Raw genomic sequence first — 56561 nt, forward strand, 5'->3', positions numbered from 1 at the left:
ACCCACAGGGTTGGCAAGCACTTTCTGAAAATATCTAAAAAGGCCCTTTCAAGGCCTGATTGGCCATCGCCATAATCGTCGGCCCAACGGTGAATGCATCATATATATAGAGGCATGTGACACCATGGGTTCAGGCGCCAGACTCCCCGGTAGGGGATTCCGGCGAAAGTGGAGACAACTAGATGAGCATTCGTATCGTCAGGCTTGGCACACCCCGCGCAGCGGATGAAGGCCTGCGCATCGGTACCGTGAGGCGGCCACCACGAGGTGTCCCCAAGGCGGAGTTCGCCAGCAGGGACTATTACGATGTGTGGTACCCGGTACTTTCACCCTCCGCCGATCTGGTCGCGGAAGCGCAAGCAGCGGCAGACGACAAGGCCTGGCGCGCATTCGACAGGCATTTCCGGTCGCAGATGGCCGAACCGGACGCGAGTCGCACCTTGGATCTGCTGGCGGCGCTATCCCATCAGACCAATTTCTCACTCGGCTGCTATTGCGAGAACGAAGCCCATTGCCACAGGTCGATCCTTCGAGACCTGCTGGCTAAGCGTGGCGCCGATATCGCCTAAGTCTGATCGGCGTCGGGCTATGATGCGAAGCTTCGCCGGTGGAACGGCGAAGCCTTCTTACTGCCACTTTTCTCGCCGATGGCACTGAACCTCGTCTGGCTCGGATTCTTTCTCGTTTCTTTCGTTGCCGCATGTGTGCGGTTGATTGGCGGCGACACCGCGGTGTTTCCCGCCATGCTGGCTAGCCTGTTCGACAGCGCGCGCACTGCCTTCGAGATTTCGCTTGGGTTGGCCGGAGTGATGAGCCTGTGGATTGGCATCATGCGCGTCGGCGAGCGCGCCGGCGCCGTGGATATGTTCGCCCGACTGGTGAATCCACTATTGCGCCACTTCTTCCCCGGCGTGCCGCAGGGCCATCCGGCGCAAGGCGCGATGATGATGAATATCTCCGCCAATATGCTGGGGCTCGATAACGCCGCCACTCCACTTGGGCTCAATGCGATGCGCGAGCTCCAATCGCTAAATCGCCAGCCTGGCACCGCCACCAATGCCCAGATCATGTTCATTGTGCTGAACACGGCGGGGCTGACGCTGATTCCGACGTCGGTGATCGCCATCCGGCAGGCCATGGCTGTGAAGCAGGGATTGGTTGGCTTCAATGCCGCGGATATTTTTCTGCCGACGCTGCTTGCCACGGCGGTGTCTTGCCTGGCCGGTTTGCTGGCAGTGGCTTGGGTTCAACGGCTCAACCTGCTCAAACCCGCCGTACTGGTCACGTTTGGCCTCATCGGCGGCCTGCTTGGCGCCCTGTTCTTCTGGCTGCGACATGCTCCACCAGATCAAGTCAGCAAGCTCACCGCCCTGGCCGGCAGTGGATTTATCCTTTCACTGATCACCCTCTTCCTGGTCGCTGGAGCACTGCGCCGCATCAATGTCTACGATGCGTTTATCGATGGCGCCAAGGAAGGGTTCGGCGTGGCGGTGCAGATCATTCCCTACCTGGTAGCCATCCTCGTGGCCATCGGACTGTTTCGTGTCACAGGCTGCATGGATGTGGTGATGCAGGCGCTTACGAGCGTATTTCAGTGGCTCGGCATGAATACCGATTTCGTGCCCGCCCTGCCCGTTGGTCTCATGAAGATCCTCTCCGGGGCTGGTGCCAGGGGGCTAATGGTCGACGTGATGACAACCTATGGCGTCGACTCCTTCCAGGCACGGCTCGCAGCCATTATCCAGGGATCGACGGAAACCACCTTCTATGTGCTTGCGGTGTACTTCGGTAGCGTCAATGTGCGCAATACAAGGCACGCACTAGCCTGCGCACTGTTTGCAGATGGTGTTGGACTCGTTGCGGCTGTCTGGATTGCCTATCTTTTCTGCTAGTCGTTGTACGACCACAACGAGCTTGTGCGGTCATCGAACATCTCGCAAAAGGACGCTTGGTGCGACGCAACAAGTCGTGTATAGTGAAGTCTGTCTCCTCCACCACCTCGGTGGATTCCAACCCGCGCATCATCTGCGCGGGTTTTTTTTGCCCAAAATTTGGGGAATCGTGGATCAGTTGGACTGTTTCCTTCTGTCCATATGAGGAATATGGAGCACGCACCGTCATGCACCGCGCATCCCACTTGTGGTGCAACAATGCACGATTTGCGCACCAACCCCTGATTCAAATCAGATTTGTTGCGATGCAGCAAGCGGGCAAGTACAGTGGTATCGGTACTGACCCTGATACCACTCAGCCGCCCCCGCCTGCTCGATGCGCCCCGCCTTGCACTACCTCCGCTACTGGCCTGACGCCGCCTTTCTACGGCGCGGTGCGATCTACGCCTTGTCATTTCTCACGCTCGCCGGTACGGCCTGGCTGACTGGGGACAGTGGCTACATCTGGTCGGCCACGGCATCCATCTGGACTTGCCTTGCCGATCGCCCCGGCACCGCCGCCGCCCGTATTCGTGGACTGGCAACTGTAGGGATTGGTGGCGCAGCCGTCAGTGTGATCGGCGCGAGCCTCCATGCCTCGCCGCTAGCAGCGCTGGCGTTCGTGCTGGCCGCGGGTCTTGTGGCCGGCTTGTCGGAGGTTCGCGGTCCCGCCACCGCGCTGTGGTTCAAGCTCCTCTACGTAGTCTTGATCGCCGCGTGCCTGCAGCCAGCGTCAGGGCCATCCGCCTCCATTCATGCCTGGATGGCCGGCTTGGATTTTCTTCGCGGCGGCCTGTTCGCCTGCGCGGTCAGTCTTGTGTTGATCCCCTCGGATCGCGAGACACGCCCACGGACTGAGATCATTGCTATCTACGACGCACTGCGCGGATTCGCGGTGGCGCTCGCAGGAGCGCGCTCGCTGGATATGACACCGCACAAGCAGGAGATTCGCCTTTGCATCGAAACGGCGCGCAAGGCGCTAGTCAGCCGGCGTGGCCTGGCCGATCCCGTTGCGCTCCTGCACTACGCCTACGCCATCGCGGTCGGCGATGCGATATTCGCGCTGTTGATTGTTGCCGGCGAATTGCGCGAAAGGCTGGGCGTCGGCCATGCGTTGCCACTGGCCTGCGCGGCTAGCCGGCTGACCGACATGCACGCTCAGGTTCTGCAAGCCCTGTCCTGCCACGGCCCGGACCTTCCCGCTCTGACGGCCATGCTCTTCCGGGACCTGCGTGAACTGGCTGCCCGGCGTACCCATGCCAGCACGCCTCCGGCATATCAATCGGCCCTGGCTGCGCTTGCGCAGTTTCCTGCGTTCGATCGCTGGCGCGAAGGCTTCTCCTGGCCAAACAGCGGATTCGCCAGCCTGATCGATCGTCTCGGTCTCATGCTGGCGGATCTGGCCGCGCGCGACACTCGCGTCACCCGGCACGCGGTGCGCCTTGCGCTCGCCGGCGGCCTGAGTCTTCTACCCGCGCAGATCTGGCATGTCGATCACGGCTACTGGGTGGCCGTCACCGTGATCATGGTGTTGAGTCCGCGGCTGCAGACGACTCGCCAGATCTCGTTCTTGCGATTTGCCGGATCTCTGGCCGGTGCCCTGCTCGCCTGCGCGATCAGCCTGTTGCACCCAACACCCGCGCCGGTGCTGGGACTAAGCGCCCTCTTCCTGGCGGGTGCCTATGCTGCGCGGCTGGCGGGCAACCCCGGGGGCTTTGCCTTCTGTCTCACACCAGCGGTCATTCTCTTCTCCTGGCTCGGTGAACCCACATCGAGCAGCAGCCAGGTCGCAGCGATGCGAGGGCTCGATACCGCGATCGGGTGTCTGATCGCACTGGCTAGCTACTACATACTGGCACCGCGTGCCGAGCTATCGCGGGTCTTCCGCCACAGCATTGACGCGCTGGCGGTCAACGCCGTCTACCTGCGCGCGGCGAGCCGCGCCTCGCGCACACTCACGCCGTCCCATTTGCGGCTCGAGGCCCTGCGCGTGGCGGCGGGCCGTGCATCATCTCGCGCCGAAGCCACGCTGTCCCAGTCCGCCGGTGATCTCGCCTCCGATCTGACGGCGGCCCACACGTCGCTGCATGACACGGCGCGGCGCATGGCTTCTCTGGCCGGGCTGATTCGGGCCAGCGCGGAATCGGGAAGTGTCGACCAACCCCCGGGTCCCGGGGTTCAGGCCCTGCTATCGGCACTTGAGGTACGACTGGCGGAGGTTGCGGCACGACCAGGGCGGATTGATGCGATAGCCCCCTCCGCGCCTGACTGGATCGGACCGTCTCCACTCGCCACCACGGCATTCGAGCAGTTCCTGGTCGAACAAGCGGCGTACGCCAATGCCTATGTCGACAGCGCGCATCAAGCCGTTGCCCAGATGAGCGCACTGGCCGCAGCGCACGAGCACGGCAGCCGCTCCCGGCGGAGCAGCTTGCGCGCCAGTTGATGCGATCGACCAAAAGGAGAAATTCGGGCTCGCTCAGGGTTGCCGGACGGCTGCAGTTACCTATATTAAAAGGATATTCGCCGTTTCCCCGTTCCCGGCAAGACGAGGTGCGCCATGGTCGATATCACGTTCCCGAACAGCAACCCGACGTACTGTGGCGCCAGTCTGACGCTCTCCTGCCCGGCCACCGTCAACGGCAATCGTTCGCAGTATTCGGTCACGGCCGAGGCGCTTGAGGCCTACTGCGGCGCGCGCTCCCCGCGCGAAGAGGATCTGGTGCGCGCCTTCACAAACAACCGCGCGCGCATCGAGCAACTGGCGCACAGCATGTTTGAGCTGACCGAAGCGCGCGAAATCATGCTGCGTGGCGGACACTTCCGCTTCGCCGGCTGAACGTTCGCGCGCCTGGCTTGTTACTGCTCTGACGACGTCCCGCGCACCAGCAAGACCGGCATGGTCGACTGACGAATCACGGCTTCGGCAACGCTGCCGAGCACGAGCCTGCGCACGCCGCGTCGGCCGTGTGTACCGATGACGAGCAAATCGCCGCCCCACTCACTGGCCGCAGCGTTGATCGACCCAGCTATGTCGCCGGCCACGGCAGGTTCCGTGACGAGTTTCGTCTCGAACTTCACCCCGGCATCGCCAAGCAACTTGCTGGCGGCCTCGAGGGCTCGGGTGCCGCTTTCCACGAAAGCGCGTTCGATCTGCGACGGATCGTAGTACCCGGCGTCGAACAGCACCATGGCATTGTCGACGACATAGAGCGCGAGAATCGTCGCCCCGCTGCCCCCCGCCACACGAATCGCCTCCTGCAATGCCAGATCCGAGGTGCTGCTTCCATCTACCGCCACCACGATCTTGCTGTAAGCCTTGCTCGCCATTGCATTGCCCTCCAGTAAAGAGATGAATTTTCATACTACACGTGGCGCGTGCCTCACGTGACGGCGTGATTCTGAAATCGTTCGCCAATCGGATAGTCTTTTAAATTGACCGACCGGTCGGTTTATATATATAGTGAGCAAGCCCGACCGACCCAAGCACCCAGATCACAAATCACGAGTCGGCCCGTCGCAGCAGACGCCCCGTCAAGGAGACGTGATGTACACACAGAGCCTCGACCTGCCCGGCCAGGCACCGCAAGTGGCGCCCATCGCCCCGGAATTCGCCGATCAACAGGCCGCGTTCGATGCCCGCATTGCCGAGGACGGCAAGATCGAGCCGATGGACTGGATGCCGGACGCCTACCGCAAGACCCTTGTCCGCCAGATCTCGCAGCATGCGCATTCCGAAATCGTCGGCATGTTGCCCGAAGGCAACTGGATCAGCCGCGCGCCGTCGCTGAAGCGCAAAGCCATCCTGCTGGCCAAGGTCCAGGACGAAGGCGGCCACGGACTCTATCTATATAGTGCGGCCGAAACCCTCAATGCCTCGCGCGACGACCTCGTCGATGCGCTGCACGCGGGCCGCGCCAAGTATTCGTCGATCTTCAACTACCCGACGCTGACTTGGGCGGATGTCGGCGTCATCGGTTGGCTGGTCGACGGCGCCGCGATCATGAATCAGATCCCGCTGTGCCGCTGCTCATACGGGCCGTATGCGCGGGCCATGATCCGCATCTGCAAGGAAGAATCGTTCCACCAGCGCCAGGGCTACGACGCGTTGCTGGCGATGATGCGTGGCACCGAAGCGCAGCGCGATCTGGTGCAGGACGCCGTCAATCGCTGGTGGTTCCCGGTGCTGATGATGTTCGGCCCGCCCGACTCCGCATCCACCAACAGCGCCCAGACCATGGCCTGGGGCATCAAGCGCATTTCCAACGATGACCTGCGGCAGAAGTTCGTCGACGCCACCGTCGAGCAGGCCAAAGTGCTCGGCGTGACGTTGCCCGATCCCGGCCTGGTATGGAATGCCGAGCGCGGCCACTACGACTACAGCCCGCTCGACTGGGAAGAGTTCTGGCGCGTGATCAACGGCGACGGCCCGTGCAACCGGGAGCGCCTGGCCACACGCGTCAAGGCACATGACGACGGCGCCTGGGTACGGGAAGCCGCACTGGCCCACGCCGAAAAACAGGCACATCGCAAAGCCGGCGCCAAAGCAGCCTGAACGCCAAGAGGAGACAGACATGACGCAAAAGGAATGGCCACTGTGGGAAGTCTTCGTCCGCAGCAAACAGGGCCTGGAACACAAGCACTGCGGCAGCCTGCACGCCGCGGATGCGCAACAGGCGCTGCTCATGGCACGCGACGTCTACACGCGCCGGCAGGAAGGCGTGTCGATCTGGGTGGTGCCATCGTCGGCGATTACGGCCAGCGCGCCTGCCGAGAAGGGCGAGTTGTTCGACCCGGCGGCCGACAAGATCTACCGCCACCCGACGTTCTATCAGTTGCCCGAAGAAGTGAACCACATGTAAGGCCGGCGACATGAATTCATCCATCACTGCCGCCGCCAACGGCGACGCCGCATTGGACGGCCTTCCTCTCGCACGCACCGCGCCGCTGCAGTATGTGCTCCGCCTGGCCGACAATGCGCTGATCCTGGGACAGCGCAATGCCGAATGGTGTGGCCACGGCCCGGCGCTAGAGGAAGACATCGCGCTGACCAACATCAGTCTCGACCTGATCGGGCAGGCCCGGCTGCTCTACAGCCACGCCGGCGTGCTCGAAGGCCAGTTGACCGGCCGCACCCGGCATGAAGACGACTACGCCTACTGGCGTGCCGAGCGCGAGTTTCACAACTGGACGCTGCTGGAACTGCCGCACCACGGACCGCTGGCCGGCACTGCACGCGCGGATCGTGACTACGCCATCACCATCATGCGCAACTTCCTGTTCGGCGCGTTGATGGTGGAGTTGTGGCCCGCGCTGGAGCGCAGCCGCGACACCGAGCTCGCCGCCATCGCCGCCAAGTCGGTAAAAGAAGCGCGCTACCACCTGCACCATGCCGCCGGCTGGGTCGTGCGGCTTGGCGATGGCACCGAAACGTCTCACCTCCGGATGCAACGCGCGCTCGAACATCTGATGCCGTACATGAACGAGTGCTTCGCCGCCGATCCGATCGAGCGGGAAGCCGCAGAGCAAGGCATCGGCGTGCTGACCGCCGACTTGCGCGATGCATGGGACGCCACGGTACGCGCCACACTCGAAGAGGCGACGTTGCGCCTGCCGGCCGAGTCCGCGTTCCTCTCGACAGGCAAGCAGGGCGTGCACTCGGAACACATGGGCTATCTGCTGGCCGAGATGCAGGGCCTCGCGCGCGCCCATCCCGGCGCGCAGTGGTAAGCCAGGGATCGAAGCCATGCGCGACACCCCCGCCCGTGATGCCACCACATCCCCGTTCGCGCCGACATTTTCGACGCCTTCGGGGAAAAGGGCCGATACACCCGACGATCGGCTCGCCTGCGCGCGCGCGGCACTGGAGGCCGTGCCAGACCCCGAAATCCCGGTCGTTTCTATCCGCGACCTCGGCATTCTGCGAGACGTACGGCTGGGCGACGATGGACTGACGCTGGAAGCTGTGATCACGCCGACGTACTCGGGCTGCCCGGCGATGTCGCAGATCGAAGAAGACGCGGGCCGCGCGCTCGAGGCCGCCGGGGTCGCCCCCTGGCGCGTGCTCACAGTATTGGCGCCCGCCTGGAGCACCGACTGGATCACCGAATCCGGCCGCGCCAGCCTGCGCGCCTTTGGCATCGCCCCGCCCGGGCACTGCGTCACGGATGCCCCACCGGATAACGCCAAACCGCTGCGCTTCGTGCCACGGGCCCAGTCCGAAGACGCCGTGACATGCCCGCGCTGCGGCAGCCCCCATACGCAGGAGCTGTCGCGCTTTGCGTCCACTGCGTGCAAGGCGCTCTACCGCTGCCTGGACTGCCGTGAGCCGTTCGACTATTTCAAACCTTACTGACCCCCACCGGCCATGACCCCACAGTTCCATCCGCTGCGCGTGGCGCAGGTTCGTCCCGAGACGTCCGATACGGTGTCGATCGCATTCGATGTGCCTGACGCCCTGCGGGATGCCTACCGGTTCACCCAAGGCCAGTTCCTCACGTTGAAGGCGCCGGTAGGCGGCAACGACGTGCGCCGTTCGTACTCGATCTGCAGTGGCGTGCAGGACTACGCTGAAAGCGGCGAACTGCGCGTGGCGGTCAAGCTCGTCGACGATGGTGTGTTTTCGACCTGGGTCCACGACAACGTCGAAGCCGGACAGACGCTAGACGTCATGACACCTGATGGACGCTTCCATGTACCGCTGGACCCGGCCACGTCGCGTCATTACGTGGCCTTCGCCGCCGGCAGCGGCATCACGCCGGTGCTATCGCTGATCCGCACCACGCTTGCCATGGAACCGAACAGCCGCTTCACGCTGGTCTACGGCAATCGCAGCGTCGACACGATCATCTTCTCCGAAGCGCTCGAGGACCTGAAGAATCAGTATTTGTCGCGCTTCACGCTCTATCACGTGCTGTCGCGGCAGCCGCAGGAGGTCGATCTGCTGCATGGCCGCCTGGATCGCGAGCGCGTGGGCCGGTTCCTTGGCTCACTGATTCCGATCGACGACATCGACGCCGCGTTCGTGTGTGGTCCCGCGTCGATGATCGACGAGGTGGAGGAGGCGCTCAAGGCAGCTGGCCTCGACCCGCACCGCATCCATGCCGAGCGCTTCGGCGTGCCACTCGGCCCACGGCGCGAGACACCCGTTTCGCTCGAAGGACAGACCGGCACGGCCGAACTGGTGGTGGTGCTGGACGGCAAGCAGCACAAGATGCGCCTGCCGCTTGGCAATGCCAAAGTGCTCGACACCGCGCTGGCGGCCGGCCTCGACCTGCCCTACGCCTGCAAGGGCGGGGTCTGCTGCACCTGCCGGGCAAAAGTGCTCGAGGGCGAGGTTGAAATGGAGAAGAACTACACGCTCGAGCCGTGGGAGATGGAAAAGGGCTTTGTCCTGACCTGTCAGGCCCGGGCGGTGACGCCGCGCGTGGTGGTCAGCTACGACGAGCGCTAGGCGTCGCGCATATGGTGGAAATCCCACACGCCGGGGTGCCGCCAATGCGCGACTGACCACATGCCGTGATTACAATGGCGGGGACAGGCTTGATCCGTCGCACCCTATACAATCACGGTCATGCAATATATCCATGTCGTCAACGGCGATGTCGCGGGCACCACGCTGCGCCAGGCTCTGGCCCAGGCGGCCCGTCCCGATCCGGTTGTCGTCCTCCGTGACGACCTCGCCGTCGGCCCCATTGCCGATATCGACAGTACCGGCCTGATCCGCTCCGGCTTTTGGCAGCGGGTGGCGCCCCATTCCGATATCGACTTCGCCGCCGAGATGCGCCAGGCGCTGGATCAGTTCCAGGCCCTGCGCCGCGACGACATGGAGGTGGCGATCTGGCACGGTCAGAGCGCGTCAGACCAGTTGATGTTGCGCCGCGTGGTCTTTCATCTCTATCAGACGCCGCAGCGGATCAACGAGGTGGCGATGGACCTGCGCGAGCTGGAAACGCCCACGCATGGCAGCCTGACCGCCATCGGCATGTATTCGGCCGCAAGGCTGGCGCGCCGGTTCTCGACCATCGCGCCGGTCTCGGTGCTGCGCCTGGGCCGGCTGGGCTACGAGTGGCAGCAGAACGTCAAGGAGAATGCCGACGTGCGGCTGTGGAAAGGCAACACGCTGGTGCCAGCGGCCTACCACACCGTCGACGACGTGATCCTGGAGCGCGCCCCCGCCGAGTGGACACCGGCCGCCCAAGTGGTGGGCAGCGTGATGGGGGCCATCGAAGGGCTGCTGGCCAGCGACTGGTTCGTGTTCTGGCGCTGCCGTGAGCTGGTCAGCACCGGCCAGCTCGTGCTGCGCGGTAACCCTGAGGCACTCGACACCTGCGAGCTCCGTCGCAACAGCCTCGCCGACGACGACGCGTGAACCCGGTCTCTTAATCGACCCAGCAAACCCCAGCGACCCCCGATCGCCCTCCCGGCGAACATTTCGGAGCCATATGGCCAGAACCAAAGCGCCCGATTTCGAGGCGCAACGAGAACAAATCCTTGACCTGGCAGCGGCTGCCTTCGCGGCCACCAGCTACCCGAGCACGTCGATGGCCGATCTGGCCGCCGCGTGCGGCACGTCGAAAGCCCGGCTGTACCACTACTACGAGAGCAAGGAGGCGATCCTGTTCGACCTGCTGGACCGCTACACGTGTCAGCTCATGCAGATCGTCAGCGAGGTGGAAGCGGATAGCGCTCGGCGCGGGCTGAACAGCCGGGAGACGTTCGGGCACTTGCTGCGCGCCTTCCTGGCCGAATACGAAACGTCGCAGACACGCCATATCGCGCTGATCAACGACGTGAAGTTCCTGGCTGAAGAACAGCGCGATCAGATCCTCAAGCGCGAGCGCGACGTGGTGGCCGCTTTCACTCGCCTGCTGCGCCTTGCCTATCCGGACCGAGTCACGGCTGAGAACCAGACCGCGCTGACCATGACGGTGTTCGGCATGATCAACTGGACGTTCACGTGGCTCAAGCCCGGCGGCAAGCTGTCATACGCCCAGTTCGCGGAGATGGTGGTCGACCTCCTCGAAGGCGGCCTGACCCCGCGCGGGACCGGCATCACCGGATAACGCGCCCCAGCGACAGCGCCCGCCATCAGGACCACTCGGCCTCCTCGCGCTTGCGCCGCTGCTCGCGATCCTGCCGGAACATTTCCTCGAGCTCGTCTCGCGCCTGCTTGGTCAGGGACGTCAGCTTCTTCTGGTCTGTGTAGTACGGATAGAACCGGTCGATCCCCTGGATGTTGTGACGGCGGAACCGAAGCGCCACGTTGCGTGCCTCCGCGGGGTCGAAGCCGAGGCCTTCCAGCACGCGGCGCCCCATCATCAGCGACCCCTCGAACATCTCACGCTCGTAGATGCCAACACCCCGGTCCTTGAGCTGGTAGACGTGCGACACATGGCGTGCCCGGGCACAGATCGTCAACTCCGGCCAGCGCTCACGCACGCGGTCGATCAAGGCGAGGCTGTCTTCCATGCCATCGATCGCCACGACCAGAATCTTCGCCTCCGCCACGCCGGCTGCCTCGAGCAGGTCCACTCGCGTGGCATCGCCGTAGAAAATCTTGAAGCCGTACTGGCGCAGGAACTCGATCTGGTCCGGATCATGGTCGAGCACGGTCACCCCGATGCCCTGCGCATAGAGCAAGCGACCAATGATCTGACCATACCGCCCGAAACCCGCGATGATTACCGGGTTGTGCTGCGGCGGGATCACATCGTCGGGCTTCCGCATCAGGATGTGCAGGCGCGGCGCGATCAGCTGATCGAAGACAAGCAGCAAGAGCGGCGTGGCCACCATCGACAGCGCCACGATCAGGACCAGCAGCGCGTGCATATGCTCGGTCAGCAGGCCGACATTGTCGGCCACCGAAAACACCACGAACGCGAACTCGCCGCCTTGCGAGATCAAGAGCCCGAACAGCAACCACTGGCCTCGCGCAATCCCGAACCGGGGCGCGAGCACCGCCAGCACCAGTGTCTTGACCAGTACGAATCCAGCAACCAGCCCCAGTACCTTCCACGGCGCCTGGGCGAGCACGCCGAAGTCGATCGACATGCCGACGGCCATGAAGAACAGGCCGAGCAGCAACCCCTTGAATGGCTCAATGTCGGCTTCCAGCGCGTGTTTGTACTCGGAATCCGCCAGCAGCACGCCGGCGACGAATGTGCCAAGCGCCATCGACACGCCCACCGCTTCCATCATCAGCGCGATGCCAACCACCAGCAGCAGCGCAAAGGCGGTGAACATCTCGCGCATGTCCGTGCGCGCGATGAACCGCAATGCGGGCCGCACGAGGTACCGGCCACCGACCACCACGATGCCGAGCACCGCCACCGCCCTGGCCACCGTTTGCCAGTGCGGCGGGCCATGGGGCGCAATCTCGGCGGCGTCGATCGCCAGCAAGGGCAGCAGCGCGATCATCGGGATCGCAGCGATATCCTGGAACAGCAGAATGCCGAAGCTGGCCGCACCAGCGGGCGTGCCCATCAGATTCCGCTCGGCCAGGGTAGCAAAGGCAATGGCGGTAGACGACAGCGCGAGCCCCAGACCGGCGACGATCGCGACCTGCCACGACGCGCCCAGCAATGCGGCCGCTCCCCCGACTACCAGCGCACACGCTGCCATCTGAGCCGTGCCATAGCCAAAGATCGTCTTGCGCAGGTTCTTCAGCTTGCGTGGCTCGAGTTCGAGGCCGATCACGAACATCATCAGGACAACGCCGAACTCCGAGAAATGGAGAATCGACTCGACGTTGGTCACCAGCCTCAACGCGTAGGGCCCGATTGCCGCACCCGCCAGCAGATATCCGAGCACGGCGCCAAGCCCGAATCGCCGCGCCAGCGGCACGGCCACCACTGCCGCCACCAGGAAGACAACCAGCGCAATCATGAAATCGTGCTGGTTCATGGCGCGTCCTCCCCGCCCAGCTCCGCATCGGTCCACTGTTGCGTTTCAGGGGGTAGTGGTAGCGCCGGCAGATGACGCGCCACATGCTCGATATGGAGCGCCACGGCATCGCTATCGGCGTTGTCGGCGTCATGCAGCACCACCGGCGGCAGCCAGGTCATGCCGCACAACAGCGCGGTCTGTTCGAGCGGCAGCAGGAAATCGGCGATTGGATGGCCATGGGTGCCCTCCGGGCCATAGGCATCGGCATGACCACCGGTGCTGACCACAGCCAGCATCGACTTGCCACGCAGCGCCGTGCCGCCGGGGCCAAAGGCCCAGCCGCTTTCGAGCACATCATCCAGCCACAGCTTGAGAAGCGCGGGCACGCTGTACCAGCGCACGGGAAACTGCAGGACCAGGGTCTCGGCGGTGGACAGCAAGCGTTGCTCGGCAACGACATCGATGTCGTAGTCGACGTAGAGCCGGTACAACTCGCGCACTTCCACATGGGGCAACGCCGCCAGCGCTTCAGCAAGGGGACGGTTGACGCGTGAACGCCGGGGCGAAGGATGCGCGAAGATCACAACTACGGGGGGCTCGGTCATGGTGTCTGGGTACGAACGGGTCCAGCGAGTGGCCGGCAGCAGGAGAATGCGGCGTTGCAGCAAATCCACAACACGCCCCCTGGTGACGCCAGGATCGCGCAGCCAAACCGTTGATTTGGCTCAATTTTTCGAAATATCACACTTTTCTGGGTGTGTTGCGGCGCAGGATAGCTTACGCGAGACTGACAATTCCACTACAATAGTTTTCGCGTCGCAGCAACCTAGTGTTTGCCCGGATCCGGTGCATCGTGACACGAAAGTGCACAGGCATCCACCGCGACGGTGTTATTTTTATACCGATCACTGAAGAAGGAAACAAAAGTGAACCCGCTCGAACTGAGCAAGGCCGTCGGAGCCGTAACCGACGAAGATCTCCGCCGTGCAGCCGCAGCAAGCCAGGCAGCCCAACGTCACACCGTTCTGGTTCGTGAACTGGCCGCCCATCACCGCTCGCGCCTGCTCAAGCATTTCCTCGCCCTGGGTGAGGAGGATCGCCTGCTCCGTTTTGGCCAGTCGGTGGGTGATCACGTGGTCGAGGCATACGTCGACAGCATCGACTTCGACCACGACAGCGTGTTCGGCGTCTACGACGAGAACCTGGAACTGATCGGCGTGGGCCACTTCGCCAACCTGCGCGACAACGCGCAGGGCCGCGTCGCCGAATTTGGCGTGTCGGTCTCCAAGAGCGCGCGTGGCCGCGGTATCGGTAGCGCGCTGTTCGAGCGGGCCGCGATCCACGGGCGCAATACCAGCGTGCGTACCCTTTACATGCACTGCCTGTCGCGCAACGCGGCGATGATGCACATCGCCAAGAAGGCCGGCATGAAGGTGCAGTATGCGTACGGTGAAGCCGATGCGTACCTGGAACTGACACCGGCCGACACCGTGAGTCGTCTGACTGAAGCGCTTGATGAGCAGGTTGCCGACCTCGACTACATGATGCGTCGCAATCTGCGCGATGCCCGCCGCTTCGGCCTGCGCTTCTGGCGTTCGCTAGTGCCGCAGAAACACACGGTCTGACACACTCTGCGCTAGCACGCCCAACACGCTAGCCCGGAAATGCAAACGGCGCACCCTGGCGGTGCGCCGTTTGCATTGGCATGGCGTTCAGCCAGCCGATCAGGCGTTGCCAGCCACTGGCAGCGCCGTGGTGTCCTTGATCGATTCGAGCGCGAAGCTCGAACGCACGTCGATCACGGAAGGATGCGCAAGCAGTTGCTCCTGCATGAAGCGGGCAAAGTGTTCCATGTCCTCGACATATACCTTGAGCAGCAGGTCCATCTCGCCGGTCATGGCATGGCAGGCCGCGACTTCGGGCCACGTCTGGATGGCCGCCCGGAAGAGGTCTAGCGGCGCCTTGCCTTTCGGGGTGCCCCCCTGCTTTTCCAGCCTGACGTTGATATAGGCGAGCAGGCCCAGCCCGATCTTGTTGGGCTCCAGCAGCGCTGCATACTGGCGAATGACGCCAATCTCCTCCAGACGACGGATGCGACGCAGACAAGGGCTTGGCGACAGATTCACGCGCTCCGCCACTTCCAGGTTCGTCAGCCTTCCATTGGTCTGCAGGACTTCCAGGATCTTTCGGTCGATCTTGTCCAGCTCCACCTTGCTCACGTTTTGTTGCTCCGCAATATGTTTGTCGGCAATTTTTTTGCGCAAATTTAACAAGTCGTGCACAAATGCGCAATTTTTTTGATGCGATACCCGCTATCACGGGCCAAATACGCCGATGAAATGCACTAGATTGCACAGGCAAGGATGGTGCCATGATCTTTCATGAGGCTCGACCACGAAAAAAAAAGCGCGACCCGAAGGTCGCGCTCGTCTGCCGGTGAAAGTTGGCTTAGTTGCCGCCGCTCGAAGGCATTGCAGGCGCCGGCGCGGCACCCGGACCGCCAGGGCCGCGGCGCTCCATCCGGTCCATACGTTCCTTGTGCATCTTCTGCATGCTGGCTTCCATCTCAGCCATCGTCACCTTGCCATCGTGATTGGCATCAATCCGATCGAAACGGTTTGCCATGCGCGGGAAGGCCGCCTTGAACTCGTCGCGGGTCAGCGCACCGTCGTTGTTCTTGTCAGCGGCCTTGAACTTGGCCTCGAAATCAGCCTTCATCTCGGCGCGACGCTGCTCCCACATTGCCTTGTGAAAGGCCGCCAGCTCGGACTTGTCGAGCTTGCCGTCGTGGTTCGTATCGATCTTGTTGAACAGCGCATCGAACTCGGCCTTCGAGATCGTGCCGTCCTTGTCCGTATCGGCCAGCTTCATCAGCCAGTCTCCGCCGCGATGCTCGCCCGGGCCACCCATGCGGTGCATGGGCATGCCTTGCGGGCCGTCGGACGGCGCAGGCGCTGCGGTCTGGGCAAAGGCGCCACCGGCGACCAGGAATACGGCCGAAGCCGCGATGAACTGCTTGAGTGCGTGCGTCTTGTGATTGCGTTGCATGTCTGTGCTCCTTTTCATCACGTTGGGCATGTACGGATTAGAACCCAGACAACCACGCAAGTTTGGCGCTTTTAATACGATGTTACGGGGCTCACAGAACGGACGAGTGCCGTAAACAGACGCAAGATACTCAAACAGTACGCAATACTCTGAAACGTATTGGCATCCAACAAGCTTAGTCCTTCGCGCCCAGGCTCTCGCCAACCGGGCCTTGCGCAGGCGCGTGTTGAGGCGGCGGTGGCACCGGCTGTGCCGGGGATGCGGTGAACTCCTGTGGCTGGGCCGGCGCGCTGACCACGGGCGGCGGGGCGACCGGGGCCGGCATCGGTGTCGATAGCGGTGCACCGGCACCCGCGGGCGGCGCTGCGCCGAGGTTGGCCGGCCGACCCGCTGTCGGTGTGTTCTGCACCGGCAATGCAATCTCCTGCCGCACGCCGTTGCGTTCGATCACGATGTTGCGGCTGTGGATTTCCGTCAAACGAATCTGCGCAGACAGCGATGCGCCGACGCGCACAGCCTTGGGCGGCCCGCCATCGAGCGACAGAATTGCCGCCGCAGGGCCTACGCCGTCCAGATCCGCCACGACGCCGATCAGTTGCACATCGCGAACGCCTGACTGGGCGCTGCCGCCGAATAGCGTCGCCACCGCTCCGGTCTCGACTGGCTCGGTCTGGGCGATACGCGCGGATGTTGGTACGGGGATCGTCCGCATTGCGCTGAATACCAGGACCCAATGGGTCACCAGCGCGCACAGCGCGACAAACAGCGCCAGGCCGGCCAGGCGGGGCATCCAGGCGGCGGACGGGTCGAAACGGAGGGCAGGCCGAAGCAGGGTTGACACAGATCGATACGCCGGGCGGCTCGAATAGGGAGACCGCCTAGCGTACCAGACCCACATGTCACCTGTCGTCTGCCAACTGACGCAATATCAGCAGGCAGATTCGAAGAATGCGACGGCGATCAAAGGATATCGTCGAGCAGGTCGGGCCCGAACACTTCGCGATGAATGTGTCCGACTGGAATGCCCGAGGCAATCAGCGCGCGACGCTGCTCCTGCATGAAGCCAAGCGGGCCACACAGGTAGAAACGGGCGTCATTGAACGCGGCGTTGTCACCGGACTTCAGCAGCGCCTCGACCGGCATCATGCCGGCGTGGTCGTAGTCGCGCCCCGAGGCATCCACCGACTGCGGCGTTTCATAGCTGACATGAGTACGCAGATTGGGCATACGCTCGCGCGCCCATGCCACGTCCCGACGATGCGCGTGCTGACGGCCATGACGGGTGGCATGGGCAAACAGCACCTGGCGATGCGGATTTTCGTGTGCGAGCGTGCGCAGCACCGAGACCATCGGCGTCACGCCGATGCCTGCTGACATCAGCACGATCGGCTGTCGGCTGTCGAGTTCTGGCGCGAAATCGCCCCAAGGGGTGCTCACATGCAGCGTCGTGCCGACCTGGGCGTTCTCATGCAGCCAGTTCGATACCGTCCCCGCCGGCGCGTCGCTGGAGCCATCTTCGCGCTTCACCGAGATACGCCACGTCGGGAGGCCGCGCTCGCCCGAAAGCGAGTACTGGCGCAGTTGACGGCGTCCATCGGCAAACGATGCCTCGACGCTGATGTACTGACCCGGCGCGAAGTCACGCAGCGGCGAGCCGTCTTCGGCGGCCAGTGTCAACGCCACCACCTGATCCCCCTCCAGCTCGCGGTTCACCACGCGCACGCGCAGAAGTTCACCTGCCGCCACGCCATGGCGTTCATAGAGTCGGGCCTCGGCGGCAATCAGTTCGCCGGCCAGCAGCCAGTAGGCTTCGTCCCAGGCGGCCAGCAGCGGCGGCGTGGCGGCGTCGCCCAGCACGGTGGCAATGGCTTCCAGCAGATACTTGCCGACAATCGGATAGTGGGCCGGCGTCAGACCGACCGCCACATGCTTGTGGACGATACGTTCTACCACTGGCGCAAGCACGTCGGCACGATCGATGTTGGCCGCATAGGCGAACACTGCCGAGGCCAGCGATTGCTGCTGCGAGCCATTGGCCTGATTGCCCATGTTGAAAATGCGCTTCAGTTCGGGGCGCGCCGCGAACATCTCTCGGTAGAAATGTGTCGTGATCGCAAGACCGTGCTCACGCAGCACGGGGACGCTGGCATCGATATAGGGGCGGGAAGCAGCGGACAACATCAGCAAAACTCCTTGAATCATGCATATAAAATGCATGTTTTTGCGCACAATAAAGCCGGCAGACGACATGGGTCGGGGTGGCCCCCCGAATCCTTATGCCACGTGCCGGCTCAGGAAATCTCGATGCAGGCTGATGATCGATTCGGCCGTGCGGCTACCTGACACGTCGGCCAGGGTCACGCCATCCAGCGCACGATAGAACGCCTCTTCGGCGTCATCAAGTGCCCGTTTCAAACGGCAGTTGCCATTCAAGGCACATGGCGGATCGGCGCAGTCGATGATGGCCTTGCGGCCTTCGAGTTCGCGCAGGATCGCGCCGACGGACAATTTCTCCGCTCCGGGGCCGAGTTGCAGACCACCGTGGCGCCCGCGCGTTGCCGAAATCCAGCCGAGCTTCGACAACCGCGCAGCCACCTTCACAAGGTGGTTATGCGAGATATCGAATTGCTGGCCAACCTCGGCAATCGTGATTGGCCGGCTGCCGTCGCCGCGTGATACATACATCAGCAGGCGCAGCGCGTAGTCGGAGAATCGGGTCAGTTGCATCGTGACTGGAATCATAGATAACGTGCATCGCCAATGCAAGATTTTTGATGCAATGCAGCATTAGGCACAGCCGGATATGCCTCGGCACATTAAACAGTCATGCGGCGGCGGTTATACTTTCCGATCATATCCGCCGCGCTGCTTGCCTCGGCGCGGCTCTCTCCCGACATACAAGTCCAAGGCACTACACACGATGCGCAGATTCGCCACCCAGCCCGATATCCGACTCCCCAGCCAACGCCGTCGCGCGCGCGGCTTCACCCTGATCGAAATCATGGTGGTGATCGTGATCCTGGGGGTGCTCGCGGCCCTGGTGGTGCCGAAAATCATGAGCCGCCCCGATGAGGCACGCATCGTCGCGGCGCGTCAGGACATCTCGTCGGTCATGCAGGCGCTGAAGCTTTACCGCCTCGACAACGGCCGCTACCCGACCACCGAACAGGGTCTGGCGGCACTGGTGGCCAAGCCGACCATCGAGCCCGTTCCCAACAACTGGAAGGGCGGTGGTTACCTGGAAAAGCTGCCGAAGGACCCGTGGGGTCATCCGTACCAGTATCTGAACCCCGGCGTACGCGGTGAGATCGACGTGTTCAGCTTCGGTGCCGATGGCCAGCCCGGCGGCACCGGCAACGACGCCGACATCGGCAACTGGGAATAAGCGCCCTCTCTGATCCATGCACCCGGCGACACCACGCGGCCTGACCGCATTCGCTCCTTGTCGCCGGACGTGTCGCCGGGTTCCCGGCTTCACGCTGCTCGAACTGCTGGTGGTCATGGTGATCGCCGGCATCGTTATCTCGCTGGTGGCCGTCAATGCATCGCCCAACGAACGCGGGCGCGTGCTCGACGACGGCCAGCGCATCGCCCGCCTCTTCGAACTCGCCCAGGAAGACGCCCAGCTTGGCGCCCGCCCGATCGCCTGGGAGGGTGATGCCGGGGGTTGGCGCTTTCTCGAATCCACGCCGCAGGGCTGGGTGCCGATGCGGACCGATGTCTTCGCGCCTGGTCAATGGCGAGTACGCCTGGATGGCGCCGTCATCGCCGAAGGCGGGCGCCGCCTGGGTACCGGCCCGGTCCGACTGGTCTTTGGTCGCGAACTGATCGACGAACCGCAGCGCCTGATCCTCACGAGCGGCGCCATCCGCGTCGACGTGACCGGCGATGGCAGCGGCCGCTACGTGGCCACGGTCCTGCAATGAGCGCGCGTCGCATTCGTCAGCATCGCCGCGAAGGCTTCACGCTGATCGAGGTACTGGTCGCGCTGACGATCCTCGCGGTGGCCCTGACCGCCGCCATGCGTGCGATGGGTTCGATGACCGAGTCGAGCATCTCGCTCCAGCAGCGCATGCTGGCCGAGTTCAGTGCCGAGAACCACCTCGCCACATTGCGACTTTCGAAGACCTGGCCCGAGCCCGGCACGCGCGGCTACGACTGCCCTCAGGGCGGCGCCGCGCTCTGGTGCGAGGAATCCGTCACGAGCACGCCGAATCCCTCCTTCCGGCGCGTCGAGATCTCCGTTTTCCCTTCGGCCACCAACAAGTCCGTGCGGCTGGCCTGGCTCGTCACGCTGGTTCCGAATGAAACGCGCAATGTCCTCTGACCGCGGCCGCGGCTTCACGCTGCTCGAGATGCTGGTGGCGATCACGCTGCTGGCCGTGATGGCCGTGATCGGGTGGCGCGCGCTCGATTCGATGACGCGCTCCCGTGAACGCCTGGTCGATCACGACAAGCGGCTCGATACGCTCAAGGTGCTCTATGGCCAGTTCCAGTCCGACTGCGAGCACCTGACCCTGCCTGCGCTACTGCAGGCCAGCCCGGTGGAACTCGCCCAGAATCAGATACTGATGGTGCGCGATCGACGCGATGCCGGCTCGCCGCCGGCCTGGCAGGTCGTGTCCTATCGCCTGGACGGCAACACGATCGTCCGCGCGGCCAGCCGTCCGGCGATATCGCGCAACGAGGTACAGAACGCCATCCAGTCGATGCGTCAGGCGGCCGCCACGACAGGTGTCCAGTTGCGTCCGCTGCTGCCCGACGCCCAGCAGCTTTCAGCACGGGTCTGGGTGGAGCCGTCCGGTTGGCTAACGGACACCGGGCGCATACGGGCCGCGCTGCAGCAAGGCAGCGCTGCGGCGGCAGTCGGCGCCAGCGATGCGCAGGCCGGCCTCGACCTCGTGGCGAAGACCGTGGCGATCCGTGCGGTCGAACTGACGGTCCTGGCCCGCATGGGCGACGGCGACGTACCCCGCCAGTTCCAGAAGATCTGCACGACGGGCCTATGACCGCGCGCCATCACACCCCCTCCTCCTTCATGCGATCCCGCCAGCGTGGCGCCGCTGTCGTCACAGCGCTGCTGATCGTGACGCTGGCCGTGGTGGTGGTCTCCGGCATGCTCTGGCGCCAGCAGGTGCAGATCCGCTCGATCGAGAATCAGCGGCTGATGGCGCAGGCTCAGTGGATCGAACGCGCCGCGGTGGACTGGGCACGCCTGATCCTGCGCGACGACCAGCGCCGCTCAAACGTCGACTACCTCGGCGAGCCGTGGTCGGTCCCAGTGGCCGAAACACGCCTGTCCGATTTTCTCGGTGCCGGGCTTCGCACCGATCAGGCCGGAGAAACGTCGTTCCTCTCGGGCCGCATCCTGGACGCCCAGGCACGTTTCAATCTGACCAACCTCTATCAGTCGACGTCCGGCGAATCCGGTCTCACGATCTCCATCGACCCTGCATCGATGCAGGCATTCGGACGCCTGCTTCAAACGCTCGGCATGAACGCTGCGCTGGCGGAGACCACCGCGCAATATGTCCTACGCGCGGCCAAGGGTGGATCGGGCGACGGGCAACCCGTGCCGAGGCCGCCAGACAGCGTGCAAAGCCTGCTGGCGATTCCGGGCTTCACCCCGGAGATGATCGACACGCTCGAGCCGTTCGTGACGGTGCTGCCCGAACGCACCACGGTCAACGCCAATACCGCGGACGCGGAGGTGCTGGCCGCCGTGATCGACAAGCTGCCGCTGGACCGCGCGCGCGAGCTTGTCCGCCAGCGCGATCGCGCCTATTTCAACAACACTGGCGACATCACGACACAGTTGCAGACGATTGCACCAAAGGCGGTAATCACCGCCAACACGCTCGACGTGAGCTCGCGCTACTTCCTGATCTACGGTCTGGTGCGGCACGATCGGGCGCGCCGCCTCAAGGTATCGCTGGTCGAGCGCCAGAACGTGCAGGGCAGCGGCAATACGACCCGCGTCGTCTGGTCGCGTGATGCCGATGCCATGCCCCCGTCGAACTAACTGGCCGACGCGCATCCGGTCTTGTCCTGCGACAGAGTTAGATTCTGCCGCCTGCAAATTGGGATGGGACGCTATTGACGCGAGTTAGTCACACAGGCAAGGTATGCTGCTGCGCCGAACCTGGGCGGCTGTCTGCCGCTACTCCAGGCTATCCCCCGCAACGATTTGCGTCGCCCGGACGCCCCTGTCGGGCGACTTCCGCGCGACTTTTCCACTGATTACAGGGAAATTTTGAGTACCACCCTCTACGTCCGCCTGCCGCATCGGCCGCACGATCAGCCGCAACCGTGGCAGTTCGGCGCCATGCCATTTGCGCTGGTACGCACGCCCGTAGGGGACAAGCATCGCCGTCAGGCGGCCGAACAGGCACCCGAGCTGTTGCGCGAAGGCCACGCCGTGCCGTCAGAGATGCCGCCGGCAGACCGCCTGGTGCTGATCGTGGCCGCCAGCGATGTCCTGCTGACGGCGGCAATGGTCCCGCCTCTGCCGCCAGTACGGATGCGCCTCGCGCTCCCGAACCTCGTCGAGGACGTGCTGGCCACCGACGCCGCGCCGTGCCACATCGCCCTGGGGCCGGCCTTCGATGGCGCCGGTTCAGCGCGTGGCCCACGCCGCCGCCTGCTGATGGTGACTGACCGTGCCTGGATGCGCGCCGCGCTCGACCAGTTCGCAGAACACAAGCATCGCCGCCGCCATGTGGTGGCCGCCCAGCTTTGCCTGCCGCTCGCTGCCCCGGTCACGGCCCCCGAACCCGCGCCAGAGCCGGAACCGGCGTTGGCCACCGCGGATGGTCCCGCATCTCCGGCCCGTGCTGCTGGGCAGTCGGCGCCAACAGAAGCGGGCACAGCCGGTACCAGTCTCGAACAACCCGCCACGCTGGTCGTGGAAGGCGCCACCTCGACGCTCGCGCAATCGGCGCTGTTGCTCGACACCGCGGCACCCGCGCCGGGCGAACTGTCGCGACTGTGGCAATTGACCGTGCGTACCGGCCCGTACGAGGGCTACGGTCTGCTGCTCGATGATCGGGCGCTGTCGACATGGCAGCTCCTGGCGCCGGCCGGCCAATGGCATGGCGACAGCGCTGCCCTGGCAAACGCGCCAGTACCGGCGCTACAAGGCAAGCGTCCGCCGATGCACGCATCGCGTGCCTCCGAGACTTGGCGCATCTGGCTGGCTGGCGTCGAGGAATGCCTGCAGCAGCCTCAGCTCGATCTGGCGCAGTTCGAGTTCGCCCAGGGACGCATGGACCGCTGGAACGTGCGCGCATGGCGCTGGCCGGCCCTGCTGGTCGTCGCGCTCCTGCTCGTGCAGATCGTCGGCATGAACGCGCAATGGCTGGCGCTTCGCAAGGAAGCCAAGCGTCTGGAGGCGGCTCAGGTCGATCTGCTGCACACAGCATTCCCGAACGTGCCGCCAGTAGCCGAGCCCATACTGCTGATGCGCCGCCAGGTGGAGCAATTGCGCACGGCCAGCGGTCGCAGCACACCCAACGATTTCCTGCCGCTCGCCGACGGCTTTGCGCGCGCCGCGCGCGATCTGCCGCCCGATGCGCTGCTCCAGCTCGAATACCGCGCCGCAACGCTCTACGTGACGCTCAAGCCCCGCACCAACACCTCCGCACTGCAGAACGCCGTGCGTCAGGTCGGTCTGCAGATGGATGAAGACAGAAGCCCGCCCGATGCGGCGAGCCGCAGCGGGGGCGCCCCGACGCCGACCGGTTCGCACTGGACCGTGAAGGCGGAAGGCGGGACGGCATCATGAGATCAGGCATGTCAACCAGCATGGCCACGCGCCTCGCCCGCTTCAAACCGCGCGTCCCCGATCGGTGGCGCGAGCAGTTCGACGTATTCTGGACCGCACGCAATCCGCGCGAGCAGGCCATCCTCGGCGGTGGCGCGGTGGTGCTCGTGCTGGTCTTCGGCTACCTGCTGCTGTGGGAGCCGGCCGCGGTCGAGGGAGCGCGGCTGACGCGAAACCTGCCGGTGCTGCGTGCGGATCTGGCCGAGATGGAAACGTTGGCGCAGGAAGCACGCGGCCTGTCCGCGAATCGTGCCCCGTCACTGCGTGGCGACGCACTGACCCAGGCGCTGCAGGACAGCCTGGTGCAGCACGGGCTGAAGGCCACGCGCCTGATGACAACCGGCGACAACGCCGTCCAGATACAGTTGGACAAGGTTCCGTTCGGGTCCGTGGCCGGTTGGCTGCAGGACGTACGGCTACAACAACGGCTGAAGGTCACCGATACACGTATCAGCTATGTGGGCGCCACGGCGTTGGTCAACATGACCGCGACGCTGCAGGGCCCTGGCACCGGCGGCCGGTGATGGCGCGGCTCGAAGCCCTGCGTCTGCCGCGACGGCGCATCCGCGCGTCACGTGGCTGGAGGCGCGTGCGCTGGACGTTGCTCTGCGTCGCCACTGTCGGCGTCACCGTACTGGTGTCGATGCCGGCCACGTGGCTGGCCGAACGCATCGCCGGCGAGACGCAACGCCGGGTGCTGCTGGCCGACGCGGCGGGCACGATCTGGCACGGCAGCGCCACGCTGGCGCTGTCAGCGGGCACGGGTAGCCAGACCGCCACGGTACTGCCGGGGCGCCTGAACTGGGACGTGGCATTCTGGCCATTGCTCACGGGCACGGCCCGCGTGACCGTCTCGCACAGCGAGGCGATGGGCGCGCCGACGACGGTAGCCGTCACGCCGTCGGGCTGGACCGTGACGCCGGGCAGCATCCGCCTGCCGGCGTCACTGCTCGAGGGCATCGGCGCGCCTTTCAATACGCTGCGTCCCGACGGCATGATGCGTATCGACTGGTCGGCGCTGCAAGGCAAGTTCGCCGGCAACCAGAAGTACGGGCACCTGACGATGCAACTCGAGCAGATGTCCGCCGCAGTAAGCCGGTTGCGCCCGTTGGGCAGCTACCGCGCGGAGGTCGAGCTGGCCGGCGCGGACGGCACGCTGCAACTGAAAACCACGGCCGGGCCGCTGTACCTGGAGGGCAGCGGCACGATCGGCCGGCAGGCACGCTTCGATGGCACGGCACATACCGACCCCGAAGCGGCCACCCAGCTGGCAGGCCTGATGAGCCTGCTGGGACGACATGAGAACAATGTGACCAGGCTGCGCTACTGAGGCCCCGTCCTCGGCAGCGCGCCTTGAATCGATGATGAAAACCCGAGCCAACCAACCCGTCTTTCGTACCGCCTGCGCCCGCGCCGTCGTCCTGCTGTGTGGCCTGTCGCTGCTGGCACCCGCCCCGCTCTGGGCCCAGCCATCCCAGCAGCCACCGCAACCGAACGACATCGGCTCGCGCAGCAATCGTGACCAGGTGGTGCTGAACTTCGTCAACGCCGATCTGGAATCAGTGGTGAAGGCGGTCGGTCAGGCCACCGGCAAGAACTTCGTGATCGATCCGCGCGTGAAGGGCACCGTGAATCTGGTCACGGAGCAGCCGGTCTCGCGCGCGCAAGCGCTGGAAACGCTCGGTTCCGTACTGCGGATGCAGGGTTACGCGATGGTCGAGTCCAACGGCTTTACCAAGGTCGTGCCCGAAGCCGATGCCAAACTGCAGGGCTCGCCCACGGTGGTCGGTCCCAGCAGCAACCGTGGCGATCAGGTCGTGACGCAGGTCTTCCGCCTGAACTACGAATCGGCCAACAACCTGGTGCCGGTGCTGCGGCCGATGATCGCGCCGAACAACACGATCACCGCTTACCCGGCCAACAACACGCTGGTCATCACCGATTACGCGGACAATCTGCGCCGTCTGGCACGGATCATCGCCGCGGTGGATGCACCCGCCTCCGGCGAAGTGGAACTGATTCCGCTCAAAAACGCGATCGCCAGCGATGCGGCAGTGGTCCTTCAGAAACTGCTCGACCCGACCGCCGCCGCAGGTGGCGCCGGCGCGGGCGACGCGAGCCTGCGCACGACCGTCGTGGCGGAGCCGCGCAGCAACTCGCTGATGATCCGCGCTTCCAGCCGCGCGCGCGTGCAGCAGGCACGCCAGCTCATCGAGAAGATCGACCAGCCGTTCGCGCGCCCGGGCAACATCTGGGTGGTGCCGCTCAGGAATGCCGACGCCGTGAAGCTTGCGGCCACGCTGCGGGCCATCGTCGCGGCGGACAGCAGCTTCTCCAGCTCGACGCAACCCGGTGGCGGTGCGACGGGCGGCGCCGCAATGCAATCCACCTCATTGCCGCAAAGCGGCCAGTACACCGGTGGCAATACCGGCAACTACAACCGCAGTGGTTCCGGCAGCAGCTTCGGCAGCGGCGGCAGCAATGCGTTTTCCGCATCGTTCGCGGTCAACCAGCAGCCGACCACGGGCGGCATCGTCCAGGCCGACCCGTCGACAAACTCGCTGATCATTACCGCCAGCGAGCCGGTGTACCGCAATCTGCGCGGCGTGATCGACGACCTCGACGCACGGCGCGCGCAGGTCTACATCGAATCGATGATCGTGGAAGTCAGCGGCACGCTGGACAGCCAGCTTGGCATCCAGTGGCAGGGGCTGATCAATTCGGGCGGCAGCACCGTCGGCTTCGCTGGGACCAACTTCGGTGCTGGCGGCCAGAACATCATCAACCTGACTGCGGCTGCGGCGCTCTACAACCAGAACAAGACCGCCGGCCTCGCGGCCATCAGTGGTCTCGTGCCCGATGTGGGCGGCCTGAATCTTGGGGTGATCAACAAGGCCATTGGCCTGGGCGCGCTGCTCCACGCACTGGGACAGAACACAAGCGTGAACCTGCTGTCCACGCCGAACCTGATCACGCTCGAGAACGAGGAAGCGAAGATCCTCATCGGCCAGAACATTCCGATCACCACCGGATCGTACGCGCAGACTGGCAGTTCGGCCTCGGTGACGCCGTTCCAGACGTACGACCGCAAGGATGTCGGCATCACACTGCGCGTGCGCCCACAGATTTCCGAAGGCGGCCTGGTCAAGATGCAGATCTACCAGGAGTCTTCGCAAGTGGCGCCCGGTACGCTCACCAACCCGCAGGGCCCCACCACGAACGTGCGATCGATCGAAACCAATGTGCTGGTGGACGATGGCCAGATCATCGTGCTGGGCGGCCTGATCGAGGACAACTACGGCGACAACGTTCAGAAGGTGCCGCTGCTCGGTGACATCCCCTACCTCGGCTCGTTGTTCCGCTACGAGAACAAGACCCGTTCGAAGACCAATCTGCTGGTGTTCCTGCGCCCCTACGTGATGCGCACCACCACCGCCACGGATCGCCTGACACAGGATCGCTACGACTTCATCCGCGGCCAGCAGCAGAACTTCGTCTCGCCGAACATGGTGGTCCGCGAGCTGAACACACCGGTGCTGCCGCCGGCCGATGCGCCGACCGCGCCGTTCGTCGACCCGCGCTACAACGGTCCGGTGCCCGGCCCGGTGCCCCTTGCGCCGGGACAACCGTCGACGTCCGCACCCGCGCCGCAGACCGTGCCGCAGCCGGTGCAGCGGCCGCTCTCGCAGACCACTTCCGGCCAGGGCGCGTAAGGTTGAACATCATGGCAACCGATACGCCAGTGACGGCACCCGCCGCGACAGAAACGCCACTCGAAGCCCCGTCGCCGATGGCGGCGCGGCTGGTCTCGTACACGTTCTCGCGCGAAGCGCCGCTGCTGATCGCGCACCAGCGCCCCGACGGACTCGAAGTCTGGGTCAGCCGCAAGACCTCTCCGGCCGCGCTGGCCGAGGTGACGCGCGTGCACGGCGCGTTGCATCTGCGCGTGCTGGAACAGGCCGAACTCGAGGCTGCGATGTCCGATGCCTATAACCGCCAGGACGGCACCGCCGCGCAGGTGGTGGGCGAGGTGGAAGGCGAAGTCGATCTGTCGCGCCTGATGCAGGACATCCCGGCCGTGGAAGACCTGCTCGAGTCCGAGGACGATGCGCCAATCATCCGCATGATCAATGCGCTGCTGACGCAGGCCGCGCGCGAGCAGGCCTCCGATATCCACATCGAGCCGTTCGAGTCGTCGTCGGTCGTGCGTTTCCGCGTGGATGGCACGCTGCGCGACGTGGTGCGTCCGAAGAAGGCGCTGCATGGCGCCCTGATCTCGCGGATCAAGATCATGGCGCAGCTCGACATCGCCGAGAAACGGTTGCCGCAGGATGGCCGCATCACGCTGCGCGTGGGCGGACGACCGGTGGACGTGCGCGTATCCACGCTGCCGACCGGACACGGCGAGCGCGCGGTGCTGCGTCTGCTCGACAAGGAAGCGGGCCGCCTCGATCTGGCCAAGCTCGGTATGGCTCGCTCGACGCTGGCCAGCTTCGATGACCTGATTCGCCAGCCGCACGGCATTGTGCTGGTGACCGGACCCACGGGTTCGGGCAAGACCACGACGCTGTACGCGGCGCTATCGCGGCTGGACTCCCATACGACCAACATCATGACCGTCGAGGATCCGATCGAATACGATCTCGACGGCATCGGCCAGACGCAGGTCAACGCGCGCATCGACATGACCTTTGCGAAGGCCCTGCGCGCGATTCTGCGTCAGGACCCGGACGTGGTCATGATCGGTGAAATCCGCGACCTCGAAACCGCACAGATCGCGGTGCAGGCATCGCTGACCGGCCACCTCGTGCTGGCCACGCTGCACACCAACGATTCGGCCTCGGCCGTGACCCGTCTGGTCGACATGGGCATCGAGCCGTTCCTGCTTTCGTCGTCGCTGATCGGCGTACTGGCGCAGCGACTGGTGCGCCGTCTCTGCCCGCACTGCAAGCGCGAGGAAGTCATCGAAGTCACACCGGGCGAATCCGAGACGCTTCATGCCGACGGCAAGCCACTGCAGCGCGTATGGCACCCGGTTGGTTGCGACAAGTGCGGAAATTCCGGCTATCAGGGCCGTATGGGTGTGTATGAACTGCTGACTGTCGATGCCGAAATCCAGACGATGATCCACCGCCAGCAGGCCGAGTCCGAGATCAAGCAGCGGGCGCTGGCCAAGGGCATGCACACGATGCGCGGTGATGCGCAGCGCTGGATCGACAGCGGCGCCACTTCGCTTGAAGAAGTGCTGCGCGTGTCGCGCGACTAGAGCGAAGGAGCCCGCGCAGCATGCCCGCCTATCGCTATGAAGCCGCCGACGCCGCCGGCCGTGCAGATCGCGGCGTCATCGAGGCCGACAGTCCAAAGCAGGCGCGCGCGCAGCTTCGCGCTCGCGGGCTGACGCCGATCATCGTTGACCCGCTGGCCGGCGCGGGGCTGGCCAAGCGCAGCGGCAGCAGCGCGTTCGTGCGCCGGCTGTCGACGCAGGAGCAGGCGCTGTTCACGCGCCAGCTCGCCAGCCTGATCGTGTCGGGCCTGCCGCTCGACGAAGCCCTGGGCGCACTTGCGGACCAGGCCGAGCGCCAGTACGTGCATGAGCTCCTTGCGGGCATCCGCGCCGAAGTCATGGGCGGCAGCTCGCTCTCCGTGGCGCTGGCCCAGCATCCCAAGGACTTTCCGGACATCTACCGCGCGCTGGTTTCAGCCGGTGAACATTCTGGCCACCTCGGCATGGTGCTCGAACGGCTGGCCACCTACATCGAGACGCGCAACACGCTGACTTCGAAAATCCGGCTCGCATTCACGTACCCGGCCATCGTCACGGTGGTGGCGTTCGCGATCGTGATCTTCCTGCTGTCGTATGTGGTGCCGCAGGTGGTCAGCGTGTTTGCCAATACCAAGCAGAAGCTGCCCACGCTGACAGTGATCATGCTGGCGCTGTCGGATTTCGTGCGTAACTGGTGGTGGGCCGCGCTGGGTGTCATCGCCGCGGTCGCTGCAATCATTCGCAGCCTGCTGAAGCAGCCAGACGTTCGTCTGGCATGGCACCGCTGGCTACTGACCGCGCCGCTGGTCGGCAAGCTGATTCGCGGGTACAACACGGCGCGCTTCGCCAGCACGCTGTCGATTCTCGTATCGGCCGGCGTGCCGATCCTGCGCAGCCTGCAGGCCGCCGGAGAAACACTGACCAATCAGGCGCTCAAGGCCAACGTCGAGGACGCCACCACGCGTGTGCGCGAAGGCGCATCGCTGGCGCGCGCGCTGGCTGCGCAGAACCAGTTTCCCCCGGTGCTGGTGCACCTGATCCGGTCCGGCGAGGCCACCGGCAACCTGCCGACGATGCTCGACCGCGCAGCCACCGGCGAGGGCCAGGAACTGGAGCGCCGCACGCTGTTCCTGACCAGTCTGCTTGAGCCGCTGCTGATTCTGACGATGGGTGTGGTGGTGCTGATGATCGTGCTGGCCGTGCTGATGCCGATCATCGAGATCAATCAGCTGGTCAGATAGCGCGTCAGTTATTGACGCGCTGACGCTCTCCCGCACAAGGGAGAGAGGAACAAACAGATTGCGTTGAATCTGCACGCGGTTCTCGTCCTCTCCTGCGTGCGGGAGAGGACAGAGACCTCAGACCACGACGACGCTTACTCCGCCGCAGCCGCCTTCTTCGCCGGCGCCCGCTTGCGCGGTGCGGCCTTCTTTGCCGCAGGCTTCTTCTTCGCCGGTTTCTTGGCTTCCTCCGCAGGCGCTTCCGCCTTCGTCTCCTCGGGCACGTCTACCTGTGCCGACAGCACAGTCGCGCCGGGTGCCGAGAACACCGACTGGTCGATCGGCCACGGGGTATCGCTCAGCGTGACATCGGGACGCTTGCCGCGCTTGCCGCCCGCCTTCGGCCTCTCGGTGGAGACCTCCACGGCCTCCTGAATCAGCGTCGAGGCGGAACCGGCTGCGTCGTCGTCATCTTCCTCTTCCGTCACTCGAGCGGGCTCGATTGCCGGTACGACGACTGCCACGGGTTCGGGCGCTGGCGGCACGTGTCGTGCGGGTGCCGGGGCCGGACGCTGCTGCTGTGGCTGGGCTTGCTGCGATGGCTGCTGCGACTGGGACGGCTGGGACGACTGCGCCTGCTGCTGCGGTTGCGCCGGCTGCGGCTGCCCACCACCCTCACCCTTGTTGCGCTTCTTCAGCCGCACCCAGAGGGTCTTGTTATTGCCGCCGTTGCGCGTTTCCACCTCGAACAGGTTCGTCGCTGTCACCAGCTCCGAAAGCTTGCCGTAGCCATAGTTACGCGAATCGAATTCCGGGGCCTGCTTGGCGATGTAGTTGCCGATGCCACCGAGCGTGGACCAGCCATCCTCGTCGGACACGGCCTGCGACGCGCTCTGCAGCAGCCGCACCAGGCGCGAATCCTGACGCAGTTCCTGGGTCGTGCGCTTGCGTGCCGGCGCGCTCCCGGTCTCGGAGTCGGAATCCGAATCGGCTTCCGCACGCAGCACATCGGAGTAGATGAACTTGTCGCACGCCGTCACGAACGGTTTCGGCGTCTTGCGCTCGCCAAAACCGTAGACGGTCAGGCCCTGTTCGCGGATGCGCGATGCCAGACGCGTGAAATCGCTATCGCTGGAGACGATGCAGAACCCGTCGAAGCGGCCCGTGTAGAGCAGGTCCATCGCGTCGATGATCATCGCGCTGTCGGTGGCGTTCTTGCCCACGGTGTAGCGGAACTGCTGGATCGGCTGGATCGAGTGCGCCAGCAGGCGGTCCTTCCAGCCCGAGAGGTTAGGACGCGTCCAGTCGCCGTAGATACGCTTGACGGCGGCAACGCCGTACTTGGCCACTTCGGCCAGCAGGCCTTCGACGATGGCGGGCGCCGCGTTGTCGGCATCGATCAGCACGGCCAGGGTCGCGCCCTGGCGAGGAGTATTGGTCATGGTCGGAGTTGGATGGGGCGGGTTGCACCACGACAGGATACGCCGTGGTGGCGCGCGGTCTACATCGTGGCTCGCGCGTGCGCCGTTTGGATGCACCGCAGTGTACACGTGTGGCGTATGCGTATACGGGAAATCACGGGGGTCCCGGGCGCGATTTATGCTGCATCGCACGGTACCGCGGCCTGCACGCCGGTGCTACCATGCCGCGCAGAGACACGGTCGTCCAATGGCTCCAAAAGAGACTGCGAACGGCTGCCCACAACTAATGTGTCGGTGATCCCGACAGGATGCCCCTAGAGGAGCACAAATGAATGCCCCACTGACCCCTCCGGTCAGCGACGCCATCCGTCGCGCGCTCGAAAACGTTTCCCTCGAAGACAAGTACACGCTGGAACGCGGCCGCATCTACATCAGCGGCACGCAGGCACTGGTACGTCTTCCGATGCTGCAGCAGGAACGCGACCGCGCCTCCGGCCTGAATACCGCAGGCTTCATCTCCGGCTACCGCGGCTCCCCGCTCGGCGCGCTCGACCAGTCGCTCTGGAAAGCCAAGAAGCACCTTGCGGCGCACAACGTCGTGTTCCAGGCCGGCCTGAACGAAGACCTTGCCGCCACCTCCGTCTGGGGATCGCAGCAGGTCAACATGTATCCGGATGCCAAGTTCGATGGCGTGTTCGGCATGTGGTACGGCAAGGGTCCGGGTGTCGACCGCACCGGCGACGTCTTCAAGCACGCCAATTCGGCCGGCTCCAGCCGGCACGGCGGCGTGCTGGTGCTGGCCGGTGACGATCACTCGGCCAAGTCCTCCACGCTTGCGCACCAGTCCGAGCATATCTTCAAGGCCTGCGGCCTGCCCGTGCTCTACCCGTCGAACGTGCAGGAGTACCTGGACTACGGCCTGCATGGCTGGGCGATGAGCCGCTACTCGGGTCTATGGGTGGCCATGAAGTGCGTGACCGATGTGGTGGAATCTTCGGCATCGGTCGAACTCGACCCGCACCGCGTGCAGATCGTTCTGCCCGATGACTTCGCGCTGCCCCAGGGCGGCCTGAATATCCGCTGGCCGGACCCGCCGCTGGAACAGGAAGCCCGCCTGCTCGACTACAAGTGGTATGCGGGGCTGGCCTATGTGCGCGCCAACAAGATCGATCGCATCGAGATCGATTCACCGCACGCTCGCTTCGGCATCATGACCGCTGGCAAGGCCTATCTCGACACGCGCCAGGCACTGTCCGACCTGGGGCTGGACGACGAGACCTGCGCCCGCATCGGCATCCGGCTCTACAAGGTGGGCTGCGTGTGGCCGCTCGAAGCGCATGGCGCGCGTGCGTTCGCCGAGGGCCTGCATGAAATTCTGGTCGTCGAAGAAAAGCGCCAGATCATGGAGTACGCGCTCAAGGAAGAGCTGTACAACTGGCGCGACGACGTGCGTCCCAAGGTCTACGGCAAATTCGACGAGAAGGACAACGCGGGCGGCGAATGGTCGATCCCGCAGAACAACTGGCTGCTGCCGGCGCACTACGAGCTGTCCCCGGCGATCATCGCCAAGGCCATCGCCACGCGGCTTGAGAAGTTCGACCTGCCCAGCGACATCCGCGCGCGCATCGAGGCGCGGCTGGCCCTGATCCAGGCGAAGGAAAAAGCGCTGGCCACGCCGCGCGTGACCGCCGAGCGCAAACCGTGGTTCTGCTCGGGCTGTCCGCACAACACGTCGACCAACGTGCCCGAGGGTTCGCGCGCGCTGGCCGGCATCGGCTGCCACTACATGACGGTCTGGATGGACCGCAACACCAGCACGTTCAGCCAGATGGGCGGCGAAGGCGTGGCGTGGATCGGCCAGGCGCCGTTTGCCGGCGACAACCACGTGTTCGCCAACCTGGGCGACGGCACGTACTTCCACTCCGGCCTGCTGGCGATCCGCGCGTCGATCTCGGCCGGTGTGAACATCACCTACAAGATCCTCTACAACGACGCGGTGGCGATGACCGGCGGCCAACCCGTCGACGGTCAGCTTTCGGTGCAGGACATCGCTTTCCAGGTGGCCGCCGAGGGCGCGAAGAAAATCGTCATCGTCACGGACCAGCCCGAGAAGTACAACAGCGCGATCAAGCTGCCCGAGGGTCTGACCGTGCATCCACGCGAGGAACTCGACAACATCCAGCGCGAGCTGCGCGAGGTGCCTGGCTGCACGATCCTGATCTACGACCAGACCTGCGCCACGGAGAAGCGTCGCCGCCGCAAGCGCGGCACGTTCCCCGATCCGGCACGCCGCGCGTTCATCAACGACGCCGTGTGCGAAGGCTGCGGCGACTGCTCGGTCAAGTCGAACTGCCTCTCGGTGGAACCGCTGGAGACCGAACTCGGCACCAAGCGCCAGATCAACCAGTCGTCGTGCAACAAGGACTTCTCGTGCGTGAACGGCTTCTGCCCGAGCTTCGTCACGGCCGAAGGCGCGCAGGTGCGCAAGCCTCAGGCCACCGGCATGTCGATGGGCGGACTGCCCGCGCTGCCCGAACCCGTGCTGCCGACGATGCGCCGTTCGTACGGCATCCTCGTGACCGGCGTGGGCGGTACCGGCGTGGTGACGATCGGCGGCCTGCTCGGCATGGCGGCGCACCTGGAGAACAAGGGGGTGACGGTGCTCGACATGGCCGGCCTGGCGCAGAAAGGTGGCGCCGTGCTGTCGCATGTGCAGATCGCGGCCAAGCCGGATGACCTGCACGCCACGCGCATCGCGATGGGCGAGGCCGACCTCGTGATCGGTTGCGACGCCATCGTGTCGGCCACCGACGAGGTCATCTCGAAGACGCAGACGGGCCGCACGCGTGCCGTGGTCAACACGGCGCAAACCCCGACCGCCGCGTTCATCAAGGACCCGAAGTGGCAGTTCCCGGGCCTGTCCGCCGAGCAGGACATCCGCAATGCGGTCGGCGAAGCCTGCGACTTCATCAACGCCAGCGCGCTGGCCGTGGCGCTGCTTGGTGACGCGATCTACACGAACCCGCTGGTGCTGGGCTACGCGTGGCAGAAGGGCTGGATTCCGCTATCGCTCGAAGCGCTGGTGCGTGCGATCGAACTGAACGGTGTCTCGGTCGACAAGAACAAAGCCGCATTCGACTGGGGCCGCCACATGGCGCACGACCCCGATCACGTGCTGTCGCTCACCGGCAAGCTCAAGACGCAGACGGAAGGCGCGGATGTGGTGAAGCTGCCGACGTCGTCGGGCGCGCTGCTGGAGAAGCTGATCGCCAATCGCGTCGACCTGCTGACGAAGTACCAGAACGCGGCCTACGCCGAGCAGTATCGCGACGCGGTGAATCGCGTGCGCGCGGCGGAAAGCGCGCTGGTGGGCGCCGGCAAGCCGCTGCCGCTGACGGAAGCCGCGGCACGCAACCTGGCCAAGCTGATGGCGTACAAGGACGAGTATGAAGTCGCGCGCCTGTACACCGACCCCATCTTCCTGGACAAGCTGCGCGCGCAGTTCGAAGGCGAGCCGGGCCGTGACTATCAGCTGAACTTCTGGCTCGCGCCGCCGACCACGGCCAAGCGCGATGACAAGGGTCATCTGGTCAAGCGCCGCTTCGGCCCGTCGACCATGACGCTGTTCCGTATGCTGGCCAGGCTCAAGGGCCTGCGCGGCGGACCGCTCGACATCTTCGGCAAGACCGAGGAGCGTCGCACGGAACGCGCGCTGATCGGTGAGTATCGTTCGCTGCTCGACGAGCTGTCGAAGGGTCTGAGCGCGGCCAACCACGATACGGCAGTGGCGCTGGCGAACTTGCCCGACGATATTCGCGGGTTCGGTCATGTGAAGGAAAACAACCTCAAGGCGGCGCGCGGCCGGTGGGAAAAGCTGCTCGCCCAGTTCCGCAATCCGCAGGCGGGGCAGCAGGCAGCCTGATTGCGACGGAGCAGAACGGCGGCGCGGGAGTGAATCCCGCGCCGTTTTTGCTTCCGGGCGTGCCTTGACGTGCCTTGACGTGTCATAGCGTGGCCGGCGCTACACTGGCAGGCCGACACACTCCCGGCATTCCCATGCAAATCCGCCCCTACAACCCCACCGACGAAGCCGATGTCATCGCCCTGTGGAAAGCCTGCGGGCTGACACGCCCGTGGAACGATCCGCACCGCGACATCGCCCGCAAGATGACCGAGCAGCCGGAGATGTTCCTGATCGGCGATGTGGAAGGACATGTGCGCGCGTCGGCCATGGTTGGGTTCGACGGGCATCGCGGTTGGGTCTACTACCTGGCCGTGGACCCCGCCCATCAGGGCCGTGGCTATGGGCGTATGCTGATGGCACACGCCGAGGCGCTGCTGATCGAGCGCGGCTGCCCGAAGATCAACCTGCTGGTGCGCGAAGGCAACGACGCCGTGCTGGCGTTCTACAACGAACTTGGCTACACCCGTGACGCCGCGGTCAGCCTGGGCAAGCGGCTGATCCCCGATCAATGATTCCCTGGTGACCCTCCGGTCAGCGCAACTCGCCATGCTGAAGATCCGCGGTATCGACCATCTGGTGCTGCGCACCGCCGATGTCCCCCGCCTCGTGCGCTTCTACGTTGACGTGCTTGGCTGCACCATCGAGCGCGAGCAGCCCGCCTTCGGCCTGACCCAGTTGCGCGCCGGCGGCGGACTGATCGATCTGATTTCGCTCGATGGCCCGCTTGGGCAGGCTGGTGGGGCCGGACCCGGCCCGGAGGGCCGCAACCTCGATCACTTCTGCCTTCGCATCGATCCGTTCGATGAGAAAGCCATTTTTATGCATCTAAATATTCTTCATATTGATGCAAGTCCGGTCGAGCAGCGATTTGGCGCAGAGGGCCGCGGGCCGTCGATCTACGTGAAGGACCCGGACGGCAATACCGTCGAGCTGAAAGGACCGGCGACCCCGGACTAAGGGATCCCCCCGGAAAGTGGCTTCCCGCTGGCACGGGCGGACCGATACAATCTTCGCTTCATCGATCAAGCTTCGCCACCGGCGCCCCCCAAATCTGCGTCGGGCGCGCCATGAACGCTCCTTCCGCCCCCCATCCTGCCGGTGGCCCGGCACTGCCACCCCGCCAGATCGTCTGGACACTCGGCATCACCGAGATCATCAGTTGGGGAACGCTGTACTTTGCTTTCACCGTGTTCATCGAACCGATGCGCCAGTCCCTCGGGTACGGCAAACCATTCCTGGCGGGCGGATTTTCGCTGGGGCTGCTGGTCTGGGCGATGTGCTCGTTCGCAGTGGGCCGGCTGCTGGACCGCGTGCCGGCACGCAAGGTCATGGGCACGGGCTCGGTGCTGGCCGCCATCGGACTGCTGCTCTGGGCGTGGTGCCCGTCGCCAGCGGTATTCCTGCTGATGTGGATTCCGCTCGGGCTGGCCATGGCGTCGACGCTGTATGAGCCGGCCTTCGTGGTCCTGCGTCAGGCCTGGGGGGACGGCTACCAGAAGCCGATCGTCCATGTGACGCTGCTTGCGGGCTTCGCCAGCACGATCTTCATCCCGCTGGCGCAGTGGCTGGTGCTCCATCTGGGCTGGCGCGAGACGCTGGTCGTCTTTGCCGCGCTGAACCTGTTCGTCTGCGCACCATTGCACGCGCGGTTGCGCTACGCGGTGCATCCCAGCTACGCCCATGCCGGCACCCACAGCGGCACACCGCTGGCTGGCGCGGCGTCCTCCGGCATCGCCCGCGCGACGCTGCGCCAGCCGGTATTCTGGTGCGTGGTGCTGGCGTTCACAGCCACAGCGGTGATCGCCTCGCTACTCGGCGCCCACCTGATTCCGATGCTGACGGAGAAGGGGATGCCCATCGCGCAGCAACTGATCGTGGCCGCGCTGATCGGGCCCGCGCAGGTAGCCGGGCGGCTCGTCATGGCGCGGCTGCCGATTGATCACCCGGTGCGGCTGTCGATGCCGGTCTACATCGTGATGACCATCGGCCTGGCCTGTCTGGCGCTGGGCAACGGCTACTGGCTGATGTTCGCGGCGATCTGCTACGGCTGCGCCAACGGCGTCAACACGATGCTGCGCGCGATGGCCATGCCCGAACTGATCTCGCGTCATCACTATGCAACGCTGAATGGGTTAATGATGACCCCTGTGTTGCTGATGCAGGCCGCCGCGCCGTGGTTCGGCGCCCTGCTCTGGCGTGCCGCCGGCGGCTACTGGCTGATGCTGTGGGTCATGGTGGCGCTATCCATCGGCGCGCTGGCCGCCTTTGCGTTCGCGCTGCATCAGCGTGGCCTGCTGCGTGCCGGCGCGGCCCCCGCGTAGCGACAGCGCTGCGTTATTGCGTCAATTCATTGCTTTGCTGTCTCTTTGTTGTCTCCTTGCTGTCTGGTAGTACCTGATGTCCGAATACTCGATCGAATCACCCGCCCGTAGCGAAACCGCTCCGCCCCCGTCGCCCTCGGCAGTCTCCCGTGCCACACGCGGCACCATGGCGCTGTTCTTTGCCAACGGCGCCACATTTGCCACCTGGGGTGTCCATATCCCCACGATCAAGGCACGTTTCGGCCTGTCCGATGCCATGCTGTCGTTCGCCATGCTGGCCGTGGCCGCTGGCGCCATCGTCGCCATGGGCCCGGTTGGCCGCTGGGTGGGCCGGCTCGGCAGCGCGCGCGCCTCGATGATCGGCGGCGTCGCCTTCGCGCTGCTCACGCTGGCAATCATCGCCATGCCGAGCTTTGCCCTGCTGCTGCCCACGTTGCTGATATTCGGCATGGCCAACGCCGCGTTTGACGTCGGCATGAACGCGCAGGCCGCGATTGTGGAGGCCAGCCGCACACGTCCGGTGATGTCCGCGCTGCACGGCATGTTCAGCCTGGGTGGGATGATCGGCGCGGCGTTCGGCGGGCTCATGCTGTCGCTTGGCGTGCCGCCGCTGGTGCACGCGGCGCTGATTGCCGCACTGACGGCGGGCGTGGCAATCGGCATGACGCCGGGGCTGCTGGCCGATCATCCGGTGCTGCCCACCGCCGACCATCACCGCGAACACGCGTCGCGCGCGTTATGGCTGCTGGGCCTGATGGCGTTCCTGGGGCTGGTGGGTGAAGGGGCGATGTACGACTGGACCAGCGTCTACATGCGTGACGTGGCCGTGGCGCCGCTGGGCTGGGTCAGCTTCGGGTATGCGGCGTTCTCGGGGGGTATGGCCTGCGGTCGCTTCGGCGGTGACCGCCTGCGTGCCCGTTTCGGCGATGCGCGGACGCTGACCGGCAGCGCCTGGCTTGGCTTTGCCGGCATCGTGCTGGCCATCGCCGTGCCGTTGCCGCTGGCCGCGTTGATCGGCTTCGGGCTGATGGGGCTCGGCGCCGCGAACATGGTGCCGATCTTCTTCGCCGCCGCGTCGCGCCTGCCCGGCGTAGCCGCGGCGGAGGCGATTGCGCGCGTAGCGCGCTTCGCCTATGTGGGCCTGCTGCTCGGGCCCGTGCTGATCGGCGGCGTCGCGCACCTCTCGGACCTGCGTATCGGCATCACGGTGGTGGCGCTAACGATGGGCTACATCGCCCTGTTCGGCGCGAAGGCGGCACGCCGCTATCTCACCACCTGATTCGACACCCGGCAGGCTCAGGCCGCCTTCTGCAGCGGCGCATGACCTGTGCCGATGCCATCGAAGACGAACGTGTCCATCGCCAGCACGCCATAGGTGACCTCATCGGCCACGCGGTCCACCCGCGCCGACCCTGCGGCCACGGAGGCTGGACCGATCGCGGCGCCCAGCGCCACGTAGAACGGCAACAGGTGCTCGTCCGTCGGATGCGCGCGACGGGCGAACGGTGCCTGGGCACGATAGTCCGCGATGCGGCTGACGTCGCCGGTGGCCAGCGCCTCGTCCAGCGCGCCGCTCATCCAGTCGCGGAAGGCATCGACGTACGGCTCGGTCGCCGGGCCGTGCTGCGCCTTGCGTTCGCCCGCCCCAAACACTTCGCGCAGGTTGTGCGTGAAGCTGCCCGAACCGATCACAAGCACGCCTTCCTCGCGCAGCGGCGCCAGTGCGCGGCCGATATCGATCTGCGTGGCCGGAGGCAGGTACGGGTTGAAAGCGAGCTGGACCACGGGGACGTCGGCATCCGGGAAGAAGTGACGCAGCGGCATCCAGGCGCCGTGGTCAAGCGGACGCTCTTCATCCTCGCAGACAAACCCGGCACCCGGGATCTGAGCCGCCTCGACCAGCGCCTTCACGCGGCCGGCAAGTTCGGGCGAGCCCGGCGCGTCATAGCGCAACGTGTAGAGCTCGCGCGGAAAGCCGCCGAAGTCGTGCCATGCCTCTTGCTGGCTGCGCGTGCTGACTGCCAGCGTGCTGTAGATCCAGTGCGCGGAAATCACCAGCACGGCCTTGGGCTTGAGCGCGCGCAGGCGGACACCGAGCGCGTCGAAGGCGGCGCCGGTCGGGCCTGGGTCGATCGCGAGCATGGGGGATCCGTGGGACACGTAGAGGACGGGAAGCATGGTGTTCATGGCGAGTTGCCGTTCAGCGAATTTGTGCGATGCCTCAAGTCTGGCAAAGAATGCTGGCGCTGACGCAGGCCAATTACGGACACCTCGTGCAAAAAACTTCAACAAGACCTGCGCCGACCATCCGCGCGCCGGGCGCGAGCGTTGGATAACGCACACAGCACATAGGGGATCCGGCCGCACCGCCGACAGGCGCAAGCCGAATCGGCCTATGATGGGGAACACGATGCCCCTGCGCCCCAGACAACGTGCCGGGCATCGGCTGGAGAACCCCGTGGCCAAGCATTTCGATCCCCTGCACGCCCTGCCGCACGCCTTGTGGTGGCAGCCCGGCGTTTACGGCAGCGTCCCCGCCGTGCTGCTCTGGATCGTCGCACGATTGCCCGCCGACGCGCTCGCCAGTGTCTTCAGCACCCCCTACGCCAGCGCGCTGTTCAACCATGCGGGCGACACGGTATTCGTCACAGGCTGGCTCGCGAGCGCAGTCTGGCTCTGGTTCACACGCAAGAAACCCAACCTTCCGGACCGCAAGGTCGCCCCGACAGGGGACGAGCGCCCCGCCGCCGGGCAACACGCGCCCCATCACGGCCATCGCCCGGGCTGACGGCTTCGCTGATGTAAGGAATCGCTTAAGATGACGCCTTCGCCACTGCCAGAGCACGCGCTTGCAGTGGCATCCAAAGGTTCTCTCAACATCATCATTTGCGCCATGTCCGTCACCGCTACATCCGCCAATGAGCTGTCCAAGGCCACCCGACGCCGCGCGATCATCGCCGCGACCATCGGCAACGGCCTGGAATGGTTCGACTTCACCGTCTACAGCTTCTTCGCAGTCATCATCGCCAAGCTGTTCTTCCCCACCGGCAATGACATGACGTCGTTCCTGCTGACGGTGGCCACGTTCGGCGTGGGCTTCTTCATGCGTCCGGTGGGCGCGATCGTGCTGGGCGTCTACGCCGACCGTGTGGGCCGCAAGGCGGCGCTGACCCTGACCATCCTGATGATGGCGCTGGGCACGGCGATCATCGGCCTGGCGCCGACCTACGACTCGATCGGCCTGTGGGCTCCCGCGCTGATCGTGCTGGCACGCCTGATCCAGGGCTTCTCTGCCGGCGGCGAAGTCGGCGGCGCCACGGCGTTCCTGATCGAGCACGCCCCCGACGAGGAACGTGGCATGTACGCCAGCTGGCAGCAAGCCAGCCAGGGCATCTCGTTCATGCTCGGCGCGGCCATGGGCGCGCTGGTGACCAATGGCCTGGACCAGGCCCAGATCGATGCCTGGGGCTGGCGCATCCCGTTCCTGTTCGGCCTGCTGATCGGCCCGGTGGGCATGTATATCCGCTCGCACCTGGAAGAGCCGCCCGAGTTCGAGGCACGCCAGGCCGAGCGCCGCGCGAGCAACGTGAAATTCTCGCCGCTGTCGCAGGTGCTGCGCGATCATCCGCGCGAAGTGCTGGCCGGCCTGGGCGTGACGATCCTCTGGACCGTCTGCACCTACGTGCTGGTGTTCTACATGCCGTCCTACGCCAAGCAGCAACTTGGTCTGCCGCTGGGCGCCACGTTCCAGTCCACCGCGATCTGCGGCGCGATCATCCTGGTGCTGTGCCCGCTGATGGGCATGCTGTCCGACCGCGTGGGTCGCAAGCGGATGCTCGGCGTCGTGGCGCTGGCCATCGGCGTGCTGGCCTACCCGTTGTTCCACTGGCTCAACGTTTCCCCGACCACGGCCACCCTGCTCCAGGTGCAGATCGTGCTGGGCATCCTGCTGGCCGCGTTCACCGGCCCGGCGCCCGCCGTGCTGGCCGAGCAGTTCCCGACCGAGGTCCGCTCCACGGGCCTGTCGCTGGCCTATAACTTCGCCGTGACGATCTTCGGCGGCTTCGCGCCGCTAATCGTCACCTGGCTGATCGAATCGACGCACAACAAGCTGGCGCCCGCGTACTACGTGATTGCCGCTGCGGCCATCAGCTTCGTCGCGCTCGTGTTCATGCACGACCGTACCGGCAAGAAGCTCGCCTGACCGCTTACGCTTGCGCAAGCAGAAGAAAGCCAACCTTCGGGTTGGCTTTTTTTTTTCGCCAGCCGGATTCGTCAGGCAGTGATGCAAATCGCATGTCCGAATCCAGCCATGCCGCGCCTTTACCGCGTCGGGTAACAGGCGCAAGATCGCGTGGACGCACGTCCAACCTGCCCGCCAAGGAGCCCCATAGCATGACCAGATCGACATCCGCGCCACAGCCCCGCGAACGCTGCGGCTGGTGCGGCACGCTGGAGGATTACTGCCACTACCACGATCACGAATGGGGCTTCCCTGTCGACGACGACCGGCGGCTGTTCGAGAAGCTCTGCCTGGAAGGCTTCCAGTCGGGCCTGAGCTGGCTGACGATCCTCCGCAAGCGCGAGGCGTTCCGCAGCGCATTTGCCAACTTCGAGATCAACAAGGTGGCGCGGTTCACCGAGCACGACGTGGAAAGGCTGCTGGGCGACGCAGGCATCGTCCGCCATCGCGGCAAGATCGAAGCCGCGATCAACAATGCCCAGTGCGCGAAGGAACTGCTGAAGACCGAATCGTCGCTGGCTGCGTACTTCTGGAAGTTCGAGCCCGACCCGAAGAGCCGGCCCAAGACGCTCACGCCCGAGGTGCTGCGGGGCATGACCACCTGCCCGGAAGCGGTAGCGTTGTCGAAGGACCTGAAGAAGCGCGGCTGGAAGTTCGTAGGCCCGACCACGATGTACGCACTGATGCAGGCAATGGGGCTGGTCAACGACCATCGCGAAGGCTGCTGGACCCGTGCCGAAGTACAGCGCGCGCGCAAAGCGTTCAAGGTGCCAAAATAATAGGCAGGTCACGTATACGGATGTTTACGTATACATGTCTGTTTACATTGTTGTTTACGTATACATAGATAGTAGTAATAGATAAGACTGACCCGTCAGCGTGGATAACCGGCTTATCTCTTGCCGCATCAATGGTTTACGTTCGGGAGAACCCTTAGGGCAAGCGGTCTACGTATACGTGGATACGGGTGGACAAGTTTTCCTTCCGTCGGCGGAAAGCGGTAAGCTTGCCGAGTTGTTCGTATACGTCCCACATGCGACCCCCAGCCGGACCACAGGCTGTTCACCCGGTTGTCCCCAGGTCAACCGCCAATTTGTCCACAGGCCGCGCATGGTGAGGGACCACCGCCAAGGATGCTGCCGATGGATGCCACTACCCTGTTCCTGTACATGATTGCCGTTGGCGCCGTGGTGGTAACGCCCGGCCCAACGATGCTGCTGGCCCTGAGCAACGGAGCCACGCGCGGCATGCGGGTGGCGGCCTGTGGCATCGCCGGCGCGGCGCTGGCGGACCTGATTCTGATCGGTGCGGTGGGTTGCGGGCTTGGCGCCGTGTTGCTGGCGTCCGAGCAGATGTTCGCGGTGATCAAGTGGATCGGTGCCGCGTACCTGCTCTATCTGGCCTGGGGGCTGTGGCGGGCGCCGGTGCAGGCGCTGACGGTCTCGTCCGGCGAGGCGTCGGTCAATGGCTGGGCGGCCTTTTTGCGCGCATTGTTCGTGGCGCTGTCCAATCCGAAGACGCTGCTGTTCACGTCGGCCTTCGTGCCGCAGTTCATCCACCCGGACAAGCCGGTGGCGCTGCAGTACACGATCCTGGCCGTGGTGGCCGCCATCCTCGACATCCTGATGATGATGATCTACGCCTTTGGCGGGCAGCACGCCATGCGAACGATGTCGGCGCGCGCCGTGCGCTGGGTCAACCGGGGCTGCGCCGGGATACTGGCGTTCCTGGCCGTGGGTCTGAGCCTGTACCGTCGCAGCGAACTACGCTGAGCGGCGGCTCTCGCCGCTCAATCCGGTCACCCTTACCGGGTCCACATGGGTCATTACGTTGAGGACGTCGTTGCGCACCATGGCGCGACGCGCCGCCTCCGTGGCAATCGCGTGGCCCTGCTCGACGGTCAGGTCGGCCTGGATCTCCAGATGGACATCCACCAGGATCATGTCGCCCATCTTGCGCGTCTTCAGGTCATGCAATCCGAGCACGCCCGGCGTCTCGAGCATGGCCGCGCGTAGCGCTGCCACAGTGTCCTCGTCCGCAGCGCGGTCCATCAGGTCGCTCAGCGCATCCCAGCCGAACTTCAGGCCCGTTCGCGACACCATCAAGCCGACCACGATCGCCGCCACGGGGTCCAGCACGTGATATCCAAGCAGGTTGCCACCGACACCCAGCGCCACCACCAGTGACGATGCGGCATCGGATCGCGCGTGCCACGCGTTGGCCACGAGCATGCTTGACCGGATCCGTTCGGCCACGCGCAGCATGTAGCGGAACAGCAACTCCTTGGCCACCAGCGCGGCAAGCGCCATCCAGATCGCAATGGTCTGCACCGGTTGCACGCCGTTCGGGTGCTGGATCTTTCCAACGGCCGCCCACAGCATCCCGACACCCACCGCCAGCAGCAACGCGCCGATCGCCAGTGAGGCTGCGGTCTCGAAACGTTGGTGTCCGTACGGGTGATCGGTATCGGCATCCTTGCGGCTATGGTGTCCTGCAAACAACACCACGAAATCGGATATCAGATCGGAAAGAGAATGGAGTGCATCCGCAACTAGCGCCTGTGAACCCGCAATGATCCCGATCACGGCCTGCGCAATGCTGAGTCCGATATTGACGTAGACACTGACCATCGTGCTGCGTCGGCCCGCCAGATGGCGTGCCCGCGCGGCTTCGTCGTGCTGGGCGACTTCAGGGGCCAGGGGATCATCAGCGATGGAACTATCGCGCATGGTGTTCAGGGGAAACGGGATCGAAATAGCGGGTGAGCAATACGTGCATACGGTAGCACTTTTACATCACGGTGACAGTGGTCTGAAACGGTAAGCCATTAATCCAGGATTAATCCCGAAGATGCAAAGTGGATGCAGGTAAACCGCGTCGGGGTGAACGATTAAAGCCAGTTGTGGCGCAACGCGCGTATGACGGCAATAATACGTCCACGCCTTTGTTTCAGGCCTGATGCAGTTCACGGTGTGCTCACCAGAATTCCTGGTGCTGCAGTGATGCTTGGTCGCGTGCGATAAGGGGCAGACATGAGTGCCATCTGGACCGCTGAAGTGGGACAGTTGATGGTGGAGGCCGCCACGGTCTACGCCGTTGTGGCCGCGTGTGTCAGCCGCAAACGCCCTGCCCAGACCGCCACGCCATCACGCCTGGCACCGGTCAGCGTGCTCAAGCCGCTTTGCGGCGCCGAACCCCATCTCTACGAAAACCTGGCTGGCCTGTGCCGGCAGGACTATCCCGACTACCAGCTTGTTTTCGGCGTTTGCGCCTATGACGATCCGGCGATCACGGTCGTGAACCGTCTGCGCGCGGCATTCCCAGAGCGCGACATCGTGCTGATCGTCGACGCGCGCACGCATGGGCGCAATCCGAAGGTCAGCAACCTGATCAATCTGTACCGCGCAGCGCGCCATGCCCATCTGGTGATCGCGGATAGCGACATTGCCGTACCGCCCGACTACCTGCGCCGACTGGCGGGACCGCTCAGCGATCCGCATGTTGGCGTCGTCACATGCTTGTACCGGGGCCGTCCCGTCGACGGCATCTGGTCGCGGCTGGGTGCCGCATTCATCAACGAATGGTTTGCGCCGTCGGTCCGCGTAGCCCACGCGGGCGGGTCGCGGCGCTTTGCCTTTGGCGCGACGATCGCGTTGCGCCGCGACACCCTCAACGCGATCGGCGGGTTTCGGGCGCTGGCGAACCGGCTGGCGGACGACTACTGGCTGGGCGAACTGACCCGGCAATCGGGATGGAAGACCGTGTTGTCGGATGTCGTGGTGGAAACCGACGTCACCGAGACCAGCCTGCGCGCCCTGTGGCGCCATGAGCTGCGCTGGCTTCGCACGATCCGGTCCCTGAACGCGCCCGGCTTCTTCTTCACGTTCCTGACCTGCACCTGGCCGATGCTGGTGCTCGGCTGCCTGCTCGCGCCGCACCTTCCGGTGCTGGCCATCGCACTCGTTGGCGCGCTCGCGCGCAGCGTGACCGCCGGCAGCATCGGCGCCGCGCTACGCGCGCCACTGCGCGACGCATTGTTGCTGGTGGAATGGGCTGCCGCGCTCGGCGGTGGCCGTGTGCACTGGCGCGGCCACGTGATGACGACCACCGACGCACCACCCAACCATTCCACACCGCAGCCGGGCAGCCGGCCCGCGTTGCCCAAACCTCTTTATTCGACCACGCCTCACGCTCAGGATAGCCCCCGATGAAAACGCTCTTTCTTCAGGCCCCTTCGTACGACGGCTTTGACGGTGGCGCAGGATCACGCTACCAGGCCAAACGCGAGATCAAGTCGTTCTGGTATCCGACCTGGCTCGCACAGCCTGCCGCGCTGGTGCCGGACAGCCGTGTGCTCGATGCGCCGGCGGATGGACTCGGCGTGGAACAGACGCTCAATATCGCGCTGGACTATGACCTTGTCATCATCCACACGAGCACGCCGTCCTTTCCGACCGATGCGCGCTTTGCCGAACAGCTCAAGGAGCGGCGTCCGGACATCATGATCGGCATGGTCGGCGCCAAGGCTGCGGTGGATCCGGGCGGCACGCTCAGCGCCACCCAGGCGATTGATTTCGTCTGCCGCGAGGAATTCGACTACACGTGCCAGGACGTTGCCGCCGGCAAGCCCCTGGCAGGCATTGCCGGGCTCAGCTATCGCCTGACCGATGGCACGATCGAACACAACCCGGCGCGTCCGATGATCGAGAACATGGACGAGTTGCCGTTCGTCGCCCCGGTCTACAAGCGCGACCTGAAGATCCAGAACTACTTCATCGGCTACCTGATGCACCCGTACGTGTCGATCTACACCGGGCGCGGATGCCGCTCTCGCTGCACGTTCTGCCTGTGGCCGCAGACGGTCGGCGGCCATCGCTATCGCACGCGGTCAGCGCAGAGCGTGATCGAGGAGGTGAAATGGATCAAGGAGAACATGCCGGAAGTGCGCGAGATCATGTTCGACGACGACACGTTCACCGACTTCAAGCCGCGTGTGGAAGAGATCGCGCGCGGGCTGGGCGAGATCGGCCTGCCCTGGTCGTGCAACGCCAAGGCCAACGTGCCGTACAACACGCTCAAGATCATGAAGGAGAACGGGCTGCGCCTGCTGCTGGTGGGCTACGAGTCGGGCGACGACCAGATTCTGCTCAACATCAAGAAAGGGCTGCGTACCGACATCGCGCGCCGCTTCACCGAGGATTGCCGCAAGCTCGGCATCCAGATCCACGGCACGTTCATCCTGGGCCTGCCCGGCGAGACGCGCGACACGATCGAGAAGACGATCGAGTACGCCAAGGAAATCAATCCACACACGATTCAGGTCTCGCTGGCCGCGCCGTATCCCGGCACCACGCTCTACAAGCAGGCCGTGGACAACGGCTGGCTGGAGGAGAACAAGGTCATCCACCTGGTCAACGACAGCGGCGTGCAACTGGCCGCGATCAGCTATCCGCACCTGAGCCGCGAGGAGATCTATCACGGCGTGGAAACGTTCTACAAACGCTTCTATTTCCGGCCGAGCAAGATCTGGGAGATCGTGCGGGAAATGGCGGGTAGCTGGAACATGACCAAGCGCCGGCTGCGCGAAGGCGTGGAGTTCTTCCGCTTCCTCCGCTCGCACGAGGCCTGACCCGCATGACCCACGGCCAGTTGCTGATCGTCACCGCCGATGACTTCGGCCTTCACCACGACATCAACGAGGCCGTGGAGCGCGCGCACTGCCAGGGCATCCTGAACGCCGCCAGCCTGATGGTCAGCTCGCCGGCCGCCGCCGACGCGGTGGAACGCGCGCGCCGGCTACCCGAGCTGCGCGTCGGCCTGCATCTGGTGCTGGCCGATGGCGTTGCCACGCTGCCGTACGACCAGATTCCGGATCTGGTTGACGCCAGCGGCCGCTTTGGCAGCGCGATGGTGCGGGACGGCTTCCGCTTCTTCTTCCTGCCGCGTGTGCGCGCGCAACTGGCTGCCGAGATCCGCGCGCAGTTCGAGGCTTTTGCCGCCACCGGCCTGCCGCTCGATCACGTCAACGCACACAAGCATTTCCATCTGCATCCGACCGTGCTGTCGTTGATCCTGAGCATCGGACGCGACTACGGCATGCGCGCCGTGCGACTACCGCGCGAGGCCGGTGGACCGCTGCTGCTGCGACCCTGGCTCGCGCTGCTGCGCGCGCGCCTGCAACGCGCGGGCATTGCCTACAACGACTATGTGCTTGGGCTGTCCGACACGGGCGCGATGGACGAAGCCACGTTGCTGGCGGCGTTCGAGCAACTGCCGCGCGGCGTAGTCGAGATGTATCTGCATCCCGCCGTGACATCGGGTGCCGAAGTTGGCGCATCGATGACCGGCTACCGGCACGCGGATGAACTCGCCGCGCTGCTCTCCCCGCGTGTGCGCGCCGCTGCGGACCGCTTTGCCCCGCGTCGCGGTGGCTTCACTGATCTTCACGCCGGACTTCGATGAAACGCTTCGCCCTGCTGGGTGCACTGGCTGGTTTGCTGATCCTGACGGCCGTCGTGGTCACGGAAGGCATTGCCGAAGTGGCACACATCCTCGAGCAGGCCGGATGGCCACTGCTGTGGCTGGTGCCGATCCACCTCATCGCGCTCTGGTTTGACGCCTATGGCTGGCGCGTGCTGCTGGCGCCGGCCGATCCCGAGAAACGCGCTGGCACGGGCTTCCTGCTCTGGGTGGCGACGGTGCGCGAAGCCGTGACCCGGCTGCTGCCCACGGCCGGCATCGGTGGCGAACTCGTCGGTATCCGCCTCGCGTGGCGGCGCGTGCCAGATGGTACGGCGGTCTCGGCAAGCATCGTCATCGAGGTGATGGTGACGATGTTCTCGCACTACCTGTTCGCACTAGCCGGGGTGCTGCTGCTGATATCGATCACGCAGGACAGCGACCACGGCCTGCTGGTTGCCATCGGCCTGCTGCTGTCACTGCCGATTCCCGCGCTATTCGCCTACGCACTGCGTCACGGCGCATGGTTCACCCGGCTCGAATCGTTTGCGCAGCGGATGCTCGGCGACGACCACAAGCTCGCCGCGCTGATCGACGGCGCCCGCCTCGACGCGCAGATTCGCGCGCTGTGCCGCCACTACGGCGTGCTGCTGCGCACGCTGATCTGGCAGATGACCGGGCTGGTCGTCGGCACGCTCGAAGTCTGGTGGGGACTATCGCTGCTTGGCCACCCGGTGAGCTTCGGCGAGGCATTGGCCATCGAGGCCCTGACACTCGCCGCACGCCAGGTGGCGTTCTTCATCCCGGCGGGGCTGGGGGTGCAGGAGGCGGTGATCGTGCTGCTGGGCACCAGCTTCGGCATCGACCCGCAGACCTCGCTCGCGCTCGCGCTGGTCAAGCGCGCACGCGAAGTCCTGTTCGGGGTGCCGGCGCTGCTGTCGTGGCAGTGGATGGAGTGGCGGCAGATGCGGCGGCGGGTCGTCGGTTGAATCACCCGGCTAGCCGATGCACTGGGCGTCAATCCAGCGTCAGGCCAGATGTGCGAATCACAAGCCCCCATTTCTCCCGCTCCGCGGCCACGAACGCGGAGAACTTCTCCGGCGACTGTCCGCCCGGAATGCCACCCATCTGCCGGAACTGGGAGATGAGGTCGGGGTCTCGCATGACCGACGCCAGAGCCTGTTCGAGCGGACCGATGACGGCAGGTGGCGCCTTTGCTGGCAGGAAGATGCCGATCCACGCTGTCGACGTGAAGTTGGCGAAGCCAGCCTGCTCCATGGTGGGAACATCGGGCAAGGACGGCGCTCTCTGCGAGGCAGCCACCGCCAGGGCACGCAGCTTGCCGGCGCGGATGTATGGCAGCGCCTGCGTCAGGTTGTCGAATTGAAACGTGGTCTCTCCCGCCAGCAACGCCGTGGTGGCTGGTGTCGAACCCTTGTAAGGCACGTGGATAGCGTCGGTGCTGGTGCGCATCCTGAACAGTTCGCCCACGAGGTGACTGGTCTGACCGATACCGGCAGAGCCGAAGGAGAGCTTGCCGGGATTCCGTTTCAACTGCTCGACCAGATCAGCTACGGTCCTGGCTGGCGACTGGGCATTGACCACCAGCACGTTAGGAAAGGCAATGATGTCGGTGATCGCCGTCAGGTCCGATGGCTGGTAGGAGAGATGCTTGTACGCGCTGTAGTTGATGGCCTGCGGACCGACGTTGCCGGCCAGGAGCGTATAGCCATCGGCAGGCGCGCGCAGCGCGGCTTGTGTGCCGATGATGCCGCCGCTGCCCGGACGATTGTCCACGACGATGGCCTGCCCGAGACGCGCGCCAAGCTTTTGCGCCAGCAGGCGAATCGGGATGTCGATCGTGCCGCCCGCCGCACCGGGCACGATGATGGTGACGGGCCGCGACGGCCATGCGGCATCCGGCGCGCCGAAACTTGTGGTGGATGCGAACGCGATCAGACCACCAGCGAGCGCGCGTATCAGACGTCTTGAAGCATGGAATGCCTGCATATCCTTTGTCTCCTCCTGATCCATTGCACTGATGCGTCACTGATGCGTCTCTGATCGGTCTCTGTCAGCGCGCCGGCGCTCGCGGAATCGCATCCACGGCGGCGGCGAAGCGACCCAGGTGGGTATCGGCGCTGCCAAGCAGCAAATCGTTGCCGACAAGCCGTTTGCTGTAGTGGCTGATCGGCGTCTCATCCTGCAAGCCAATCGCGCCATGCAATTGCAGGACGTCGAACGCAATGGCGCGGCCAACCACGCCAGACAGGTGTTTCGCCGCGCAGATACGGCGACGGCGCTCGGCAGACGGCGCGGCATCCCAATCGACCAGTACCCGCCGTGCAAGATGACGCGCACCGTTCCAGGCGCGGAAGTGGTCGGCCATGCGGTGTTGAAGCACCTGCTGTTCCGCAAGCGTGCGGCCAAACTGCCTGCGCGTGCGCAGGTACTCCGCAGTGATGCCCAACGCGCGCCGCATGGCGCCGATACTGTCGGCACACAAGGCCAGCGTGGCGAATGTCATGCCTCTATCGAGCGCCGTCGCGGCCTGTTCGTCTTGACCAAGCATGGCGAACGCGCTCAGCCGCACGTTGGTCAGCCGCACTTCCGCCGCGCCGCGGCCGTCATGAAAGCGATAGCCCTGCACGACAACGCCAGAGGCATCGGCCGGCAGATCGAACAGGCCGAGGCTGCCGTCGTCCAGCGTCGCGGCCACGATGAAGTGATGCGCATCTGTGCCACCCATGACCATCGCATCGTCGCCATCGAGCTGCCACGCGTCGCCGACACGCCGCGCGATCACGGTCGGTTGCGGCGTCTTCCCGACGCCTGGTTCCTTCCCGCATAGCACTGCGCAGCGCGCGTCGCCACCGGCCAATGCGGCCAGGCGCGCATCACGTGACGGGCCGACGGGGAGCGCAAGCAACGTCTGCGTGCCGAACACCGCGCTCCACGGCACGGGTTCCAGTACCAGTGCCTCACCCAGCGTCTCCATCAGTGGGAGCAGATCCGTCATCGGCTGCTCCATGCCGCCTAGCGCCTCCGGTATGGTCAGGCTGGTGATGCCAAGTTCGGCCAGGCCTGACCACGCGGATGCACTGCACCCGCCTGGCGTGTGCATAACCTGCTGCCTGAAGTCGAAGCTGTAATGCTTGCTCAGCCACCGCCTCATCGTGTCGACCATCATGGCCTGTTCGTCTCCAAGATGGTCGTTGCGCGGCACGTCTAGCTCGGTCTGTCCGTCGAAGATCGCCTTGGCGATGATCTGTCGCTGAATTTCCGAGGAACCGCCTGCCAACGAACTCCCGCGATAGCGCCACATGTGCAGTGTCTGATTGCCGGCGGACGCGGCATCGTCGGGCGCACCGGGCGGCTGGCCATCGAGCGCTTCGGGATAGAGCCGCAGCGATGCTGTGCCGTGCGCATCCATCCGGAACAGTTGAAGATCCTGCAGCAGCTGGATGCCCTCGAGCTTCAGCAGCGAAGCTTCAAGATCCGGCCGACCACCTTCGGCCGCCTGCTGGATCGCCGGCCACCACGCGGCTTCGAGCGCGCGCATACGAATGTCCAGTGCGGCGTGGCGCCGCGCCGTCAGCGCAAACGCCATCTGCTGCTCGCCGCGCATGACCGGATCGCCTTCGTCAGACGGCGGGTGGAGCAGCGCAGCCGCCCTGGCCAGCTCCGCCTTGCACTCCGCCACCCGGGCCACGAAAAGACGCTCGATGACCAGCAGGCCCTTGGCGATCGCCCACCCGCCATTGGGCTCGCCGACCAGATTGGCTGCCGGTACCCGCACATCGTCAAAGAACATCTGGACGTGGAAATGCGAGCCGTTGATATACCGGATCGGGCGCACTGTCACGCCAGGGGTGCGCAAGTCCACGAGCAGGATCGAGATGCCATCCTGCTTGCGCGATGCGGCAGGATCGGTGCGCACCAGCAACAGCGCCCAGTTGGCCCAGTGGCCGAGGCTTTGCCAGATCTTGCTGCCGTTCACAATCCAGCAATCGCCCTCGCGACGGGCCGTGGTTCGCAGTGCGGCCAGATCCGATCCTGCGTCGGGCTCGGAGTAGCCCTGCGCCCAGAAATCGTCGAACGACAACATGCCTGGCAGGAACCGTCTGCACTGCTCATCGGTGCCGTGTCGGATCAGCGTCGGGCCGATGGTATCGATGCCGAGGTTCTCGATGTAGGGCGCGTCGCTGGCCGCAAGTTCTTCCCGAAAGATGGCCTGCCGCACCAGCGACCACCCCGTGCCGCCGTGCTCGCGTGGCCAGCCGGGTGCTGCCCAGCCTTGGGCATGCAGGATGCGATGCCAACGCGCCGCCTGCTCCCGCGTGACCAGGCAGTGCGCGCGCGTGGCGGCGCGGATATCCGCCGGCACCGCATCCCTGAGAAAGGAGCGGATCTCGGCGCGGAATGCCTCGTCGCTGTCTTGCGCCCGATCTGATGTTCGAGGATCACGCATCGTCATGGTCTTCACGCTTGCCAGCGTGGCTTGCGTCGTTCCACGAATGCGGCGATGCCTTCCTGCGCGTCCTCGGTAGCAAAGATGTTCCCGAACGTCTCCACCGCGCCCGCCACGCCACGCCGGTAGTCGATGTCGTTGGCGCGCATGAATGCCTGCCGCCCCATCCGCATGATCTCGGGCGATTTCTGGCACAGGGAGCGCGCCAGCGCGCGAGCCTCGTCCATGACGCGCTGTTCTGGCACCACGCGGTTGACCAGCCCCAACGACATGGCTTCCGCCGCATCGAACGAACGCCCCGTGAACAGCAGATCGAAGGCACGATGCCGGCCGATGATGCGCGGCAGATGGGTGTAGTGAATCGCGGGTACCAGCCCGACATCGATCTCGGGATAGCCGAAGGTCGCGGTGTCAGCGGCGACGATCATGTCGCAGTGGATCGCCAGTGTCATGCCACCGCCCCGGGCCGTACCGCCGACGGCGGCGATCGATGGCTTGCCAAGATGGAACTGCGCCTCGCACAGCCCGCTATAGAGCTTCTCCACCAGTGCATAGCCGCGCGATGGCGGCGCGTCGCGCAGGCTATCGAGTTGCAGCCCGGCACAGAACCGGCGTGGCACGGCGCTGCCCAGTATCACGGCGCGTACCGAGTCGTCCTCGGCTGCCCGGCGCAGCCCTTGCAGCAACGCGTCGATCATTGCCTCGTTCAGCGCGTTGACGGGAGGGCTATCAAGAAGGATCTCCGCGATGCTGTCGCGGACCTCGTAGGAAACGGTTGTCATGGGGTTCCACTCATGCAGTGAGAGGGGCCGCGGCCGACTGGGAATCAGCCTGCGGCATGTTGGCGGTGGCGATCACGCCTCGCGCCTTGAAATCGGCAATAACGTCGGGGCCGTAGCCAGCCTCGCCGAGTACCTCATCGGTGTGCTGGCCCAACAGCGGCGGCGAGCGATGCGCGCTACGTGGCGCCTCGCCAAAGCGGATCGGCAGGCCAACGTTGCGAACCTTGCCGAGCACTGGGTGATCGGATTCGACAATCAGTTCGCGTGCCGCAACCTGCTGATGCGCCAATGCGTCGCCGAGCGTATGAATGGGAGAGCAAGCCACGCCCGCCTTGCGCAATGCCTCGATCCAGTGCGCGACTGGCTGCAGCGCAATGCGCGCCTGCACCATCGCCACGGTTTCATCGAAATGCGCGACGCGCGCGGCGTTGGTTGCGAACTTGGGCGCGTCGACGACATCGTCGAGTCCGGCGACCGGGCAAAAGCGCCGCCACTGGACATCATTGCCAACGCCGATCATGACGGGGCCGTCCGATGCCTCGAATACCTGGTACGGCGCCATGGCGGGATGGGCGGTTCCCATTGGGCGCGGCAGCTTCCCGCTGCACCAGTAGTTCTGTGCCAGGTAGCTCATGAACCCCATGGCCGTGTCGAGCAGCGACACCTCCAGGAACATGCCCCGCCCGGTCTTCTGTCTCTCGAGCAAGGCGGCCAGGATGCCGCTGAACGCGTGCATGCCCGTCCCCAGGTCCACCGGCGAGAAGCTGGCGCGCGCCAGCTTGCCACCTGCTTCGCCCATGGTGCTGATCATGCCGCTGAACGCCTGCAGCATCACGTCGTAACCGGGCTCCTGGCCTAGTGGCCCCGCTCTTCCGTATCCGGAAATCTCGCAGTAGATCAGCGACGGGTTCATGCCGGACAGCGTCTTGTAGTCCACGCCCAGCCGTGCGGCGGCGCCGCTGCCGAAGCCCTGCAGGACCACGTCCGATTTTGCTGCCAGCGTCTGCACGATCTGCCTGCCCTCCGCGGTCTTCAGATCGACGGCGAGGCTGCGCTTGTTGTGGTTGACCGCCAGGAAGGTCGCTGACTGGCCTCGGTCCTGCGGCAGCCATGCCCGTGTGTCGTCGCCGCGGCCAACCGGTTCAACCTTGATGACTTCTGCGCCAAGCTCCCCTAGGTACTGGCCACACAAAGGACCGGCCAGCACCTTGCTCAGGTCGAGTACGCGGATACCGTTCAATGCAATCATGGATGTTTGTCTGATGCTGATGCCGCTTCAAGGACGGCGACGGACCGCCGTCGGGCGGCCCGTGTTGCGGGTGCGCCTTATTCGGGCTTGATGCCTATGGAGCGTGCGAGGTCGGTCCAGCGCGCAGCATCTCGATTGACGAAATCCTGCACACTCGCCGGCGCCATGCGGAATGGCTCCGCGCCACGCGCCACCAGCGCGTCGCCGTAGGTGGCATCCTGCGTGCAGGCCGCCACGGCTTCGCGCAGCGCCTGCAGGACTGATGCAGGCGTCTTGGCCGAGACCTGCAATGCGAGCCAGAACTTCAGGTCGAGCGCCGGGTAGCCCGATTCCTGTAGCGTCGGCACATCCGGCAGCAATGACGAGCGCGCCGCCGAGGTGATAGCCAGCGCCTTGAGCTTGCCCCCGCGAATCTGCCCGATGCAGGTGGTCATGCTGTCGAAGAGAAAGTCCACATTTCCGGCCATCACGTCGCTGCTTGCTGGCGCGCTTCCCTTATAGGGCACGGCGACCGCGGTGAACCCCGCTTCCTTCTGGAGCAAGGCGCCGTAGATATGCGGGGAGCTACCCGCCCCGTATGTGGCGTAGCTGAGATTGTTCGGATGCTGCCGGCCAAGACGTACAAGATCGGCCAGGTTGCTCACACCGAGCTTGGTGGGATGCACTACCAGCACATTTGGCACGGTTGCGATCACGCCAACTGCCGCCAGATCGCGCCTGGGTTGAAAACGCAGATCCGGGAACATCAGTGGGTTGACCGCGTGCATGCCAACCGTGTTGAGCAGGATCGAATAGCCATCGGCCTCGCTATCGAGCACGGTCTGCGTGCCGAGGTTGCCGCCCGCGCCGGGCTTGTTTTCGACCACCACCGGCTGGCCAAGCTTCCGGGACAGTGGCATGGCGATCTGCCGCGCCACGAAATCCCCAGGCCCCCCCGGCGCGAACGGCACCACCAACCGGATCGGCCGCGCGGGCCATGTGCTTGCCAGCAATGGCCGGGAAAGCAATGCAATCCCGGTACCCATCAGAAGCTTGCGGCGACTGATACCCATCGTGTCTCCTTTTTGTGGCCGACCCTGTGCAGTCCGGGTAATGCGGCCTGTGTGATGACGCACTATTGCCCTCGGGCGCATATATGTCCAAGATATCTTTTTGATGTCGGCTATCGTGGTGACATATACCCCCTGGATCATCGGCCGGACGCATGAGCAGGACTCGCCGGCAAGATCCGAGGACAGGAGACAACTGTGGGAATGCCAGTCGATTTGCGCGCGATGCAGTGCTTTCTTGCCGTGGCGGCGGCGGGGTCAATCTCGCGTGCGGCAGAAACCCTTCACATCGCCCAGCCGGCCCTGAGCCTGCAGATCCGGCATCTGGAAGAGGCGCTTGGCGTCACGCTGTTCACGCGCAGCCACAAAGGCGTGGAGCCGACCGTGGCCGGCCAGCGCTTCGAGATCCACGCCCGGGACATCCTGAAGCG

General features: G+C 64.9%; 53 protein-coding genes (1 of these 53 running past the window's edge). 37 read left to right on the forward strand and 16 right to left on the reverse strand.

What is annotated here, in order from left to right; all coding sequences use genetic code 11:
- Nucleotides 1–182: 182 nt before the first annotated feature.
- From B2246_RS16570 to B2246_RS16585, 4 genes are all read left to right on the forward strand, one after another.
- Nucleotides 183–569: a DUF488 domain-containing protein gene (locus B2246_RS16570; RefSeq protein ID WP_008647090.1), complete on the forward strand. Its 387-nt coding sequence runs from the start codon at nucleotides 183–185 to the stop codon at nucleotides 567–569.
- A gap of 78 nt (nucleotides 570–647) precedes the next feature.
- On the forward strand, nucleotides 648–1892 hold the full coding sequence (locus B2246_RS16575) for a nucleoside recognition domain-containing protein (RefSeq protein WP_286882604.1): 1245 nt from the start codon (nucleotides 648–650) through the stop codon (nucleotides 1890–1892).
- Nucleotides 1893–2268: 376 nt separating this feature from the next.
- Nucleotides 2269–4377, forward strand: a complete 2109-nt coding sequence (locus B2246_RS16580; protein WP_286964052.1) for an FUSC family protein — start codon at nucleotides 2269–2271, stop codon at nucleotides 4375–4377.
- A gap of 114 nt (nucleotides 4378–4491) precedes the next feature.
- The gene (locus B2246_RS16585; protein ID WP_008647095.1) at nucleotides 4492–4770 is read left to right on the forward strand and encodes a DUF1488 domain-containing protein; all 279 of its coding nucleotides are present in this window, start codon (nucleotides 4492–4494) and stop codon (nucleotides 4768–4770) included.
- Between the two features lie 20 nt (nucleotides 4771–4790).
- Here B2246_RS16585 and B2246_RS16590 read toward each other — a convergent pair whose 3' ends face one another.
- On the reverse strand, nucleotides 4791–5261 hold the full coding sequence (locus tag B2246_RS16590) for a universal stress protein (RefSeq protein WP_008647102.1): 471 nt from the start codon (nucleotides 5259–5261) through the stop codon (nucleotides 4791–4793).
- Nucleotides 5262–5478: 217 nt separating this feature from the next.
- On the opposite strand from B2246_RS16590, the gene paaA reads away from it, so the two are divergent.
- The 7 genes from paaA to B2246_RS16625 all read left to right on the forward strand — a co-directional run bounded on the left by paaA (nucleotide 5479) and on the right by B2246_RS16625 (nucleotide 10996).
- Entirely contained in the window at nucleotides 5479–6486 is a 1008-nt protein-coding gene (gene paaA / locus B2246_RS16595; protein WP_035884348.1) for a 1,2-phenylacetyl-CoA epoxidase subunit PaaA, read from the forward strand.
- A 19-nt stretch (nucleotides 6487–6505) separates the two neighbouring features.
- A complete protein-coding gene (paaB, locus tag B2246_RS16600) occupies nucleotides 6506–6793 on the forward strand; it encodes a 1,2-phenylacetyl-CoA epoxidase subunit PaaB (RefSeq protein ID WP_008647104.1) in 288 nt (95 codons plus the stop codon).
- A gap of 10 nt (nucleotides 6794–6803) precedes the next feature.
- Complete coding sequence (paaC, locus tag B2246_RS16605; RefSeq protein WP_035884349.1) at nucleotides 6804–7661, forward strand: 1,2-phenylacetyl-CoA epoxidase subunit PaaC; 858 nt, start codon at nucleotides 6804–6806, stop codon at nucleotides 7659–7661.
- 16 nt (nucleotides 7662–7677) lie between these two features.
- A complete protein-coding gene (gene paaD, locus B2246_RS16610) occupies nucleotides 7678–8286 on the forward strand; it encodes a 1,2-phenylacetyl-CoA epoxidase subunit PaaD (RefSeq protein WP_286882606.1) in 609 nt (202 codons plus the stop codon).
- 12 nt (nucleotides 8287–8298) lie between these two features.
- Nucleotides 8299–9384: a 1,2-phenylacetyl-CoA epoxidase subunit PaaE gene (paaE, locus tag B2246_RS16615; protein WP_008647107.1), complete on the forward strand. Its 1086-nt coding sequence runs from the start codon at nucleotides 8299–8301 to the stop codon at nucleotides 9382–9384.
- A 120-nt stretch (nucleotides 9385–9504) separates the two neighbouring features.
- Nucleotides 9505–10302, forward strand: coding sequence for a DUF1835 domain-containing protein (locus B2246_RS16620; RefSeq protein ID WP_008647110.1), 798 nt, complete (start codon nucleotides 9505–9507; stop codon nucleotides 10300–10302).
- Nucleotides 10303–10375: 73 nt separating this feature from the next.
- Nucleotides 10376–10996, forward strand: a complete 621-nt coding sequence (locus tag B2246_RS16625; protein ID WP_008647112.1) for a TetR/AcrR family transcriptional regulator — start codon at nucleotides 10376–10378, stop codon at nucleotides 10994–10996.
- Nucleotides 10997–11021: 25 nt separating this feature from the next.
- On the opposite strand, the gene kefC is transcribed toward B2246_RS16625, so the two are convergent.
- Nucleotides 11022–12836, reverse strand: a complete 1815-nt coding sequence (gene kefC / locus B2246_RS16630; protein ID WP_035884351.1) for a glutathione-regulated potassium-efflux system protein KefC — start codon at nucleotides 12834–12836, stop codon at nucleotides 11022–11024.
- Nucleotides 12833–13423 (reverse strand): NAD(P)H-dependent oxidoreductase, encoded by a 591-nt coding sequence (locus B2246_RS16635; RefSeq protein WP_024569359.1) that lies wholly within the window; start codon nucleotides 13421–13423, stop codon nucleotides 12833–12835. Before B2246_RS16635 ends, kefC begins: the two co-directional genes overlap by 4 nt.
- 321 nt (nucleotides 13424–13744) lie before the next feature.
- Here B2246_RS16635 and B2246_RS16640 point away from each other — a divergent pair, with 321 nt between their 5' ends.
- Nucleotides 13745–14443, forward strand: a complete 699-nt coding sequence (locus B2246_RS16640; protein ID WP_008647117.1) for a GNAT family N-acetyltransferase — start codon at nucleotides 13745–13747, stop codon at nucleotides 14441–14443.
- A gap of 99 nt (nucleotides 14444–14542) precedes the next feature.
- Here the strand turns inward: B2246_RS16640 and B2246_RS16645 are convergent, their stop codons facing one another.
- The 5 genes from B2246_RS16645 to B2246_RS16665 form a co-directional block, all read right to left on the reverse strand.
- Nucleotides 14543–15037 carry an Lrp/AsnC family transcriptional regulator gene (locus tag B2246_RS16645; protein WP_008647119.1) on the reverse strand — a complete coding sequence of 165 codons (495 nt, stop codon included), beginning with the start codon at nucleotides 15035–15037 and terminating at the stop codon, nucleotides 14543–14545.
- A 229-nt stretch (nucleotides 15038–15266) separates the two neighbouring features.
- Nucleotides 15267–15866: an EF-hand domain-containing protein gene (locus B2246_RS16650; protein WP_008647121.1), complete on the reverse strand. Its 600-nt coding sequence runs from the start codon at nucleotides 15864–15866 to the stop codon at nucleotides 15267–15269.
- 175 nt (nucleotides 15867–16041) lie between these two features.
- Nucleotides 16042–16656, reverse strand: a complete 615-nt coding sequence (locus B2246_RS16655; protein ID WP_035884352.1) for a general secretion pathway protein — start codon at nucleotides 16654–16656, stop codon at nucleotides 16042–16044.
- Between the two features lie 170 nt (nucleotides 16657–16826).
- On the reverse strand, nucleotides 16827–18047 hold the full coding sequence (locus B2246_RS16660) for a globin domain-containing protein (protein WP_186425423.1): 1221 nt from the start codon (nucleotides 18045–18047) through the stop codon (nucleotides 16827–16829).
- 93 nt (nucleotides 18048–18140) lie between these two features.
- Nucleotides 18141–18593, reverse strand: a complete 453-nt coding sequence (locus tag B2246_RS16665) for an RrF2 family transcriptional regulator (protein WP_024569529.1) — start codon at nucleotides 18591–18593, stop codon at nucleotides 18141–18143.
- A 193-nt stretch (nucleotides 18594–18786) separates the two neighbouring features.
- Between B2246_RS16665 and gspG the strand changes: the two genes are divergently transcribed.
- From gspG to gspF, 11 genes are all read left to right on the forward strand, one after another.
- On the forward strand, nucleotides 18787–19251 hold the full coding sequence (gene gspG, locus B2246_RS16670) for a type II secretion system major pseudopilin GspG (RefSeq protein WP_008647896.1): 465 nt from the start codon (nucleotides 18787–18789) through the stop codon (nucleotides 19249–19251).
- 16 nt (nucleotides 19252–19267) lie between these two features.
- Nucleotides 19268–19792 carry a prepilin-type N-terminal cleavage/methylation domain-containing protein gene (locus tag B2246_RS16675; protein ID WP_286882607.1) on the forward strand — a complete coding sequence of 175 codons (525 nt, stop codon included), beginning with the start codon at nucleotides 19268–19270 and terminating at the stop codon, nucleotides 19790–19792.
- Nucleotides 19789–20193 (forward strand): type II secretion system minor pseudopilin GspI, encoded by a 405-nt coding sequence (gene gspI, locus B2246_RS16680; RefSeq protein ID WP_008647894.1) that lies wholly within the window; start codon nucleotides 19789–19791, stop codon nucleotides 20191–20193. The genes B2246_RS16675 and gspI overlap by 4 nt, the downstream gene beginning before the upstream one ends.
- Nucleotides 20183–20875 (forward strand): PulJ/GspJ family protein, encoded by a 693-nt coding sequence (locus tag B2246_RS16685; protein ID WP_286882608.1) that lies wholly within the window; start codon nucleotides 20183–20185, stop codon nucleotides 20873–20875. The genes gspI and B2246_RS16685 overlap by 11 nt, the downstream gene beginning before the upstream one ends.
- On the forward strand, nucleotides 20872–21888 hold the full coding sequence (gene gspK, locus B2246_RS16690; RefSeq protein WP_008647892.1) for a type II secretion system minor pseudopilin GspK: 1017 nt from the start codon (nucleotides 20872–20874) through the stop codon (nucleotides 21886–21888). The genes B2246_RS16685 and gspK overlap by 4 nt, the downstream gene beginning before the upstream one ends.
- Before the next feature lie 231 nt (nucleotides 21889–22119).
- Nucleotides 22120–23649 carry a type II secretion system protein GspL gene (gene gspL / locus B2246_RS16695; RefSeq protein ID WP_286882609.1) on the forward strand — a complete coding sequence of 510 codons (1530 nt, stop codon included), beginning with the start codon at nucleotides 22120–22122 and terminating at the stop codon, nucleotides 23647–23649.
- 8 nt (nucleotides 23650–23657) lie between these two features.
- Nucleotides 23658–24212 carry a type II secretion system protein M gene (locus tag B2246_RS16700; protein WP_008647890.1) on the forward strand — a complete coding sequence of 185 codons (555 nt, stop codon included), beginning with the start codon at nucleotides 23658–23660 and terminating at the stop codon, nucleotides 24210–24212.
- Complete coding sequence (locus B2246_RS16705) at nucleotides 24212–25018, forward strand: type II secretion system protein N (RefSeq protein WP_008647888.1); 807 nt, start codon at nucleotides 24212–24214, stop codon at nucleotides 25016–25018. The genes B2246_RS16700 and B2246_RS16705 overlap by 1 nt, the downstream gene beginning before the upstream one ends.
- A gap of 34 nt (nucleotides 25019–25052) precedes the next feature.
- A complete protein-coding gene (gene gspD, locus B2246_RS16710) occupies nucleotides 25053–27401 on the forward strand; it encodes a type II secretion system secretin GspD (protein ID WP_035884356.1) in 2349 nt (782 codons plus the stop codon).
- 77 nt (nucleotides 27402–27478) lie between these two features.
- Nucleotides 27479–28954, forward strand: a complete 1476-nt coding sequence (gene gspE / locus B2246_RS16715; protein WP_411860086.1) for a type II secretion system ATPase GspE — start codon at nucleotides 27479–27481, stop codon at nucleotides 28952–28954.
- Nucleotides 28955–28974: 20 nt separating this feature from the next.
- A complete protein-coding gene (gene gspF / locus B2246_RS16720; RefSeq protein WP_035884357.1) occupies nucleotides 28975–30192 on the forward strand; it encodes a type II secretion system inner membrane protein GspF in 1218 nt (405 codons plus the stop codon).
- A 134-nt stretch (nucleotides 30193–30326) separates the two neighbouring features.
- Here the strand turns inward: gspF and B2246_RS16725 are convergent, their stop codons facing one another.
- A complete protein-coding gene (locus B2246_RS16725; RefSeq protein WP_286882611.1) occupies nucleotides 30327–31613 on the reverse strand; it encodes an NYN domain-containing protein in 1287 nt (428 codons plus the stop codon).
- Nucleotides 31614–31920: 307 nt separating this feature from the next.
- Between B2246_RS16725 and B2246_RS16730 the strand changes: the two genes are divergently transcribed.
- The 5 genes from B2246_RS16730 (at nucleotide 31921) to B2246_RS16750 (ending at nucleotide 39156) form a co-directional block, all read left to right on the forward strand.
- Complete coding sequence (locus B2246_RS16730; RefSeq protein ID WP_035884359.1) at nucleotides 31921–35514, forward strand: indolepyruvate ferredoxin oxidoreductase family protein; 3594 nt, start codon at nucleotides 31921–31923, stop codon at nucleotides 35512–35514.
- A gap of 134 nt (nucleotides 35515–35648) precedes the next feature.
- The gene (locus B2246_RS16735) at nucleotides 35649–36068 is read left to right on the forward strand and encodes a GNAT family acetyltransferase (RefSeq protein ID WP_008646482.1); all 420 of its coding nucleotides are present in this window, start codon (nucleotides 35649–35651) and stop codon (nucleotides 36066–36068) included.
- 34 nt (nucleotides 36069–36102) lie between these two features.
- A complete protein-coding gene (locus tag B2246_RS16740) occupies nucleotides 36103–36513 on the forward strand; it encodes a VOC family protein (protein ID WP_286882612.1) in 411 nt (136 codons plus the stop codon).
- Nucleotides 36514–36623: 110 nt separating this feature from the next.
- Nucleotides 36624–37877, forward strand: coding sequence for an MFS transporter (locus B2246_RS16745; RefSeq protein WP_286882613.1), 1254 nt, complete (start codon nucleotides 36624–36626; stop codon nucleotides 37875–37877).
- Nucleotides 37878–37953: 76 nt separating this feature from the next.
- Entirely contained in the window at nucleotides 37954–39156 is a 1203-nt protein-coding gene (locus tag B2246_RS16750; RefSeq protein ID WP_286882614.1) for an MFS transporter, read from the forward strand.
- 17 nt (nucleotides 39157–39173) lie between these two features.
- Here B2246_RS16750 and B2246_RS16755 read toward each other — a convergent pair whose 3' ends face one another.
- A complete protein-coding gene (locus B2246_RS16755) occupies nucleotides 39174–40055 on the reverse strand; it encodes a DODA-type extradiol aromatic ring-opening family dioxygenase (RefSeq protein ID WP_035884420.1) in 882 nt (293 codons plus the stop codon).
- A gap of 322 nt (nucleotides 40056–40377) precedes the next feature.
- Here B2246_RS16755 and B2246_RS16760 point away from each other — a divergent pair, with 322 nt between their 5' ends.
- From B2246_RS16760 to B2246_RS16775, 4 genes are all read left to right on the forward strand, one after another.
- Entirely contained in the window at nucleotides 40378–40665 is a 288-nt protein-coding gene (locus B2246_RS16760; protein ID WP_411431807.1) for a hypothetical protein, read from the forward strand.
- Nucleotides 40666–40770: 105 nt separating this feature from the next.
- The gene (locus B2246_RS16765; protein ID WP_024569536.1) at nucleotides 40771–42081 is read left to right on the forward strand and encodes an MFS transporter; all 1311 of its coding nucleotides are present in this window, start codon (nucleotides 40771–40773) and stop codon (nucleotides 42079–42081) included.
- A gap of 191 nt (nucleotides 42082–42272) precedes the next feature.
- Entirely contained in the window at nucleotides 42273–42899 is a 627-nt protein-coding gene (locus tag B2246_RS16770) for a DNA-3-methyladenine glycosylase I (protein ID WP_035884362.1), read from the forward strand.
- Between the two features lie 363 nt (nucleotides 42900–43262).
- Complete coding sequence (locus B2246_RS16775; protein WP_017516035.1) at nucleotides 43263–43892, forward strand: LysE family translocator; 630 nt, start codon at nucleotides 43263–43265, stop codon at nucleotides 43890–43892.
- On the opposite strand, the gene B2246_RS16780 is transcribed toward B2246_RS16775, so the two are convergent.
- The gene (locus B2246_RS16780) at nucleotides 43884–44849 is read right to left on the reverse strand and encodes a cation diffusion facilitator family transporter (protein WP_286882615.1); all 966 of its coding nucleotides are present in this window, start codon (nucleotides 44847–44849) and stop codon (nucleotides 43884–43886) included. The genes B2246_RS16775 and B2246_RS16780 overlap by 9 nt on opposite strands.
- A 303-nt stretch (nucleotides 44850–45152) precedes the next feature.
- On the opposite strand from B2246_RS16780, the gene hpnI reads away from it, so the two are divergent.
- The 4 genes from hpnI to B2246_RS16800 are packed head-to-tail and all read left to right on the forward strand — an operon-like array spanning nucleotide 45153 to nucleotide 49568.
- Nucleotides 45153–46331, forward strand: coding sequence for a bacteriohopanetetrol glucosamine biosynthesis glycosyltransferase HpnI (hpnI, locus tag B2246_RS16785; protein ID WP_286882616.1), 1179 nt, complete (start codon nucleotides 45153–45155; stop codon nucleotides 46329–46331).
- Nucleotides 46328–47749, forward strand: a complete 1422-nt coding sequence (hpnJ, locus tag B2246_RS16790) for a hopanoid biosynthesis associated radical SAM protein HpnJ (protein ID WP_008646469.1) — start codon at nucleotides 46328–46330, stop codon at nucleotides 47747–47749. Before hpnI ends, hpnJ begins: the two co-directional genes overlap by 4 nt.
- Before the next feature lie 5 nt (nucleotides 47750–47754).
- Entirely contained in the window at nucleotides 47755–48582 is an 828-nt protein-coding gene (hpnK, locus tag B2246_RS16795) for a hopanoid biosynthesis-associated protein HpnK (protein ID WP_286882617.1), read from the forward strand.
- On the forward strand, nucleotides 48579–49568 hold the full coding sequence (locus tag B2246_RS16800; protein ID WP_008646467.1) for a lysylphosphatidylglycerol synthase domain-containing protein: 990 nt from the start codon (nucleotides 48579–48581) through the stop codon (nucleotides 49566–49568). Before hpnK ends, B2246_RS16800 begins: the two co-directional genes overlap by 4 nt.
- 28 nt (nucleotides 49569–49596) lie before the next feature.
- Here B2246_RS16800 and B2246_RS16805 read toward each other — a convergent pair whose 3' ends face one another.
- The 5 genes from B2246_RS16805 to B2246_RS16825 all read right to left on the reverse strand — a co-directional run bounded on the left by B2246_RS16805 (nucleotide 49597) and on the right by B2246_RS16825 (nucleotide 56133).
- A complete protein-coding gene (locus B2246_RS16805) occupies nucleotides 49597–50589 on the reverse strand; it encodes a Bug family tripartite tricarboxylate transporter substrate binding protein (RefSeq protein ID WP_035884365.1) in 993 nt (330 codons plus the stop codon).
- A gap of 64 nt (nucleotides 50590–50653) precedes the next feature.
- On the reverse strand, nucleotides 50654–53050 hold the full coding sequence (locus B2246_RS16810; protein ID WP_286882618.1) for an acyl-CoA dehydrogenase family protein: 2397 nt from the start codon (nucleotides 53048–53050) through the stop codon (nucleotides 50654–50656).
- A gap of 11 nt (nucleotides 53051–53061) precedes the next feature.
- Nucleotides 53062–53832, reverse strand: a complete 771-nt coding sequence (locus tag B2246_RS16815; protein WP_286882619.1) for an enoyl-CoA hydratase/isomerase family protein — start codon at nucleotides 53830–53832, stop codon at nucleotides 53062–53064.
- Between the two features lie 10 nt (nucleotides 53833–53842).
- The gene (locus tag B2246_RS16820; protein WP_286882620.1) at nucleotides 53843–55081 is read right to left on the reverse strand and encodes a CaiB/BaiF CoA transferase family protein; all 1239 of its coding nucleotides are present in this window, start codon (nucleotides 55079–55081) and stop codon (nucleotides 53843–53845) included.
- 77 nt (nucleotides 55082–55158) lie between these two features.
- Nucleotides 55159–56133: a Bug family tripartite tricarboxylate transporter substrate binding protein gene (locus tag B2246_RS16825; protein ID WP_008646458.1), complete on the reverse strand. Its 975-nt coding sequence runs from the start codon at nucleotides 56131–56133 to the stop codon at nucleotides 55159–55161.
- Nucleotides 56134–56334: 201 nt separating this feature from the next.
- On the opposite strand from B2246_RS16825, the gene B2246_RS16830 reads away from it, so the two are divergent.
- On the forward strand, nucleotides 56335–56561 hold the start of the coding sequence (locus B2246_RS16830) for a LysR family transcriptional regulator (RefSeq protein ID WP_286882621.1). It continues 736 nt past the right edge of the window; the window shows 227 of its 963 coding nt (coding positions 1–227); its start codon is at nucleotides 56335–56337; its stop codon lies off the right edge, out of view.

Origin of the sequence: Cupriavidus sp. UBA2010 (genome assembly GCF_002335265.1) — a bacterium.
In the GTDB taxonomy this organism is placed as follows: domain Bacteria; phylum Pseudomonadota; class Gammaproteobacteria; order Burkholderiales; family Burkholderiaceae; genus Cupriavidus; species Cupriavidus metallidurans.

What these genes read in the sequence shown, in the direction of transcription:
- gspI (WP_008647894.1), top strand. Translation starts at nt 19,789, where the DNA reads ATGAGCGCGCGTCGCATTCGTCAGCATCGCCGCGAAGGCTTCACGCTG.
- gspD (WP_035884356.1), top strand. Translation starts at nt 25,053, where the DNA reads ATGAAAACCCGAGCCAACCAACCCGTCTTTCGTACCGCCTGCGCCCGC.
- paaC (WP_035884349.1), top strand. Translation starts at nt 6,804, where the DNA reads ATGAATTCATCCATCACTGCCGCCGCCAACGGCGACGCCGCATTGGAC.
- gspG (WP_008647896.1), top strand. Translation starts at nt 18,787, where the DNA reads ATGCGCAGATTCGCCACCCAGCCCGATATCCGACTCCCCAGCCAACGC.
- B2246_RS16655 (WP_035884352.1), bottom strand. Translation starts at nt 16,656, where the DNA reads ATGCCCCGCCTGGCCGGCCTGGCGCTGTTTGTCGCGCTGTGCGCGCTG.
- paaE (WP_008647107.1), top strand. Translation starts at nt 8,299, where the DNA reads ATGACCCCACAGTTCCATCCGCTGCGCGTGGCGCAGGTTCGTCCCGAG.
- gspK (WP_008647892.1), top strand. Translation starts at nt 20,872, where the DNA reads ATGACCGCGCGCCATCACACCCCCTCCTCCTTCATGCGATCCCGCCAG.
- B2246_RS16700 (WP_008647890.1), top strand. Translation starts at nt 23,658, where the DNA reads ATGTCAACCAGCATGGCCACGCGCCTCGCCCGCTTCAAACCGCGCGTC.
- B2246_RS16725 (WP_286882611.1), bottom strand. Translation starts at nt 31,613, where the DNA reads ATGACCAATACTCCTCGCCAGGGCGCGACCCTGGCCGTGCTGATCGAT.
- B2246_RS16620 (WP_008647110.1), top strand. Translation starts at nt 9,505, where the DNA reads ATGCAATATATCCATGTCGTCAACGGCGATGTCGCGGGCACCACGCTG.
- B2246_RS16810 (WP_286882618.1), bottom strand. Translation starts at nt 53,050, where the DNA reads ATGCGTGATCCTCGAACATCAGATCGGGCGCAAGACAGCGACGAGGCA.
- B2246_RS16780 (WP_286882615.1), bottom strand. Translation starts at nt 44,849, where the DNA reads ATGCGCGATAGTTCCATCGCTGATGATCCCCTGGCCCCTGAAGTCGCC.
- B2246_RS16740 (WP_286882612.1), top strand. Translation starts at nt 36,103, where the DNA reads ATGCTGAAGATCCGCGGTATCGACCATCTGGTGCTGCGCACCGCCGAT.
- B2246_RS16730 (WP_035884359.1), top strand. Translation starts at nt 31,921, where the DNA reads ATGAATGCCCCACTGACCCCTCCGGTCAGCGACGCCATCCGTCGCGCG.
- B2246_RS16625 (WP_008647112.1), top strand. Translation starts at nt 10,376, where the DNA reads ATGGCCAGAACCAAAGCGCCCGATTTCGAGGCGCAACGAGAACAAATC.
- B2246_RS16675 (WP_286882607.1), top strand. Translation starts at nt 19,268, where the DNA reads ATGCACCCGGCGACACCACGCGGCCTGACCGCATTCGCTCCTTGTCGC.
- B2246_RS16635 (WP_024569359.1), bottom strand. Translation starts at nt 13,423, where the DNA reads ATGACCGAGCCCCCCGTAGTTGTGATCTTCGCGCATCCTTCGCCCCGG.
- hpnK (WP_286882617.1), top strand. Translation starts at nt 47,755, where the DNA reads ATGACCCACGGCCAGTTGCTGATCGTCACCGCCGATGACTTCGGCCTT.
- B2246_RS16815 (WP_286882619.1), bottom strand. Translation starts at nt 53,832, where the DNA reads ATGACAACCGTTTCCTACGAGGTCCGCGACAGCATCGCGGAGATCCTT.
- gspF (WP_035884357.1), top strand. Translation starts at nt 28,975, where the DNA reads ATGCCCGCCTATCGCTATGAAGCCGCCGACGCCGCCGGCCGTGCAGAT.
- kefC (WP_035884351.1), bottom strand. Translation starts at nt 12,836, where the DNA reads ATGAACCAGCACGATTTCATGATTGCGCTGGTTGTCTTCCTGGTGGCG.
- B2246_RS16585 (WP_008647095.1), top strand. Translation starts at nt 4,492, where the DNA reads ATGGTCGATATCACGTTCCCGAACAGCAACCCGACGTACTGTGGCGCC.
- B2246_RS16805 (WP_035884365.1), bottom strand. Translation starts at nt 50,589, where the DNA reads ATGCAGGCATTCCATGCTTCAAGACGTCTGATACGCGCGCTCGCTGGT.
- B2246_RS16775 (WP_017516035.1), top strand. Translation starts at nt 43,263, where the DNA reads ATGGATGCCACTACCCTGTTCCTGTACATGATTGCCGTTGGCGCCGTG.
- B2246_RS16750 (WP_286882614.1), top strand. Translation starts at nt 37,954, where the DNA reads ATGTCCGAATACTCGATCGAATCACCCGCCCGTAGCGAAACCGCTCCG.
- B2246_RS16580 (WP_286964052.1), top strand. Translation starts at nt 2,269, where the DNA reads ATGCGCCCCGCCTTGCACTACCTCCGCTACTGGCCTGACGCCGCCTTT.
- B2246_RS16650 (WP_008647121.1), bottom strand. Translation starts at nt 15,866, where the DNA reads ATGCAACGCAATCACAAGACGCACGCACTCAAGCAGTTCATCGCGGCT.
- gspE (WP_411860086.1), top strand. Translation starts at nt 27,479, where the DNA reads ATGGCGGCGCGGCTGGTCTCGTACACGTTCTCGCGCGAAGCGCCGCTG.
- B2246_RS16770 (WP_035884362.1), top strand. Translation starts at nt 42,273, where the DNA reads ATGACCAGATCGACATCCGCGCCACAGCCCCGCGAACGCTGCGGCTGG.
- B2246_RS16825 (WP_008646458.1), bottom strand. Translation starts at nt 56,133, where the DNA reads ATGGGTATCAGTCGCCGCAAGCTTCTGATGGGTACCGGGATTGCATTG.
- B2246_RS16745 (WP_286882613.1), top strand. Translation starts at nt 36,624, where the DNA reads ATGAACGCTCCTTCCGCCCCCCATCCTGCCGGTGGCCCGGCACTGCCA.
- B2246_RS16685 (WP_286882608.1), top strand. Translation starts at nt 20,183, where the DNA reads ATGTCCTCTGACCGCGGCCGCGGCTTCACGCTGCTCGAGATGCTGGTG.
- B2246_RS16570 (WP_008647090.1), top strand. Translation starts at nt 183, where the DNA reads ATGAGCATTCGTATCGTCAGGCTTGGCACACCCCGCGCAGCGGATGAA.
- paaB (WP_008647104.1), top strand. Translation starts at nt 6,506, where the DNA reads ATGACGCAAAAGGAATGGCCACTGTGGGAAGTCTTCGTCCGCAGCAAA.
- paaD (WP_286882606.1), top strand. Translation starts at nt 7,678, where the DNA reads ATGCGCGACACCCCCGCCCGTGATGCCACCACATCCCCGTTCGCGCCG.
- B2246_RS16660 (WP_186425423.1), bottom strand. Translation starts at nt 18,047, where the DNA reads ATGTTGTCCGCTGCTTCCCGCCCCTATATCGATGCCAGCGTCCCCGTG.
- B2246_RS16575 (WP_286882604.1), top strand. Translation starts at nt 648, where the DNA reads ATGGCACTGAACCTCGTCTGGCTCGGATTCTTTCTCGTTTCTTTCGTT.
- paaA (WP_035884348.1), top strand. Translation starts at nt 5,479, where the DNA reads ATGTACACACAGAGCCTCGACCTGCCCGGCCAGGCACCGCAAGTGGCG.
- hpnJ (WP_008646469.1), top strand. Translation starts at nt 46,328, where the DNA reads ATGAAAACGCTCTTTCTTCAGGCCCCTTCGTACGACGGCTTTGACGGT.
- hpnI (WP_286882616.1), top strand. Translation starts at nt 45,153, where the DNA reads ATGAGTGCCATCTGGACCGCTGAAGTGGGACAGTTGATGGTGGAGGCC.
- B2246_RS16735 (WP_008646482.1), top strand. Translation starts at nt 35,649, where the DNA reads ATGCAAATCCGCCCCTACAACCCCACCGACGAAGCCGATGTCATCGCC.
- B2246_RS16800 (WP_008646467.1), top strand. Translation starts at nt 48,579, where the DNA reads ATGAAACGCTTCGCCCTGCTGGGTGCACTGGCTGGTTTGCTGATCCTG.
- B2246_RS16765 (WP_024569536.1), top strand. Translation starts at nt 40,771, where the DNA reads ATGTCCGTCACCGCTACATCCGCCAATGAGCTGTCCAAGGCCACCCGA.
- B2246_RS16590 (WP_008647102.1), bottom strand. Translation starts at nt 5,261, where the DNA reads ATGGCGAGCAAGGCTTACAGCAAGATCGTGGTGGCGGTAGATGGAAGC.
- B2246_RS16705 (WP_008647888.1), top strand. Translation starts at nt 24,212, where the DNA reads ATGGCGCGGCTCGAAGCCCTGCGTCTGCCGCGACGGCGCATCCGCGCG.
- B2246_RS16665 (WP_024569529.1), bottom strand. Translation starts at nt 18,593, where the DNA reads ATGCAACTGACCCGATTCTCCGACTACGCGCTGCGCCTGCTGATGTAT.
- B2246_RS16755 (WP_035884420.1), bottom strand. Translation starts at nt 40,055, where the DNA reads ATGCTTCCCGTCCTCTACGTGTCCCACGGATCCCCCATGCTCGCGATC.
- B2246_RS16820 (WP_286882620.1), bottom strand. Translation starts at nt 55,081, where the DNA reads ATGATTGCATTGAACGGTATCCGCGTACTCGACCTGAGCAAGGTGCTG.